At 68.4% G+C, this 49,322-nt stretch carries 42 protein-coding genes and 2 pseudogenes; 14 read left to right on the top strand and 30 right to left on the bottom strand.

What is annotated here, in order from left to right; genetic code table 11:
- The 15 genes and pseudogenes from MSZK_RS23105 to MSZK_RS23035 all read right to left on the bottom strand — a co-directional run.
- A pseudogene (locus tag MSZK_RS23105) lies at positions 1-420 on the bottom strand (type VII secretion-associated serine protease); the annotation flags it as partial.
- Positions 417-1,898, bottom strand: a complete 1,482-nt coding sequence (gene eccD, locus MSZK_RS23100) for a type VII secretion integral membrane protein EccD (RefSeq protein ID WP_099250881.1) — start codon at positions 1,896-1,898, stop codon at positions 417-419. The gene eccD and the pseudogene MSZK_RS23105, both read right to left, overlap by 4 nt.
- The gene (locus MSZK_RS23095) at positions 1,898-2,929 is read right to left on the bottom strand and encodes a MinD/ParA family protein (protein WP_371411379.1); all 1,032 of its coding nucleotides are present in this window, start codon (positions 2,927-2,929) and stop codon (positions 1,898-1,900) included. Before MSZK_RS23095 ends, eccD begins: the two co-directional genes overlap by 1 nt.
- Entirely contained in the window at positions 2,930-3,763 is an 834-nt protein-coding gene (locus tag MSZK_RS23090) for an ESX secretion-associated protein EspG (RefSeq protein ID WP_099250880.1), read from the bottom strand. It abuts the gene before it with no gap.
- A 64-nt stretch (positions 3,764-3,827) separates the two neighbouring features.
- Entirely contained in the window at positions 3,828-4,115 is a 288-nt protein-coding gene (locus MSZK_RS23085) for a WXG100 family type VII secretion target (RefSeq protein ID WP_099250879.1), read from the bottom strand.
- A 32-nt stretch (positions 4,116-4,147) separates the two neighbouring features.
- On the bottom strand, positions 4,148-4,453 hold the full coding sequence (locus tag MSZK_RS23080; RefSeq protein WP_047332761.1) for a WXG100 family type VII secretion target: 306 nt from the start codon (positions 4,451-4,453) through the stop codon (positions 4,148-4,150).
- 127 nt (positions 4,454-4,580) lie between these two features.
- On the bottom strand, positions 4,581-5,804 hold the full coding sequence (locus tag MSZK_RS23075; RefSeq protein WP_099250878.1) for a PPE domain-containing protein: 1,224 nt from the start codon (positions 5,802-5,804) through the stop codon (positions 4,581-4,583).
- 4 nt (positions 5,805-5,808) lie between these two features.
- Entirely contained in the window at positions 5,809-6,108 is a 300-nt protein-coding gene (locus MSZK_RS23070; RefSeq protein WP_099250877.1) for a PE domain-containing protein, read from the bottom strand.
- Between the two features lie 116 nt (positions 6,109-6,224).
- Positions 6,225-10,295, bottom strand: a complete 4,071-nt coding sequence (eccCa, locus tag MSZK_RS23065; protein WP_099250876.1) for a type VII secretion protein EccCa — start codon at positions 10,293-10,295, stop codon at positions 6,225-6,227.
- 2 nt (positions 10,296-10,297) lie between these two features.
- A complete protein-coding gene (gene eccB, locus MSZK_RS23060; protein WP_099250875.1) occupies positions 10,298-11,794 on the bottom strand; it encodes a type VII secretion protein EccB in 1,497 nt (498 codons plus the stop codon).
- 4 nt (positions 11,795-11,798) lie between these two features.
- Positions 11,799-12,116 (bottom strand): DUF2710 family protein, encoded by a 318-nt coding sequence (locus MSZK_RS23055; RefSeq protein WP_099250874.1) that lies wholly within the window; start codon positions 12,114-12,116, stop codon positions 11,799-11,801.
- A gap of 103 nt (positions 12,117-12,219) precedes the next feature.
- The gene (locus tag MSZK_RS23050; RefSeq protein ID WP_099250873.1) at positions 12,220-13,293 is read right to left on the bottom strand and encodes a DUF5631 domain-containing protein; all 1,074 of its coding nucleotides are present in this window, start codon (positions 13,291-13,293) and stop codon (positions 12,220-12,222) included.
- Positions 13,294-13,357: 64 nt separating this feature from the next.
- On the bottom strand, positions 13,358-14,488 hold the full coding sequence (locus MSZK_RS23045; RefSeq protein WP_099250872.1) for an FAD-dependent oxidoreductase: 1,131 nt from the start codon (positions 14,486-14,488) through the stop codon (positions 13,358-13,360).
- Positions 14,485-15,381 carry a DUF1295 domain-containing protein gene (locus MSZK_RS23040; protein ID WP_199203447.1) on the bottom strand — a complete coding sequence of 299 codons (897 nt, stop codon included), beginning with the start codon at positions 15,379-15,381 and terminating at the stop codon, positions 14,485-14,487. Before MSZK_RS23040 ends, MSZK_RS23045 begins: the two co-directional genes overlap by 4 nt.
- 84 nt (positions 15,382-15,465) lie before the next feature.
- Complete coding sequence (locus MSZK_RS23035; protein ID WP_158230636.1) at positions 15,466-19,329, bottom strand: Ig-like domain-containing protein; 3,864 nt, start codon at positions 19,327-19,329, stop codon at positions 15,466-15,468.
- A 279-nt stretch (positions 19,330-19,608) separates the two neighbouring features.
- Between MSZK_RS23035 and MSZK_RS23030 the strand changes: the two genes are divergently transcribed.
- Both MSZK_RS23030 and MSZK_RS23025 read left to right on the top strand, forming a co-directional pair.
- Positions 19,609-20,805, top strand: coding sequence for an acyl-CoA dehydrogenase family protein (locus tag MSZK_RS23030; RefSeq protein ID WP_099250870.1), 1,197 nt, complete (start codon positions 19,609-19,611; stop codon positions 20,803-20,805).
- Positions 20,798-21,955: an acyl-CoA dehydrogenase family protein gene (locus MSZK_RS23025; protein ID WP_199203446.1), complete on the top strand. Its 1,158-nt coding sequence runs from the start codon at positions 20,798-20,800 to the stop codon at positions 21,953-21,955. Before MSZK_RS23030 ends, MSZK_RS23025 begins: the two co-directional genes overlap by 8 nt.
- A gap of 81 nt (positions 21,956-22,036) precedes the next feature.
- On the opposite strand, the gene MSZK_RS23020 is transcribed toward MSZK_RS23025, so the two are convergent.
- The 4 genes from MSZK_RS23020 to MSZK_RS23005 form a co-directional block, all read right to left on the bottom strand.
- The gene (locus tag MSZK_RS23020; protein ID WP_099250868.1) at positions 22,037-22,282 is read right to left on the bottom strand and encodes a hypothetical protein; all 246 of its coding nucleotides are present in this window, start codon (positions 22,280-22,282) and stop codon (positions 22,037-22,039) included.
- Between the two features lie 140 nt (positions 22,283-22,422).
- Positions 22,423-24,990 (bottom strand): PEP/pyruvate-binding domain-containing protein, encoded by a 2,568-nt coding sequence (locus MSZK_RS23015; RefSeq protein ID WP_099250867.1) that lies wholly within the window; start codon positions 24,988-24,990, stop codon positions 22,423-22,425.
- 119 nt (positions 24,991-25,109) lie between these two features.
- On the bottom strand, positions 25,110-26,267 hold the full coding sequence (locus MSZK_RS23010) for a hypothetical protein (RefSeq protein WP_233211469.1): 1,158 nt from the start codon (positions 26,265-26,267) through the stop codon (positions 25,110-25,112).
- On the bottom strand, positions 26,264-27,529 hold the full coding sequence (locus MSZK_RS23005; RefSeq protein ID WP_233211468.1) for a sulfotransferase: 1,266 nt from the start codon (positions 27,527-27,529) through the stop codon (positions 26,264-26,266). Before MSZK_RS23005 ends, MSZK_RS23010 begins: the two co-directional genes overlap by 4 nt.
- A gap of 59 nt (positions 27,530-27,588) precedes the next feature.
- On the opposite strand from MSZK_RS23005, the gene MSZK_RS23000 reads away from it, so the two are divergent.
- Both MSZK_RS23000 and MSZK_RS22995 read left to right on the top strand, forming a co-directional pair.
- Complete coding sequence (locus MSZK_RS23000) at positions 27,589-28,188, top strand: TetR/AcrR family transcriptional regulator (protein ID WP_099250866.1); 600 nt, start codon at positions 27,589-27,591, stop codon at positions 28,186-28,188.
- Positions 28,189-28,193: 5 nt separating this feature from the next.
- Positions 28,194-29,243, top strand: coding sequence for a TIGR03617 family F420-dependent LLM class oxidoreductase (locus MSZK_RS22995; RefSeq protein WP_099250884.1), 1,050 nt, complete (start codon positions 28,194-28,196; stop codon positions 29,241-29,243).
- 3 nt (positions 29,244-29,246) lie between these two features.
- Here MSZK_RS22995 and MSZK_RS22990 read toward each other — a convergent pair whose 3' ends face one another.
- Positions 29,247-30,263 carry a patatin-like phospholipase family protein gene (locus tag MSZK_RS22990; protein WP_099250865.1) on the bottom strand — a complete coding sequence of 339 codons (1,017 nt, stop codon included), beginning with the start codon at positions 30,261-30,263 and terminating at the stop codon, positions 29,247-29,249.
- A gap of 85 nt (positions 30,264-30,348) precedes the next feature.
- Complete coding sequence (locus MSZK_RS22985) at positions 30,349-30,579, bottom strand: hypothetical protein (RefSeq protein WP_099250864.1); 231 nt, start codon at positions 30,577-30,579, stop codon at positions 30,349-30,351.
- 265 nt (positions 30,580-30,844) lie between these two features.
- Here MSZK_RS22985 and MSZK_RS32705 point away from each other — a divergent pair, with 265 nt between their 5' ends.
- Complete coding sequence (locus MSZK_RS32705; protein ID WP_099250863.1) at positions 30,845-31,012, top strand: hypothetical protein; 168 nt, start codon at positions 30,845-30,847, stop codon at positions 31,010-31,012.
- Between the two features lie 56 nt (positions 31,013-31,068).
- Here the strand turns inward: MSZK_RS32705 and hrpA are convergent, their stop codons facing one another.
- Positions 31,069-35,013 carry an ATP-dependent RNA helicase HrpA gene (hrpA, locus tag MSZK_RS22975; protein WP_233211467.1) on the bottom strand — a complete coding sequence of 1,315 codons (3,945 nt, stop codon included), beginning with the start codon at positions 35,011-35,013 and terminating at the stop codon, positions 31,069-31,071.
- 52 nt (positions 35,014-35,065) lie between these two features.
- Between hrpA and MSZK_RS32700 the strand changes: the two genes are divergently transcribed.
- Together MSZK_RS32700 and MSZK_RS22970 are read left to right on the top strand one after the other, a co-directional pair.
- Positions 35,066-35,209, top strand: coding sequence for a hypothetical protein (locus MSZK_RS32700; protein ID WP_199203445.1), 144 nt, complete (start codon positions 35,066-35,068; stop codon positions 35,207-35,209).
- Entirely contained in the window at positions 35,206-36,090 is an 885-nt protein-coding gene (locus MSZK_RS22970) for an aminoglycoside phosphotransferase family protein (RefSeq protein ID WP_099250861.1), read from the top strand. Before MSZK_RS32700 ends, MSZK_RS22970 begins: the two co-directional genes overlap by 4 nt.
- Positions 36,091-36,099: 9 nt before the next feature.
- On the opposite strand, the gene MSZK_RS22965 is transcribed toward MSZK_RS22970, so the two are convergent.
- Positions 36,100-36,846: a hypothetical protein gene (locus tag MSZK_RS22965; protein ID WP_099250860.1), complete on the bottom strand. Its 747-nt coding sequence runs from the start codon at positions 36,844-36,846 to the stop codon at positions 36,100-36,102.
- The gene (locus tag MSZK_RS22960; protein WP_099250859.1) at positions 36,843-38,456 is read right to left on the bottom strand and encodes a S53 family peptidase; all 1,614 of its coding nucleotides are present in this window, start codon (positions 38,454-38,456) and stop codon (positions 36,843-36,845) included. The genes MSZK_RS22965 and MSZK_RS22960 overlap by 4 nt, the downstream gene beginning before the upstream one ends.
- A gap of 174 nt (positions 38,457-38,630) precedes the next feature.
- On the opposite strand from MSZK_RS22960, the gene MSZK_RS22955 reads away from it, so the two are divergent.
- A complete protein-coding gene (locus MSZK_RS22955; RefSeq protein WP_099250858.1) occupies positions 38,631-38,891 on the top strand; it encodes a hypothetical protein in 261 nt (86 codons plus the stop codon).
- A 9-nt stretch (positions 38,892-38,900) separates the two neighbouring features.
- On the opposite strand, the gene MSZK_RS22950 is transcribed toward MSZK_RS22955, so the two are convergent.
- Both MSZK_RS22950 and MSZK_RS22945 read right to left on the bottom strand, forming a co-directional pair.
- The gene (locus MSZK_RS22950) at positions 38,901-39,611 is read right to left on the bottom strand and encodes a GDSL lipase (protein WP_099250883.1); all 711 of its coding nucleotides are present in this window, start codon (positions 39,609-39,611) and stop codon (positions 38,901-38,903) included.
- Between the two features lie 83 nt (positions 39,612-39,694).
- Positions 39,695-40,942 (bottom strand): acyltransferase, encoded by a 1,248-nt coding sequence (locus MSZK_RS22945; RefSeq protein ID WP_099250857.1) that lies wholly within the window; start codon positions 40,940-40,942, stop codon positions 39,695-39,697.
- A gap of 225 nt (positions 40,943-41,167) precedes the next feature.
- On the opposite strand from MSZK_RS22945, the gene MSZK_RS22940 reads away from it, so the two are divergent.
- Positions 41,168-42,553: a wax ester/triacylglycerol synthase family O-acyltransferase gene (locus tag MSZK_RS22940; RefSeq protein ID WP_099250856.1), complete on the top strand. Its 1,386-nt coding sequence runs from the start codon at positions 41,168-41,170 to the stop codon at positions 42,551-42,553.
- Between the two features lie 12 nt (positions 42,554-42,565).
- On the opposite strand, the gene MSZK_RS22935 is transcribed toward MSZK_RS22940, so the two are convergent.
- Both MSZK_RS22935 and MSZK_RS22930 read right to left on the bottom strand, forming a co-directional pair.
- The gene (locus MSZK_RS22935) at positions 42,566-42,847 is read right to left on the bottom strand and encodes a hypothetical protein (protein WP_233211466.1); all 282 of its coding nucleotides are present in this window, start codon (positions 42,845-42,847) and stop codon (positions 42,566-42,568) included.
- A 92-nt stretch (positions 42,848-42,939) separates the two neighbouring features.
- Positions 42,940-44,511 (bottom strand): PTS transporter subunit EIIC, encoded by a 1,572-nt coding sequence (locus tag MSZK_RS22930; protein ID WP_099250854.1) that lies wholly within the window; start codon positions 44,509-44,511, stop codon positions 42,940-42,942.
- Positions 44,512-44,639: 128 nt separating this feature from the next.
- On the opposite strand from MSZK_RS22930, the gene MSZK_RS22925 reads away from it, so the two are divergent.
- The 5 genes from MSZK_RS22925 (at position 44,640) to MSZK_RS22905 (ending at position 48,692) form a co-directional block, all read left to right on the top strand.
- Entirely contained in the window at positions 44,640-45,110 is a 471-nt protein-coding gene (locus tag MSZK_RS22925; protein ID WP_099250853.1) for a PTS glucose transporter subunit IIA, read from the top strand.
- A 15-nt stretch (positions 45,111-45,125) separates the two neighbouring features.
- On the top strand, positions 45,126-45,911 hold the full coding sequence (nagB, locus tag MSZK_RS22920) for a glucosamine-6-phosphate deaminase (RefSeq protein ID WP_099250852.1): 786 nt from the start codon (positions 45,126-45,128) through the stop codon (positions 45,909-45,911).
- Positions 45,912-47,042 carry an N-acetylglucosamine-6-phosphate deacetylase gene (gene nagA, locus MSZK_RS22915; protein WP_099250851.1) on the top strand — a complete coding sequence of 377 codons (1,131 nt, stop codon included), beginning with the start codon at positions 45,912-45,914 and terminating at the stop codon, positions 47,040-47,042.
- Positions 47,043-47,141: 99 nt separating this feature from the next.
- Positions 47,142-47,597, top strand: coding sequence for a DUF4262 domain-containing protein (locus tag MSZK_RS22910; RefSeq protein ID WP_371411378.1), 456 nt, complete (start codon positions 47,142-47,144; stop codon positions 47,595-47,597).
- A 93-nt stretch (positions 47,598-47,690) separates the two neighbouring features.
- Entirely contained in the window at positions 47,691-48,692 is a 1,002-nt protein-coding gene (locus tag MSZK_RS22905; protein ID WP_199203444.1) for an alpha/beta hydrolase family protein, read from the top strand.
- A gap of 3 nt (positions 48,693-48,695) precedes the next feature.
- On the opposite strand, the pseudogene MSZK_RS22900 reads toward MSZK_RS22905, so the two are convergent.
- Both MSZK_RS22900 and MSZK_RS22895 read right to left on the bottom strand, forming a co-directional pair.
- Positions 48,696-48,845: pseudogene (locus MSZK_RS22900) on the bottom strand (VOC family protein); the annotation flags it as partial.
- Positions 48,846-48,860: 15 nt separating this feature from the next.
- Positions 48,861-49,322 (bottom strand): HNH endonuclease signature motif containing protein (locus MSZK_RS22895; protein WP_233211465.1); only part of this gene is annotated, 462 nt, incomplete at its 5' end.

Genomic DNA, 49,322 nt, shown 5'->3' with positions numbered 1-49,322 from the left:
GTGCGGCGCCGCACCGATCAGCGAGGCGACGATCGTGCCGTGCGCGTCGCAGTCCATCAGGCCGTCGCCACCCATGATGTAGTCCCCGCCGGGTACCACCGGCAGGCGGGGATTCGGATTGACCCCGGTGTCGATCACCGCTACCGGCACCCCGTTGCCCGTCGAGTACTGCCAGGCCTTGGCGATGTTGAGCATCGCCAGGTTCGGCGCGGGCAATGCCACGTTCGGGTCGGCCACGGTAATGGTGCGCGCGCAGATGTTGCTCTGCCGCATGGGCTGGTCCGGTCGCGGCGGACCGTCCGGCGGAACCATCGAGGGGTCCACGCTCGGCGGTGGAATCGCTTGCGCGGCAGGGAGGTTCGCAACCATCCCGATCAGCAGGACGACCATCACCGCCGCGACGAACCGCTGTCCGTTCATCGCATCCTGACCCAGGTGAACAGCCCGCCGATCCAGGCCGCCAACGGAAACGCGGCCACGATCGCCGCCAGCTCCAGCCATTCCGCGATCATCCGCACCAGCGGAGTGAAGCGGGTCACCGGAACGAGCAGCGCCGCAGCCAATCCGGCGCCGGCGAAGGCGGCCAAGGCCAGCGCGCCCCCCAGCAGCGCCGCCCCCGAATCCGCAGGCTCGTGCAGAACGTAGCGGACGACACCGATGCAGAGCGCCGCGGCGGCCCCGCACACCAGCGCGACGGCCTGACGCTTGTCGGCGAAGGCGCGGCCACGGCTGATGAAGATCAGCACGAACAGCCCCGCCAACACCGCGGCGCCGGTGCTCTTGGCCCGGCCGGGCATCAACGTCGCCCACACCGCGGCGGGCAAGGTGACCGCCGAGGCGACGCAGATGCCGGTGAGCACGCTGTTCGCCCGGGTGGCAGCCGCGGTGATGGCGGCACCACGCGGTGTGGTGTCCGGGTTCGGCTCGTCCTCTGCCTCGTCATCGACGGGCGAGACGGTGTCGACGGGGAGACCGTCGCTGCGCCGGAACAGGTCGCGCCCGGTGATCGAGCCGAAGTGCGGCGGACGAATTCGCGCCGCCCACAGCGCGAACGTCGGTGCCAGCGTGAGAAGCAACAGCAGCCCGATCAGGGTGCACATGCCCAGCCACTGGGCCGGTACAGCGGCCCACATCCGCGCAAGTGCGACCAGCCCTCCCACGCCGCACAGCGTCACCACCGTCGCGGCGACAGTGACGTGCCGGCCGGTCATGGTGACCGCACCGACGGTGAGCACCGCGGTGGCCAGAGCCGCGATGAACAGATGCGCGGCGCCCACGCCGCCGGGCGCCGCGGCGGCGAAGGCCACCGCCCACAGCGGGACGGTCAGCCAAGCAAACCCGGCGAGCAGATCCGCGCGCCGCGGCCACCACCGCCACACGCAACCGGCACCCACGGCGAGCAGCAGACCGGCCGTCCCGGTCACCGCGGCCGGAATCCACGAATCGGTGTGTAGGCGGCTACGCACACCGAGGCCCACAACCGCAACGGCGACCATCGCCAGTACCGCCATCGCGGTGTGCGCGGCGGTTTCGGCGGTCACCGGGGCGAACAGTCTCTTTCCGACCCGGGCCAGCCCTGTGGACAGCGACTCGTACTGCGGCTCGAAGGACTCGCCTTCCTGCGCCGGGACGAGAACCAGCGTGGCTCCGTCTTCAACACCGAGTTCGTCCAGGGTCTTCGTGACGTCGAGCCGAGTGCCGTTGGCGCGATTCAGTTCATAGCCGATGCCTGGGTCCAGGCCCGGTGCGCCACGACGTTTGAGCTCCTCGTCGAGCAGCTCGACGACATTGTCGATGAAGACTTCGACCGGCACGGAGGCTGGGTACACCTGGGAGACAAGGTGTTCACCGCAGATCACCGCGACGGCGCAGCGAGCCGGAAACGAGACCTTGGCCATCAGCGCGGCCTGTCGGCGTCCGGAATGTACTTGTCGGCCAGGGCTGCGGTGATCTCGAAGAGCCGCAGTCGCGTCTTCTTCTGCAGTTCGTGCTGGGCGTCGATGATGCCGCCCTTGGCAAGATGCGGGTCGTACGGCATGAATTCGACGGTCGCGCCGGATTGGCTGAATCGTTCGGTCAGATACTTGCGGGCGTCGGAGTCGTAATTGTTGCGGCTGTCGTTGAGGATCACCATGCTGCGCGACACCAGCTCGTGGTAGCCCAGTGAGCGCAGCAGGTCGATCGAGCGGGTCACCGGCAGCGAGGTGTCGGCGGTCAGCCCGGAGACGAACACCAGGGTGTCGCAGGCGTCAAAGACGGCCTTCATGACCGGATGTTCCAGATCGTCGGCGGTGTCCACCAGGATCACGTTGTGGGTGCGGCGGAGCCGGGACAGCACGCCGGTGAACATTGCCGGGACCAGTGGGCGAGGCTGGTCCGACACCCGGTTTCCGGCCAGGACGTCGAGTCCGATCTGGTTCTGCCCCAGATGTTCTCGAATGTCGGCGTAGCCCTGCACATCGGTGTCGTTGAGTACGGCGGAGTAGTCGCCCGGGGGTGCTTCGTCGATGCGGCCTGCCAGCGTGCCGAACCCGGGGGCGGCGTCGATCGCCACCACGTTCTCGGGGCGGCATTCCCGGAACACCGCACCCACGCTCGCCGTCATCGTCGTCTTGCCGACCCCGCCCTTGCCGGAGACGAAACCGATGACGTACTGCTTGCGGATGTGCCTGCGGATCCGTTCGCGGAGTTCACGATAGTGCCGCTCCGCGGGCGACTCGCCGAGATTGATGGACTTGAACGACAGGTTGTAGATGAACTTGCGCCAACCCGATCCGGGCGGAATCTTGCGCGGCGCCACCATGTCCGAGATGCGCAGAGTGCCCGACACCGAGTCCTGCTGCGGGCGGTGGTGGCCCCCGAAGCTTTCCCGTCCGGCGGGGTCGCGGGGATCGGCAGAACGCCCCGGCTCATTCCAGGGATTCGTCACCTAGACAACCTTTCTGTGAGAGAACCACTCGTCGTCGGCGGGCAGTCGACGAACCATCTTCAACACCGCGGAGGCGATGTTGGCCGCTGATCCCGGGGAGACGATCATCCAGGATTTCCCGGAGCGGGTGACGTGTTCGGACACCAGCCTGCCCTGGGGGGTGTCGATGATGGTGACCGCGCCCTGGTCGATGTGGTTGCGGGCCGGCCCACTGGGCATCCCGGACTGGATGGCCACCACCGACGCCTGTGCCGAGCGCTCGGTGTCGGCGGCCAGCGTCAGCATCGTGACCTGGTCGCCGTCGAGTCTGCGGTCCATCAGAAAGCTGCGCAGGCTCGCCCGATCATGAACAGCGGCAAGCAATTCGGGCACCTCGAGGGTGACGGGACGCAACGAAGCGGCCTTCATGACCCCGCACAGCCGCTCGATCTGCGCATTGATCAGCATGCCGGCCGACTCCTCCGAGGTCGCGGTACCGGCTCCGGACAGCCGCACCAGAATGCCGTTGCGTTCCAGCACAACCCACCACTGGGCGAAGCGTGCCAACAGCACTCGTTCCGGTTCGACATCCTGCGCAGGCGTCTGCGCGTAGATCAGCAGGGCGATGTCCCGGCGGGACAACACTGTCAACCACTCCAGGACGGCGTCGTCGACCCCGCCGGCATCGGTGATGACGCCCGCGGCACGCAGTTCGTCGGCCACGGGGTGCGCCAAGGCCCGCTCGCGGGTCTCGATACTGGGCAGATGCGGCCGCAGGCCGAGTTCGGGTGCCACTACTTCGATGCCGGACAGCACCTGTAGCACCCACAGGCCGTCCACTGTCGTCGTCAACATGGTGATCCCAAAACAGACAGCAGGGGCGCACCGACTGTGCGCCCCCACCGGCTGAGAAGTCCGGTTAGAAGAGGTTGCCCATCATGATGTCGGTCTGATGCGCGCTGTCGTTCACACTGCTGATGGTCGATCCGTGCTGGTTCATCGTCTCGATCAGGCCCTGCAGGCCTTGCAGCATCTGCATCTGGGCCTCGTGGAACGAGCCCGCGGCAGCGCCCTGGAAGAAGTCGGCGATGGCGTTGGTGCGCTGCAGGATGTCGTCGTGGATCTCCATCAGCTGGGCTGACCGGGAGCCGACGTCGGAGGCGAAATCAGCGACGCCGCCGTGGTTGTACGTGATGTTGTCCGACATGGTGTGAAGTCCTTTTCGTGAGGTGGCTGGGATCAGGCGTTGGCGGCGAAGCTGGTCAGGCTGTGGGCGGCGTCGGCTTCGTGCTGTTCCATCATCGAAGCCGCCTGGCTCAGGCCGTGGGCCAGGCGCGTGCCGCCGGTGATGGTCTGCTGCAGGTCGTGGTTGATCTGCGCGGCGGTGTTGACCGAAGCCAGCTGCGCCTGGCCACCCCAGACCGCCGAGCCCAAGCCTTCATGGCTGCTGAGGTATCCGTTGGCGATCGCCGTGGCGTGCTCGAGCGCGGATTCGATGGCCTGCTGCGTGCTGCGCAGCACTTCCGGTGTGACGACCAGTGTCATGTGCTTCTCCCTTTTGCTGATTGAGGTCCCGGTCTGGGGATGTGTTGACGAGTATCGGGCGAAGACTGACCTGCTGTCACTTCACCCCTGGCAAACGTTGACGGACGCACCCCCTCGTAACAAGCCGTTAGCTGAGCCGCGGATCCCACCGCGGATCTTTTTCCACCACGATGCGCGCGTGCGCCACATCGTCTTTGCTGTTCTCGCCCTTGCCCTGGCCGAGCATCCCGGCGTGGGCCGGTGACATCGGCATGGCGCCACCACCCATGGGTGCGGTGGTCGGACGGACCTCGGCGGCGCTGAGCAGGCCGGTCTTCAGCGACGTCGGGCGTCCTGAGTTCTCCGGGGCAAAGCTGCTCGTGGGGCGGGTATAGCTGGTCAGGCCCGCGCCGGGCACGCCTCCACCGCCGCCACCGATTCCCCCGCCACCGAGCCCGGCGCCCCCGGCCGTCGGCGCTCCGGCTTTGACGAGTTCGGCGGCCGGCATGGCCGCATCGCCGGCCTTCATGCCGTTGAACATCCCGCCCAGCGAGCCCATCATCGACTGCGGCAGGCTCGACAAGCCCTGAAAGGCCTGCATGGGGGCCTGAAACATGCCCATCAGCGGCTGCATCGCGCCCATCGCCGCCTGCATGGGCTGCATCATCATCGAGCTCATCTCGCCGCCGGCAGAGGCGGGTGCGGCGGCAGTCTTCCCGGCCATCTGGGTGACCTGGCCGGTGCCTTGCGTGGCGGCCTGCATGCCGGTGGTGCCGGCGGCCTGGGCCACCGCGGCCGCCGCGGCGGCGGGTGCGGCCGGCGAGGCGCCCAGCGGCGCAATCGGCGGAGGTACTGCCAGAGCGGCGGCCAAGGAGGCCAACGCCGCGCCGTAGGTGGCGCCGGCGCCGGAATTGTGCGGCCAGTGCTCACCGAAGTATTCGGTGTCCAGAGCGACGATCGCCGGGGTGAGCGCACCCAGCACCGCGGGATTGATCGCCACGTCCGATGCCTGTTCGGTGCGATTGGCGATCGAGACCTCCGCCGGGATCATCGTCGACACCGCGGTCTCATAGGCCGCCACGGCGCTGGCAGCGATCGGCGGCTTCTCCTGTACCCAACCGGCGAGCAGCTGCAATGCGGTGTTGAGGCCGGTGACCGCGGTCATCGAGCTGAGCCCGCCGATGCCCTCGAAGTTCAGCGCGGTGACCGCGGTGTTCAGCTGCGACAGCGAGAAGGCCAGCTCGTTGCTGCCCATCAACGCCTGCCAGGCCGCCCCGCTGGCCATCGTGGTCGCCGTACCGCCCGCCCCCGGCCCGACGAGCCGCAGGTAGTTGGTCTCCGGCGAGAGCGCCGGCCACGAGGGATCGGGCATCGACCTACAGGCCCAGCGCGGCGTTGTTCAGGACGTCGGTGGCGGTGTACGTGGCCGCGGCCATGTCCTGCGCACCGGCGAACATGCCCCGATTGGCGAGATGCTCGGTGGCGGTGCCGATGTAGGAGGCGCCCGCGGCGTTGAGTGCCGCAGCGAACTCGGCAGAGTCCAGATCCGCACCCATCGGCAGGACCCCCACCAACGCTGCCGACGCCGCCGAGGTGGCCGCGCCCATTTCCGCGCTGATTCCGGTCTCGGTCGTCGCAGAGGTGGACACCGATGCGGCATTGACGTTCAGAACCATGTTGCTCTCCCTTGGGTGATCGCAGGGGAAACTGCAATACCGTTGTATTGTAGAGTGTGCTGGCTACCTAATGCGACTTATGTCGTTGCACTCGCAGCTAACTCACCGACTGTCGCTCAGTCCGGCGTACCAACAAGTACTCCTTCCATCGCGCCGTCGGTAGTCACCAGCAGTCCGCGGCCCGGCGGTAGTTGCTGGGCGCTGGTGCGGCCGAACACTTTCACCGTCTGCGGGTCGTTGTCCATGAACAGCGTCGGCGCCCGCGAACCGGTCAGCTTCTGCAGGAACGGGCTCATCGCCGAGACGCCGGCCCAGTTGCCCGGCAACCGGGTGGCGATGACGTGCAATCCGATCTCCCGGCTTCGCTCGATGAGCGTCCAGAGCGGCGCGGTCGCGGCAGCCTTTCCGATGGCCCCGCTGGGCCGCAGTTCCTGCTCGTCGTCGATCAGCACGAAGTGGTGCGGACCGGTCCACGAAGAGCGGGTCATCAGCTCCTCCTGGCTCAGTCCGGACGGTGGCAGCCGGTCGCGCATGATCTCGGCCAACTCGGCCAGGACCTGATCGATGTCGTCGGGCGTATAGGCGTATGCCCGTACGTGCGGTCCTTGAATCTTGCCGATCAGGCTGGTCTTCGGATCGACGATCGTGATCTGCGCCTCGTCGGGCGACAACCGCAACGAGATGGCCTGTCCGAACGCGGCCAAGGTGCTGGTCTTCCCGCAGCCCTGCCTGCCGACGACCAGCAGGTTCGGCGCCTGCCGGGTCGGCAGCGCCACCGGTTGCAGCGCGCTCTCGCCGAGTGCGAACGGGATGTCCAGGCGCTCGCCGGTGGCCGGGTAGGCGGCGACGATCTCCCGCAGGCCGATGTGTTCGGGCAGCCTGGCCAGCGTCTCGACCCGCCCGGCGCCGGTCTGGGCGGCGATCACCTGGCCGACCTGGCGAGTGGGGATCCGCTCGCCGTCGGGGCCGACGATCTCCGGTAAGCCGATCAGCAGCTCGTGCCCCAGCCGGCTCACCCCGAAACCGGGCCGGTCCAGGGTGTTGCGCGCCGCCCGGCGATGCTCCATGCCGGTACCCATCTGTGTCTCGTCGGGATTGCTCAGACGCAGCTGGATGCGGGCGTTCGAGACGTTCAGCAGGGCCTGCTTCTGTCCGACCAGCCACCCGCTGGCGCTGGTGACGACGTGAATGCCGTAGGACAAGCCCTGGCGGGCGATCGTGATCGCCCGATCCCCCATGCCGTTGTCCTTGTCGTACAGGTCGCCGAAGTTGTCGATGACCAGAAAGACGTCGCCGAACTTGTCGTCCGGATCGGTGCCGCCGCCGCCCGCAGCCCCGAACCGGCGCTCGCGGAATTCGCCGATGTCCATCTGGTAGCGCTTGAACGATGCCTCGCGCGCCCGGATCAGTCCTTCGATCGTGGCCAGTGTCCGCGACACTCCTTCGGTGTCGGTGAGGCTGACGACGCCGGCCACGTGCGGCAGGTCTTCGACCGGGTACAGCGACGCACCCAGGCAGAAGAAGGTCACCCGCTCCGGCCGGTACATCAGCGAGGCCGACGTGATCAGCGTCATCAGCGTGGTGGACTTCCCACGCTGGGCGGTCGCGACCACCATGACGTTGTCCATCTCGGCGTCGATGACATGCACGCGCTGGGCGTGGTCCTCGGGGAAGTCCTCGATCCCGACCGGAATGACCAGTCCGGGGTTCTGTCCGTAGTCCACCCACCACGGTTTGCCTCGCCAGCGCTCGACCAGGACATCGGCCGTCTCGCCGACTTCCAGTGGCGGCAGCCAGATCTGGTGCGGCGCACGGGCTGGATGCGAGATCAGCGACTCGCGGATGACGTCGAGCAGCTTCTTCTTCTTGAAACCGTCCGCGTGATAGAGGAATTCGTCGGGCTCCTCCGGTGCGTCGGCACCGGCCAGCGCGGCGTTGTCCTCATCGGAGAGCGGCTGGTACTCCCAGGTCAGGGGCCGGGGTTGAGTGAAACTCACGTCCACCGTGGTGTCGGTGTTCACCACCTTCTTCGGCACCACGAACGGGGCCGAGACGTAGAAGCAGCGGAACTGTTCGAGCTCACGCGGGCCGACCTTGAGCAGACCGTAGCCCGCCTCCTTGGACGGCAGGTGCAACGCGGCGTCGCTGCCGATCACGTCACGGGAGTCCTCGGCGGTCTCGGCACGCAGGGCGACCCGGAAAGCGATGTTGCTCTTGGCCTTACTCAGCGACGACAGATCCAGCCGCTGTCCCCCGAGCGTGAAGAAGACATTGCAGCCGCGGCCCTCCTGGCCGATGTGGATGACCAGATCGATCCATTCGGGGTGGTTGTGGAACAGCTCGAGATACTCATCGATGATGACGAGCAGGATCGGAACCGGCTCGAGGTCGCGCCCGGCCAGGCGCATCTCCTCGTACTCGTTGGCATCGCGGGCACCGGCATCCTTGAAAAGCCGGTAGCGGCGGGCAATTTCACCGTCGATGGCCTTGCGCATCCGCTCGGCGAGGTGTCGATCGTCCTTGCCGAGGTTGGACAGTGAACCCGCCACATGGGGCAGGCCTTCGAGATCCTGAGCAGCCGATTCGAACTTCATGTCGACGAAGATCACGATGAACGTCTCCGGCGAGTGCGTCAACGCTATCCCGTTGCACAGCGACAGGAAGTACTCAGACTTTCCCGAGCCGGAGGTGCCGATCACCACGGAATGGAAGCCGAAGCCACCGAAATCCTTGGCTCGCAACACGATGTACTGAAGCTCGCCGCCGGGTTTGACCCCGACCGGAACCACCGCCCACTTGGGGTCGCCCCGGCCACGGCTCTCTGCCCACAGCCGGTCGACATCGAGTCGGCGCGGGTCGGTGATGCCCAGCGCACGCAGCAGCTCGCCGCCCTGGCTGTCGGTCTCCGACAGTTCGCCGGCGGTCATCGGCGACCAGCGGGCCAGCGCCCGCGCATACCGGTCGGCCGTGCTCTCGGCGAGCATGTCGGCGACGGCGTAGAAGGCGCCGCGGTGCCGCAGCCGGCCTTCCCGCAGCCCAAAGCGTTCTTCCTCGTCGGCAAAGCCGACCCCGACACCGGGACGGGATGCCAGGCGCAGCACCGTGATTCCGGCCATCCCCTTCTGGCCGGTGATGCCTTCCCACTGCTCGGGGGTGCCGACGTTGTCGTCGACGATCACCCAGTGTGGCCCCAGCGCGTTTCCGGGCAGCGCCTCCATGGGCGACCCCATGGTGGTCGGGCTGGATCCGGTGGGCGGCGCCCACGGACCCCTGCCCTTGCGGTGCAGCTCGGCATCCAGCGCGTCCTCGAGTTCGGTGGGCGAGGTGAAGACCAGCCGCCGCAGGCCGCAGGCGTCGAACATCTCGTCGTGCTGGTTGTGGGGCAGCCACACCAGCCATGACCACAGCTCCGGATGCCGGGTCACCACCATGAGCTTGATGTCGTTGGGGCTGTGATAGACGGCCAGCGAGCACAGCACTGCCCGCATGAACGCGTGCAGCTCGCCGGGGTCATCACCGACGAAGCTGAATCCGGGCCGCGAGCGCAGGCTCAGCACCTTGCCGATGTCGCGAATCTTGCTCTGCTCCAGGATGAAATCGCGCAATGCGCGGCCCGTCACCGGTTCCAGCTCCTCGCCGACGGGGACTTCGGGCCATTGCAGAGAAACCGCGGAGTCGGCCGCCGACTGCACCCCGATACCCAGCCGTACGTCGAGGAAGTCGGCGTCGGCGGGCCGGCGCTCCCACATCCGCGGCCCACCGATCACGGTATCGAGCTCCTGCGGGTCGCCGTGGACGAACAATTGGCTGCGGCGTTGTTCGGCAGCGGCGTGCTGCACCTCGTCGCGATCGTCGTCGAGCTGACGCAGATACACCCGGCGCTGCTTTTCCTGCTCGCCCCAGCTGATCCGGCGACCGCGACCGAACCGGCCACTGAACATCAGGGCACCGAAGCCCACCAAGCCGATCAGCGGGAAGAACCCGGACTGCAGCGAGCGGACACCCGAGGTGTACATCACGACGAGCGTGCCGATGATGCCGACCAGCAGCGCCGGCAGCGCGATCATCAGCAGGATGTTGCGCGGTTCACGCTCGGGCAGTGCCAGTGGTGGCGCGACCGCCACCCGGACCGGTGGCACGCTGGGCGCCGGTCGGCGTCCGCCGCGGACGAATCCCCTTTTCGACACCGCTACCCTCCCGCGTTCTGTTGCCCGGGGGCAGCCACCGGGGCCACCGCCCCTCCGGGGTCGATGGTGTCGCGGGCCAGCAGCGCGGTCGCCCGGTTGATGGCCGGGCCGGCCGCGAAGGTCCGCACGATGGGCCAGGGCGCCTGAACCGCCCGGCGTGGATCCAATCCGAGCGCCTGCAGGGTGTTCTGGTCCCACTCGATGCCGTACCGGACGCCTTGTGGCGAAACCCAATACAGACTTTCGCGGGTGTCCGAGGACATGGCGGCGCTGGTCGACGCGACGAAATTCGCCGCGCCCGGCAGCATCAGGGTCTGGTTGGCCTCGACGGAGTCCGGGTCGCGGCTGTCCCGCACCAGCCGCACAATGTGGGAATCCAAGCTCTGCGGGGTCGGCAGGCCGCGCCCGGAGAAGAAGGTCACCGCGGCCTGCCGGTCGGTGGTCTGCTTCTGCCAGCCCACGCAGGTCACCGGATTGGCATCGGTGTCGACGAAATCCAGCTTTCCGGTGGGATAGAAGTCGACGTTGAGCACCGTCAACTCGGGGATGTTGACCAGTTTGTCCGGCGAGACCAGTTTCGGGGTCGTCGAGCCCTGGCTGTCGGCGGTGCGCAACAGGTCGGCGACGAAGCCGGTGATCTTCTGCACGCCGTCGGGCAGGAGTACGTAGAACCCGCTGACGGCGCCGTTGGAGTCCTTGGTCTCCAGGACAGCGCCCACCACTGAGCCGTCGAGCAGGCGTGACGGCGTGCCCGCCTCCGGAATGACGGGCACCACGAGGGGCTCCGTCGCAGGCATGGCGTCGAACAGGGCGTTGGATATCTGGATCGGACGGGTGGCGCCCGGATCGAGTCCCAGGTTGAAGGTGACCGAGCGATCGGTCGGGTCGATCTGGGTGCGCTGCCCATTCCAGACCAGATAAGTGTCGGTGCCGTGGGTGGCCAGCACCGCCTCGGTCGGCCGCATCGGCTGGGCGCGTCCGCCGGCGGACAGCTGCCCCGCGATGGCGGTGACCACCGGCGGCTGACCGCTGCCCCGGGCAGGAGCGGTGTCACATACCGACCACGCCGAGACCGGGTTGGCCGAGACGGTCAGATCGTCTGGGACGCCGGGGATCCCGATCATCGGCCCGGTCGGGTACTTGGCGATCTCGGCGGCGTTGACCCAGGTCGGCGCCGACGCGCTTCCCGTCGCCAGCCGCGCAGAGGTCAGGTTCAGCGCGGGGTAGAGCCGATCGTCGATCTTCGCGTAGAGCGCCCCGGTGTCGCGGTTGCCGATGATGTTGGACTGGCCGACCAGCCCGGCCGGTTTCATGAAATGCAGCAGCGCCATCCACCCGCAGCCGATCAGCACGAAGACGATCGACAGCGCGACCGCGGCCTGCTGCTTGCGGTCGTCGTGTTTCATCCGCACCGAGAACCGGGTGATGGCCGCGCGCAGCCGGCGGTTGTAGAACAGGTGACCGGAGTTCTGGTCGCGGTTGGACAGATTCAGCGGCACCGGATCACCGCAATTCGCCGCCGTACCGGGCGTGGTTGTCGGTTTCGGCTTCCTCACGCAGGGCTGCGAACGCCAGATTCAGCCGGTCACTGAGCTCGCCATGGCTGTAATCGGTCACCACCGCGGGGTGCAATGTGAGCTCGATGAGTTTGCCGTCGGAGTTTGCCACCGCGTGTATATCCCCCAGGTCGACGCTGTACGTGACGGTCTCGGCAGCAGCGACGAGCGCCTCCCAACGCTGCGCAGCCTCGCTCAGTTCCTGTAAGACCGCATCGACGAGATCCCTGTCGCTAAGCTCGCGATCACTACCGGATCCCGCCACCTAGCCAGTATGTCGAGCACCGCTACCTGCGTCAATTCACTTCCGCGAGGAACACGGTCAACGGCGTGGAAAACGCCCCAGCAACCTCAGCCTGCCTCACCCGTCACGCTGTGGTGCCCCAACGGCTGGGCGGCGGGGCGTTGAGGGCTTCGAACCAGGCGACGTGATAGTTGGCCGACGACTCGTCGGCGACGGCGATTGCCTCGGTAGCCGCGAGTAGTAAGCAGTTGCTCAGCAGATCCTGGTCGACGTCGGGATACTGGGCCATCAGCTGATACCGCGCGGTGTCGGAGTGCACCCGCAGCACGTCCACCTCGGCGTCGACCACACCGGTGCGGGCGGCCCCTGCCTTGGCCAACGTGTGCGCGATCCTGGGCAGGCCCTCACGCCAATGGGTGGCCTCCACGAGTGTCCACCCGAGGTCGTCGAGGCGGGGCAGCTCCCGCGGCTTCTGTGACGGCGGCGTCGTCTCGTCGCGGCCCATGGTGAACGGATCGCCCGGGTGGTAGACCGCGGATCGGATGACGTCACCGAGCAGTTCACCGATTCGGCCCGCTCTCCTGGCCGGCGCCAGCAGCATGACACCGGCGGGCAGTGCGACGCCCGGCGGGATCCAGCCGTGCGCAAGGTCGGTGACCAGCAACGTGGTTCCATCCGCGCGGTCCCCGATCGCCCACCGCAAGCCGGGTTCCTGGCGCGCGACGAATTCCAGCAGCCGGGCCAAGCGCCTGTCGTCGGGCTCGACGTGCGGTTCGGCCTGTGGCGGTGATTCGGGTTCCGGTTCGGCGACGATCACGGGAATCGCCGGATCGGTGTCGAATTCGATTGCTGCAGAACGCAGTTGACGGATCGTCGATTCGACGCGTTGCACCGCGAAGGCCCGGGCGGAGTCGATGATCCTGGCTTCCTCGGCCCGGCGGGCGAAGTCGGGGAGATCGGCGTGGCGTAGCGCGCCCATCCGCTCGTTGGCCGTGTCCGCGATGCGCTGCAGATCTCGCTTCAGGTGTTCGGCGACTGTCGCCGTGGCCGGGGTGACGGTCGCCAGCTCCGGTGGCCACAACCCGCCGATCACCCACGGTGTGCAGTCGGCGGGCGTGTCGAATGCCGGCACCGAGAGCGCGCTCTGGGTCGCCCTCTTCAGACGCTGACGGGCCGAGTTCCGGCCGAAGATCGCCACTGGAAGCAGCCTACCGTCCGTTCTCGCGCTGTCAGTTCGGCGGAACTACCCGGGACCAGCTTGTTCAGGCCAGCGGCCGGTTTTCCCGCACGCCCTTGTAGATGCCGCGGCGCACGATCCAGGGCATCAGCACCCGGTCGATCGACCACGCCGGGAACCGGTAGGCGGTGCCGTTGGGGGCGAACACTTCCAGCCCGTCGGCCTGGATGCCGACGATCGAGCCCCAGCGCCGCCGCGGGGGTCGGTACTGCTTGAGCGGGCGGTCCTCCAGCGTGGCTTTGATGTTGTGCGCCAGCAGCCCGTCGGCCCTGGCCCGCGCCGAGGCCCGCAGCGGGTCGGTGGCCGCCACGTCGCCGATCGCGAACACCCGATGATGGCCGCACAGCTGCAGCTCCGGGGTGACCCGCACGAAACCCTGCTCGTCGAGCAGTTCCGGCGGCAGCCACTCGGTGTTGGGTGTGACCCGCCCGATCGCCCACAGCACCGCGTCGGCCTGCGCAGGCGGCTGGCCGGTGCTCCACTGCACCGGCTCGGCGGTGATCTCGGCGCCGTCGAAGCCATCGGGCAGCACCGCCCGATGCCCCGGATGCAGGCCGACGCCGAGCCCGATCAGCCTGTTCTGCAAGCGTTCCCACGCCCGCGGATGATGCTCGGTGAGCGCCCGCTCGGCCGGGAAGTACAGATCCACTTTCTTGCCCGGCCAGGCGGTGGCGATGTTGGCAGCGGCGCTGACCGCCGCGGCGCCCCCGCCGACGATGATCACCGAACCCGCGTCGGCCAGCCGGTTGTGGGTGGCGGTCAGCTCGGCGGCGATCTCGTCGGCGGTCTGCACGGTGGGCTGGCGCCAGAACCCGTTGCGCACGCCGGTGGAGATGACCAGGACGTCGTAGCTTTCGGCCACCGGCGCGCCGTCGGGTGCGCTGCCATGGACGGTGCGGTTCTCCAGATCCAAGCCGGTCAGGGTGGCCTGCACGGTGCGCACCCCGTCCAGGGCGCGGTACTTGTCGAACGAGATCCAGTTGTCGCGGGCCCAGTCCTTGGGCCGGGCGAGCCGCAGCCCCAGCTCCTGACCGCTCACCAAAGCCGGCTTGACCGAGATGCCGACGATGTCGGCGTGGCGGGCCAGCCGGATCGCCGTGAGCACCCCGCTGTCACCGAAGCCTGCGATCACCACCCGGGGTTTGGTCGCGTTCATACGGCGGCCTTTCGCGGGGGGCGGGGAATCAGCATCGGCACCCGGTCGATGACGTCCTGATACTGCGGGCGTCGCGCCAGGCTGCGCTTCTCCATCATCGGGATGCTGGCGCCCAGGAACATCGCCACCATCGCGATCACCCCGACGAACAGCCACCACGCCGAGCCCGGGGCGGCGGCCACGCCGAACAGCGCCAGGGCGAACCAGAAGCTGACCTCGCCGAAGTAGTTCGGGTGCCGCGACCACGCCCACAGCCCGCGGTCCATCACCGCGCCGGGCACCTTGTCGCGCACGAAGCGGTGCATCTGGGTGTCGGCGACCAGCTCGAGGGTGACGGCCGCGATGCCGACGGCGAACGCGATCCAGCTCAGCGACATCAGGCCGGAGCCGGGGGTGGTGACCGCGACATAGACCGGGAGCATGCCGAGGAACACCTGCAGGGTGGGGACGAGGTGGATGCCGAACAGGTCGGCGAGGAACTCCCAGCGCCCGGCGCTCTCCCGCAGCAGCGGGTAGCGCCAGTCCTCGTGGTGCAGGCCGGGGAAGCTGTAGACCCAGTTGCCGGTCAGCCGCACCGCCCAGTACATGACCACGATCAGGATCAGCCAGCAGCGCAGCGAATCCAGACCCAGCGGGCCCGCGGCCCACCAGTAGATCAGCAGCAGCGGCGGGATCACGCTCCAGAAGGCGTCATAGAAGCTGGAGTTGCGGTAGGCGCGGGAGAACACGAACACCACGAGCGTGGCGATGACGTCGGCGATCAGCGCGTCCAGCCATAGCCGGCCGGTCGCCGACGGACCCCACAGCAGCCAGGCCGCGCCGGCCCCGACCGCCAGGACATACGCCAGCGTGACCAAATACAGAGAACCGGCCCGGTTCGGCGTCACAGTCATGCACCCTCCTACCGCGGCCGAACTGTAACACGTTCTAGTTTGAGGATGCACTGCCGGATTCGTCGGGGCCGACGCACACCACGATCACGACACGATGATCTGCAGCGCCTGCCGTGAATCGAGACGAATTCCACCGAACCGTTTGATATTCGCCAGAAGTTGCCGGTCAACCGCTGGCGCAGACGACAACTGGGCTTGGGCATCGAACTGTGCCGCTATCCCCAGGTACACGGCGATGTCGTGGTACTTCACGTCGAGCACGTGCAGCCCGGTCCCCGGAATGGGCGGCTCTGATTCGTACCAGATGATGTCTTTGCTATCCGCGGGATCGGTATCCCAATCGACATCGGCATCGGCCCAGTGGCTGAAGTTGATCGGCACCGGGTCGTTCTCGTCGATGAATGCCAGTGCATCGCTGTGGAACTCGCTCGCCTTCTTGATCAGTGGCGCTCCCACCACGACCACCGACGTCACTTCTGCGGCGTACTTACCCGAAGCCGCGTAGAGCTGCATCTGTTGCCCGCCGTTGCTGTGGCCCACGAGTTCGATCTCCTCGATGGGCCCGTCCTTGCTGAATTCCTCATACGCCAAGTCGATGTAGTCCTCCACATCCTCGCGGAGAGATCCGAAGTTGCTGGTGATGGAGTTGAGAGTCGACTCGTTGACACCCGGCGCGATTCCGGACATGTACACGATCATCCGGACCTTGCCGTCTGAGCCGCGAACCTTCTCCGCATAGATCGTGTCGGAGTCGCGAGGAATACGCGACACGACCGCTTCGGTCGTCGTCGTCACCGGCAACGGAAGGCTTTGCACATGCAAACCGGTGTCGATGACCGAGATTCCACCCAGGCCGCCGGTAGCGGTGTAGGGCGTTACGACGTACAGCCTCGTGTTGTCGGGGCTCGCCGTCGCGGAGATGGGGACACCACCGTCGTTGAGGAACAACTGCCCGCCGGTCATGATGTCGGTGCTGGTGGAACCGACGAAGGTGTTCTTGGCCGTGTCGAAGGTGGCCACCACGCTGCCGGTAACCGACCAGGAGACGACGAAGACGCGGGTCCCGTCGGCGCTCGGCGCCAGCATCCGTGGCGCCGCGCTGAAGGACGCTCCACCGATGACTTTCTTTGTCGCCGTATCGATCACGCGAAGGTACATGGCGTTGTCAGCGGCGTACAGTCGCTTGCCGTCTGGGCTGATCGTCAGGTAGAGCGCGAGGTAGTCCGTCGCGATCGGATCAGCGACGGACGCATGCACGGTGTCGACCACCGAGATGCCGCTGGTGGCCGCCGGCAGACTGTTCGCGAGATAGATCGCATTGCCGTCCGGACTCATCACCGCGGCACCGAAGGCCTGCCCAACTTGCACTGTCGCAGTGACGGTTCGGGAATGCGTGTCCACAATCGCCACCTGGCCCGAGCGCGGGTCGAGGACAAAGAGGCGCGCACTGTCGGGGCTGACCATGAGGGTCGACGGCGCCAGATCAAGGGATATCGGGTCGCCGACGACACGTCTGGTTGTCGTGTCGATCACTGAAATGGACGCCACCGACGAGTCCCCGTCGGACGCATAATTCGTCACGTACATCGCGGCGCCGTCCGGGCTCGCGACGACGTCGCCGGGACTGATTCCGAGCGCGATCTCCGAGTCGACTGTGAGCGTGTCACCCGTGGTGTTGATCACCGAGACGACGCCCCGCGCCGTATCGCTGACGTAGAGGAAGCGGCCATCAGCACTGAGCGCGGCGCCACCGGCCTGATAGCTGGTGGTCAGGGGCGTACCGACCAGCTTGTTCGTGACCGTGTCGACGACGGAGATGGAGATACCGCCCGAGACATTGGCGTTTATCGCATAGGCCCGCAAGCCATTTGGATCGGTCACGACGTAGATCGGGGCGGCGGCCTCGGTCCCGTCGGCGTATGCCGGAATGCTGGTGACCAGTTTGGCCGGCTTGGCGCTGGACGCCGATCCCACCGGTGCGACCGACACCGTCACGGTCGTGGTTGTCACGCCGCCATATCCGTCATCGACGGTGACGGTGAAGCTGTCGGTGGTCGACGCGGTTGCCGTGCGCCGGGCAGCGTCCGTCGGGGTGTAGGTGAATACCCCTGTGCCGGAGTTGATCACGACGCTGCCCAGCGCGGTGCTGCGCGGCGTGCTGTAGACCAGGACGTCCCCGTCGGGGTCGGTGGCGGTGACGGTGCCGGTGACGACCCCGGTGGAGGTGTTGGGCGTGCCGACGGTCGGGATGGCGATCACCGGGGCGGCGTTCGCGGGAGCGATCGCGACGCTGACCGCGATCGTGGTGGTGCCGCCGGCGGCGTCGGTGGCGGTGATCGTGAACGTGTCGGTGGTTTGGGCACTACCCGCCCCCACGCGCGCGGACTCGTGACGCGCGGTGGTGGTCGGGGTGTAGGTGAAGCTGCCGTCGGCAGCCACGACCACCGCACCCTTGGCTGTCGTCGTCGACCCGCTGTAGGTCAGCGGGCCCGCTTCCGGATCGGTGCTCACCGCCGTACCGGTGGCCACCCCGGTCGCCGGGTCGGTGCTCACCTCGACCGCGACATCGCTGACCGGGTTGACGGTCAGATGCACTGTCGCAGTAGCTGTTCCGCCGTTCCCATCGCTGACGGTGTAGTCGAAGCTGTCGCTGCCGTTGTAGTTGGCGGTCGGGGTGTAGGTGATCGCGCCGTTGGCCCCCAAGCTGATCGTCCCGTGGCCGGGCGCGGTGGCCTCCACCACGCTCAGCGGATCGTGATCGGCATCGCTGTCATTGCTCAGCACCGCGATCACCGCCGAGGTGTCCTCGTCGAGGGTTGCGGCGTCATCGCCGGCAACGGGAGCGTCGTTGATCGGGTTCACCGTGATCTTGACCGTGCCCGTCTTGCTCTTCGGGCCGTCGCTGACGATGTAGGTGAACACATCGGCGCCGTAGTAGTCGGCCGTCGGGGTGTAGGTGAACGAGCCGTCGGCCTCGAGCGAGACCACCCCATGGGCCGGGCCCTTCTTCAGGGTGGCGGTCAAGACGTCGCCGTCGGCGTCGGTGTCGTTGCTCAGCACATTGTCGATCAGCGGGGTGTCTTCATCGGTGGTGAAGGTGTCCGTGCCGGGGCTGGGCGCGTGGTCCCCGGGGGCCGGGTCGGGTACCCGCAGGCGCGCAATGGTCCCCGCCAGCGGAGCGCCGACGACCGGGATCATGCCGATGACGTCGACGGTCATGTCCGCGACCTCGTCACCCATGTCGGCGGTGTCGCCACGCAGCGCCGCGATGGTGAAGTCCAGAAAGTCCGACACCAGGCTGAGTCCGTTGAGCACGGTGCCCACCCCCGGAATCCAGCCGACCGACATGTTGAGGTCGGCCACGCTCTGCTCCCGCTCCGCCTCGGTGGGGGAACCGGCATCGGCAGCGGTCGCCCGCGCCACCGCCGCGGAGGGCGTAGTCGAAACATCCTGCTCGACAAGCGATGTGGTGGTCGAAGGACCGAAAGACACCCGGCGATGCACGGCCGACTCGACTTCCCGCACCGCACCCAGCACCGCGGCGAACAGCGGAGCGCCCGGCGCCGACGGTAAGCGCGGCCCAGGTTGCCGGCGGCCCAACGAGATACGGCCCGGGCCTTCGGTGACGGCATTGTCGACGGTGACCGGTGCCCGATCCGATTGTGAGGTCGTCACCGGGGCGGGTGCAGAGCGTCGGGTGGGGCCGGAGACCGAACTGTGCCGCGCCGACGGTGCGGTGCGGCCGGAGTGACCGGAGTGGCCGGTCGACGACGTCTGACTGCCGCCGACGTCGGCGTGGGCGACCCCGGTGCCGCCGGCCATCGCCGTGCCCAGGCCCAGCGCCAGGGCTCCCGCGCCCAGCCACTGATACGGCGCACGTCGGCGCCCGCGGGCACGCCGGCGTCGAGAACTGCTGGCGAACTGGCGATGTGCGTCAGATTCGCGCACCATGGCATCCCCCGGCCAAAGTCGTCGAAATCGTGCTTTGCTACTGAACCCCTCCGCATATCGGAGCGGCATTCAGCGCCTACCCACGATCCACGGCCTCGCGCAGACTAACACGGCTATCGGCCCACGTCGTGACTTCGCGCGCACCCAACGAAGCACATCACCAGATCTTTGCGACACTGCCGCGATGGCGGAGCGGCAGTTCCGGCGTTCCCCGCTCGACCCCGAAATTTGACACCTGCCAACAACTGACAACATCGGGTTCCTTATCGTGTCGGAATGAGCACCGTCGCTGATGCCGACCGGGTCGCGGACCTGGCCCGGCAGGTCGTGGCCGACCACGACCCGAAGAAGGTCCCGATTCCGGAATTCCTCGGCGCCTGTTACGACGCCGGCCTGTCCTGGGTGCACTTCCCCGAGGGGTTGGGCGGCCTTGGACTCTCGCGCGGCATGCAGGCCGTGGCGGACCGGATCCTGCAGGGAGCCGGTGGCCCCGTGCCGCTGGGTCTCAACCCGATGGGCTACGGCATGGCCGCCCCGACCGTGCGTGAGCACGCCCAGACCGACGAGCTGAAGAAGGCGCTGCTGCGCCCGCTGGCCACCACCGAGGACATCTGGTGCCAGCTGTTCTCCGAGCCGGGCGCGGGCTCCGATCTGGCCGGGCTGGCCACCACCGCCGTGCCCGACGGTGACGAGTGGGTGATCAACGGCCAGAAGGTGTGGACCAGCCTGGCCCACCGCGCCCGCTGGGGTCTGCTGCTGGCGCGCACCAATCCCGACATCGCCAAGCACAAGGGTCTGACCTACTTCGTGCTCGACATGCACGCCCCCGGCGTCGAGACCCGCCCGTTGCGCCAGATGACCGGGCAGGCCGAGTTCAACGAGGTCTACATGACCGACGCCCGGATCCCCGACAGCCACCGCCTCGGCGCGGTCGGCAACGGCTGGAACGTCGCGATGACGACGCTGATGAACGAGCGCAGCGCCCTGGGCGCCAGCGGCAGCCGGCGCGGCAGCGGGACCATCAAGGACGCCGTCGCACTGTGGGCCTCACGCCCCGACCTGCACACCCCGGTGCTGCGAGATCGGTTGTCGCAGTTGTGGTTGCGGTCGGAGGCTCAGCGGCTGACCTCGGAGCGTTCCCGCGCCTCGGCCACCGCCGGCGGCCCGGGCCCGGAGGCGTCGGTCGGCAAGCTGGTCGGCGCCCTGCTCAACCAGCACATCTACGAATGGTGCATGGATCTGCTTGGGCCCGAAGGCATTCTGTACGACAGCTACGCATTGGCCGACGGTGCCGGTGACGCCGGCGACTGGCGTGGCCCGATCCAGCAGCGCTACCTGCGCAGCCGTGCCAACACCATCGAGGGCGGCACCACCGAGGTGATGCGCAACATCCTCGGTGAGCGGGTGCTCGGCCTGCCCGGTGACCTGCGCGCCGACGCCGGCATGCCCTGGAAGGAGATCCCCCGTGGCTGAGAGTGCTGAATTCACCTTCACCGAGGAGCAGCAGCAGCTGCGCTCGGCGGTGCGCAAGTTCTGCGCCGACAACTTCGACGAGGCCACGGTGCGCCGCCTGATGGAGTTGCCGGTGCCTTATGACGCCACGGTGTGGAACCGGCTGGGCGCCGAACTCGGCGTGCTCGGGCTCTCTGTGCCGGAGGCCGACGGCGGTGTCGGCGGCTCGCTGGTCGACCAGGCGGTCGCGGTGGAGCAGTTCGGCGCCACCCTGGCGTGCGGGCCGCTGTTCGGCACCGTCTATCTGGCCATTCCCGCGCTGGTGGCCTGCTCTGCAGGCCCCGCGCGTGACGAGCTGCTGGCCCCGCTGGTCGACGGCACCGCCACCGCGGCGCTGGCCGTCGCCGACAAGGCCGGCGCATTCGATCCGACTGCGGTCACGGTCACCGCCGCCGGAGACACGGTGTCGGGCACCGTCGAGCGGGTCGTCGACGGTGGCGCCGCCGACGAGGTCCTGGTCGCGGCAGCCCGTCCCGATGGTGTCGGGCTGTACGCGGTGCACGCCGCGGACACCCAGCGCACGCCGCTGAGCACCCTGGATCTGACCCGGCCGCAGGCCACGGTGACGTTCACCGACGCCCCCGCCCGTCTGCTGGCCGGGCCGGAAGACGCCGAACGGGTGATCACCCACGCGCTGCAGGTCGGTTCGGCGCTGCTGGCCATCGAACAGGTCGGTGCCGCACAGCATCTGCTGGACCTGTCCGTCGAGTACGCCAAGTCCCGGCTGCAGTTCGGCCGCCAGATCGGCTCATTCCAGGCGATCAAGCACAAGCTCGCCGACATGCTGGTCGACCTCGAGCACGCGCGCTCCGCGGCCTACCACGCGGTGTGGGCGCTGACCGATGGCTCCGACGACCCGGCGCTGGCGGTCAGCATCGCCCAGGCCACCGCCTCGGCGGCGTTGAGCCATATTGCCGCCGACACCATCCAGGTGCACGGTGGGATCGGCTTCACCTGGGAACACCAGGCGCACCTGTACTTCAAGCGCGCCGCCACCGACGCCGCGCTGCTGGGCAGCGCCGAGCAGCATCGTTCGCGGGTCGCCGATTTCGTGCTGGACGACGCGAGTACCGAGGGCGGGGCCAGGGTGGCCGACGGCCTGCCGGCCTGAGTCGCAACAGACGGAACGTTCGGGTGCGAGAAGGCTGAGAACTTCTCGCACCCGAACGCTTTTCCGTGGCCGCTCGGCTCGTCAGCCGCGATGGCGGTTCCACTGGTGGTGATGATGGATCGAGGAGCCAGGGACCGGCTGGTTGTGTTGCTGAGGGAACGTCGGGTGCGGGGCCGGGTGGCTCATGTTCGGTCCGGTGGTGTCGGCGTAACTCGCCGGCGCGGCGCCCAGAGCGACCAGCGTGGAGCCGGTGGCCAGGATCGCGCCGGCGGCAATGCGCTTGAACCAGCAGGCGGTCGTGGAGTTCGTGGTGGTCGTGATGGTCATGGTCGTGCTCGTTCTGTTCGTGCCTTCGCCGGTTTGCCGGCGGTGATCTAACTTTCGCGCACGGCGGGCCCGCTGTCTGTCGGGTGACCGGCCCCCGGGCGGGTGGAATCTGATGTCCACTGATCAGGGGATAACTCGGCTCAAGGCCGCTTCGCTGCGGGCTCGTCGTCGAGGACGGTGACGGAACCGTCGTTGCCGTCGACTCGCACCCGCTGACCGGTACGCAGCACATCGGTAGCACCCGGGATGTCCGCCACCGCAGGCAAGCCGTACTCCCGCGCCACGACCGCGCCGTGGGAAACGGTGCCGCCCACCTCCATGACCAGGGCCCCGGCCACCAGAAACAGCGGCGTCCAGCCCGGATCGGTGCTCGCGGCGACCAGCACCTCACCGGGTTGCAGGGTCGCGCCGACCGGGGAGTCGAGGACCCGGACAACGCCGTCGTAGGACCCGGGTGCCACCGCTGTTCCGAGGAGACGTCCCTTAGCGTCCGAGCGCGCCCGACGCGCTCCGTAGATCGCCTCACCATCGCTGACCAGAATGCGCGGCACAGCGCGGCGGCGCAGCTCCCTGCGGAACTCCTTGCGGTTGGCCGCCGCAGCCATCGCCAGGCCCTCGCACTGTCCCCGCAATGCCGCGCGCAGCTCCGTCGGGGTGAGGTAGTACACGTCGTCGACCGCACCGAGCAGGCCCTCGTCGACCAACACCGAGCCGACCCGCCCGAGCACTCGGCGTCCCAGCGCGATCGCCCGCACCATGTCGAACTTCGGCCACTCCCGCAGGCCGCCGAGTTCGCGATGACGACGCAGAACACTGCCCAGCAGCCACGCTCGCCACGCCCCGCGGCGACGGTGCACCTGAGCAACCAGGTTGTCGGCCGCACGCACGGAGTCGGCAGCCCCCGTCTCGACCCGGCTCGTCAGCTCGGCACCGGCGCGCTGATACTGCCGAATCAGGTCGACCACCACCAACGGATCGTCGGCGAACCGGGCCAGACCCAGGTCGATCTCCCGGTCGGGCGCACGGTGACCAAAGGTCTGCAGGAAACGGGTGACCCGAACGTCGGTGGGTTCGATGTCCGAACCGGCCGTCTGCCGCGCGATGCGCGCCAGTTCGGCACCCATCGCCACCGTCGGGTCGTGCGGCAACCAGCGCCGGACGGGCTCGAAATCGGCATCGGATCCGAGCCAACGCCGGATCAGATGCTCAGCCAGCACCCTGATGAACTGCTCCGCGTAGGCGACCGGCAACTGCTTGACGACCAGTTCACACGTGCGAGCGGGCAACACGTTCTCGACAAAGTCCAGTTGCGCCGTCGGCGCGCTCAACGCGTCGGCTTCCCGTTGGAGCCTCACGAGGTCGAGGTCTGCATCGGCCAGGACGCGGCGGCGGGTGCGGCCCGGGGCCACCAGCGCTACGGCCGTCGCGGCCATGATCAGCGTTCCCAACACCGCCATGGCCTTCAGCGCCGGCCGTCCGGAGGGACGCGGCAGCCGTGAGCCGTTGTCGGCGAGCCACTGTTCCAACGCCGCACTGGTGGCCGGCTCCTTCAGCTTGAGCTGCGCCGTCAGACGAGACGCGAGCCGTCGCCGTTGCAGCACCGAGGTGGCGTCGATGAACATCCGCCCCGCGACGGTGGGAAGCCACGGCGGCGCGGAGTCGCTGATGACCACCCGGCCGCTGACCAGATATCGGACCCACCCGGCGGTCAGCGCACCGAAGAACGCATTGCCCGCCGGGGTGAGGGGCTCGGCAATGCCCTGCGCGACGAGCATCGCCGGCAGATAGACCCGTAAGCCGGGCTCCGGGGACGCCGGCGGCAACGGGAACAGCGACGTGATCGGCCGGGATTGCAGCAGCCAGCACCCGCCCGCGTCGAACGCCCACTCGAGGTCTTGCGGAGCACCCAGCAACGCGGCGGCGCGGCATCCGAGATCGGTCAGGGTTCTCAATTGCCCTTCGACGAGCAGTGGCGACCCGTCCGGTGCCGACACGACCGCCCCGTCCCGGTGGTGGTCGAGGACCCATCGCTGCGGGGTGACGTGTCCGCTGACGACCACATCGCCCAGTCCACCGGCCGCCTCGATCACCAGTCGGTCACGCCGCCCGGACATCGGATCGGCGGTGAACATCACGCCCGCGACGGCTGCCGGGACCATTCGTTGGACGACGACGGCTACCGCGAGACCCGACTGCCCGATCTCATTGCGGTCCCGGTAGGAGATCGCCCGTGCCGTCCACAGCGACGACCAGCACCGGCGCACCGTATGACAGAGGTTGTCGATCCCGACGACGTCGAGGACGCTGTCCTGCTGACCGGCGAAACTGGCCTCGGGCAAGTCTTCGGCGGTTGCCGAGGAGCGCACCGCCACCGGCGGTTCGTTCAGGCCGGTGTAGGCGACCGCCAGCCGGTCGCGCACCTCGGCAGACAGCTCGCACGCTTCGAACGCGCCGCGCACCCGCTGCGACACCGCGTCGATCTCATCGGGATGCTCAGCAAGACAGCGCAGTTCGCGCTCCACCACCGAGTCCAGGCCGTGCTCCTCGACAAAGCTTCGGTAGGCGTCGGTGGTGACGACGAAACCGTCAGGGACCGGCAGGCCGGCCATCGCCAGCGCGGCCAGATTGGCGCCCTTGCCCCCCGATCGCCGCAGGTCGCGAGTCAGCGGATCGGCCAAGGCGGTGATCACCACGCCGGCTGTTTCCATGTCACCTCCGCAGTACTGCCTCGCGCAGCAGACTCTAGGCACCGGGGCCGAAGCCCCGACAGGGCCGAAACTCACTGTCCGTGGTGCCGGTGGTCCTGCTCAGCGGCACCACGCCGCCCTCAGGGCGTGTTGCGTTCGGCGAAGTGCGCCTGGCGCTTGGCCAGCACGGCGGCCCGTTGGGCCGGCGTGACGCGGTGCGACGGGTCGAAGTACCGGTCGATCACGTCGGTGTCGATGACCGTGACGACGGGGGTGCTCGGCTGGCTCGCGGCGCTGGCCCGCCAGGTCACCACACCGCCGCGGTAGCCCCGCGCATCCAACCAATTGGGCACGCCGAAGTCCGTGGTGGACAGCAGAATCCGGACCCGTCCGTCGCTCGTCTCGGACTGGCCGAGGTTCAGGCTCGTCTGCCTGGTCTCGATGTCGACCATCGCGCTCCACCGGTCGGTCAGGCAGATCCCGACATAGGGGCTGTCGTCCGGGATCTGGTAGTCGATCACCAACGCCTGGCCCGGGGCGAGTTCCCAGGCGATCGGCACGAACCAGGCGCCGGCCATCGCCGAGGGCGGCTGCATCGGCGGTATGGCGACGTTCTTGGGCAGCGCCCCGAACACCCGAGCGGGGATGTCCTTGACCCACATGGTGAACAGCTCGCGCGAGGCAGCCAGGTGAGCGTCGAACGCCGCGACGGCGGCGCCCATCGATTCCGGCTCGGCGGGCGCGACGTCGTCGAGGCATTCGATGCGGATGACGCCCTTGCGTTCTCGTTCCCAGTCGCCGTAGGTCTGGTAAGCGCAGAACGAGTCCGCCCCGCGCGGAAGATCAAACCAGTTGGTGCCCCGCCGCTCTCGGCCGAAGAAGATCTCGAACGTACCGTCCTCGCCGATCTCCAGCTCGTCGGCGAGCACCTTGACCGCGACGCCCTGGTCGCCCTTGCCGGTGTAGACGCCGAACGTGGTCTGGGATACCGATCCCAATGTGCCGGAAACCCGGTAGTCGTGGGTGTCGTCGATGCGTGCCGACAGGTAGAGGGTGTCCGGATTGGAGTGGCCCCAATTCCACGGCGAATACTGGGTATTGATCAGTGTGGGCCGGGCCGGGTCGCTGTTCAACAGCAGTCCCGAGTACTGGATGTGCCCGACGAGTCGCGACAGCAGCGTGGCTGCCGATCCCTCGTCCAGTCCGCCTTCGGCAAGCGCCAGCTCGAGCAGTTCGGTGTTGAGGTCGTTGAATGCCCGCCACGTCGTCCGTAGCAGGTCGGCGTCGCCGGTACTCACGCTCGGGTGTCCTCGATTCCGTAATAGTCGCGGTAGAACTGCAGATGCGGCCAGAGCGCGTCGGTGTCCAGACCGTAGTCCTGAGCCCGGTAGACATGCGGTTTGCGGGTGGCCATCCCGCGTTGGTCGACGAAACGGCTCATCGTGGCGCGGTTTGGTTCGGTGAGCTCGATACCGAACCGGTGGTAGATCTCGGCCACACACGAGAGCGGATCAGTCACCATCCGCTGCATCGGGAAGTCCACGAACCGGTCGGCGAGATGTGCGAACTCACGCCGCAATTCGACATTGCGCTCCAGCATCCGGGTGGTGCGCCACCGCATGAACCGGCCGTGGTCGTGCCAGTCGGGATCGTCTTGGGCCATGTGGAACACCGTGCCGGCCAGGCTGCAGCCCGAGGCGACGATCTCGGTCGGTTCCCGGTAGGTGGTGACGAAGCGGGCGTCGGGGAAGACGGCCAGGATGTTGTGGATGTTCTCCATGTGCGGCGGAGTCTTGAGCAGCCAGCTGGTCCTCGGCCGCAGACCGCCGCTCTGCATGTACTGCAGGAGCAGCTTCTCTTCCTCGTACACCCAGCGCAGGTCCTGTTCGGTCAGCCAGCGGGCGTAGCCCTGGCAGTTGAACATCACGTGGAAGGTGTCGCTGTGGAAGGCGTACGCGTGCAGCAGCGCGCACTCCTGCGCCTCCCAGGCCCCGACCGGGTGAGCGGCGTCGAGGTTGGGAGCCATCCTCATCGCGCGGCGAATCTGCTTCTCACTGCGCACTATTCGCGGATCACGGTCCATGGTGGCCGGATCCAGCGGCGGATGCAGTTCGTCGCATTCCCAGGTCAGTGGATACCGGAAGCCGCTGTCCTGGCTGAGCAGATGATGGGTGACGGTGGTGCCGGTGCGCGGTGCGCCGATGAGGAAGATCGGGCGCTCGATCTTCTCGTGACGAACCTCGGGGTGCAGGCGTAGGTGCTCGGTCAACAGCAGCCGCTGCCGCAGGAGGTTGGTGAGGTGCGCACCGGCCAGCACCCGGCCGAACCCGTTGAGCCGGTCCTCGTCTTCCAGCGAGGCGATCAGGCGATCGAGGCCCCGTTCGAAGCGGTGGTCGCCGAAGTCGGTCAGCCCGCCGGCACGGCGGCTCGCGCGCTCCAGCAATGCCGACGGGCGCAGCGTCAGGGGGTGGCTGCCCAGGCGCCGCGCGCCGCGATAGGCGAGGTTCAGCGCGCGGATCGGCGCCGGCCGCGGCGGCGTCTCGATTGCGATGGCGGCCACCTCCCGGCTCATCGGGGCTGGTAGCCCCCAACGTCGGATTAGATTACGATCGTAACGTAATGGAGTCAACGAATGGGCCGGGCGATACTCGGCGCGCGCCGGGCCGGCCCCGCGACAGCCGCATCGACGACGCCGTCTTACGCGCCACCGTCGAATTGCTGGACGAGATCGGCTACGCGCGGCTGACCATTCCACTGGTGGCCGCCCGCGCCGGCGCTACCCCGCCCGCCGTGTACCGGCGGTTTCCCACCAAACTCGAGCTCGTCTACGAAGCGGTGTTCCCGACCCCGCCCGAAACCGGGCTACCGCTGACCGGTGACCTCGAGTCGGCGATCCGGGGGCTGCTCCTGGCCAGCGTCGAACTGTTCAGCCGTCCAGCCGTACACACGGCGATGTCCGGCCTGATGGCCGAGCTGCCCGCCGCGCCCGGCCTGTCGGCACGCCTGCTGGGTCGCCTCCAGGGCAGTACCTACGTTGCCCTGCAACACTTTCTCGACGAGACCGCCGCCGCCGGACGCGCCGCCGCCGGGGTCGACGCCCGCGTCCTGCTGGACACGATCGGAGGCACGGTGATGATGGCGTTGGCCAACGAACGACAACTCGACGCGCGGTGGGTCGAGCAGACCACATCGCTGATCGTCAACGGGTTGGCGCGATGACGACGATGCAGCTGGTCACGTCGGCGCCCGCCGCGATGGGCCCTGGCGAGATCGGTGCCTTCGCGGCCCGCGCCGAACGGCTCGGCTTCGACGTCCTCCACGTCTCCGAAACCATCCACGATCCCTTCACGGTGGCCGCGCTGGCGCTGCAGCACACCAAACGCCTGACCGTGCGGACCAGCATGGTGCTCGCCTTCCCCCGCAGCCCGATGATCACCGCCTACGCCGCCTGGGACCTGGCGAAGTACTCAGGCGGCCGGTTTCAGCTCGGCATCGCCTCCCAGGTGCGCGGCAACATCGTCGGCCGATTCTCGGCACAGTGGTCCGAACCGGTGGCCCGCCTCGCCGACTACATCCGGTCGCTACGAGCCATCTTCCACTCGTTCCAGACCGGCGAGAAGCTGGATTACGTTGGGCCACACTATCGTTTCGAGCGGCTGCAGCCGTACTTCAATCCGGGACCGCTTGAGGATCCCGCACCGCAGATCTGGACCGGGGCGGTGAACGCCCGAATGTGTGCGATGGCAGGTGAATTGGCCGACGGCTTCGTCTGCCATCCGACCAACTCCCACCCCGTGGTGCTGAAGTCCCGCACCCTTCCTGCCCTGGCCGAGGGCGCCGCCCGCGTCGGCCGCGAGAGCGGCGAACCCGCCGTCGTCGCCAACCCGCACGTCCTGACCGCCGCCACCCCCGCCGCCGTCGAAGCGTTGCGTGACGCACGGCGCAGGGAACTGGCCTTCCTGTATAGCACCCCGGCCTACCGCAGGCAGCTGGAGGACTTCGGCCTCGCCGAGGTCGGCGCGACGCTGTCCGCGATGGCGCAGCGATCCGAATGGGACGATCTGGCAACGGTTCTCACCGACGAGGTGATGACCCGGCTGGTTCCGCAGGGCACCTACGACGAAATCCCCGAGGTGCTGGCCCGGTGGTACTCGGGGCTGTGCAACGGCATCAATCTGCCGGTGCCCGCCGACGACGGCGACGACGCGCGCTTCGGTGCGCTGCTGGACGCCTGCCGCCGGATCCCCGCGGCCGGGCTCATTCGGGGCGACTGAGGGCTAGGCCGGGCGGCGAAACCGTTCGAGGTACTCGCGCTCGTTCCAGGTCGACAGGAACCTCTCGGCGGCGCGGTAGCCCTCGGCGTAGAGGGCGTCGATCTCCGGCTGGCCGATGTCGAAATCCAGCACGCCGACCTCCGTCGCATCCACCCGGATGGTTCGGGCGCTCACCCACGGCAGATTCAGGTAGGCCTGATCGCGGCCGACCAGGATCGTGGTGATGACGTCCTCGAGCAGGCTCGGACCGCCGAACAGCCGCAGCGGGGCCAGCGCGGGGATCACCGTGTGGTTGTTCTCCGGCAGGTCGGGCAGCAAGGTCACCCCGAAGGTCGGCCACCGGGGCTGCTTACCGTCGGGGCGGTCGAGGGACTCGATCGGGTAGTTCGACAGCAGCCCACCGTCGACCAGGGTGGATTCGCGGCCCGACGCGCTGGTGAGGGTGACCGGCCGGAAGAAGAACGGGATCGACATCGAGGCGCGCACCGCGTCGGCAACAGGTTGCTCGTCGGGGTCGAGCCCGTAGACCCGCTGGTAGTCCCACGGCAGCCGGACCAACTGTCCCGTCGTCACGTCGGCCGCCGTCACCACCAGCCGGTAGCGCTGCTCGTCGGGTAGCTGATCGTCGTCGAGCCGGAGGTCGCCGAAGGTGCTCACACCGAGCTGACGCAGCTGCTCGGCGACGAACGTGTGGGCGTAGTCACCCTGATAGAAGCCGCTGCCCTGCAGGATCGCCCACGACGGGCCGAGCAGCGGCAGGCGTTCGACCGGGCCGCGGTCGAGGAACTTGCGGTAGTCGATGCTCAGGGTGAGGTCGCGGACCTCCTGCGGGGTCAGTCGGTCGTTGGTGGCGGCCGCCGCCACAATCGACCCGACGATCGAGCCGGCCGACGAGCCCGCGACGCGGTGCGCCCGGTAACCGGCCTCCATGAGTTTGACCACGGCGCCGGCCAGGCCGATGCCCTTCACCCCGCCGCCGGCCAGGACCAGGTCGATGGGCTTCGTCGCGGCTGTGGGCATCGTCTCATGCTAGGAGCCGCGCCTGACAAAACCGTCGGGGGGAGAAGCAAGACGCTTCTCCGCCCGGGGTTGGGGTCTGGATGGGCTAGCCGGCGCGGCGCCACTGATGGTGATGGTGCTCACGCGAGCCGGGCACCGGCTGGTTGTGCTGGCCGGGAAAGGTCTGGTGATGCCCGGGCCGGTTCACGGTGGGCCCACCGTTGAACGAGCCGCTGTCGGCGACCGCGTCGGTCGCGGCACCGAAGGCGAACAGTGCGGAACCGGCGGCCAGTGCGCTGCCGGCGGCCAGGCGCTTCATCCAGATCGTGGTGGTCATATCGGTCGTGTCCTTCGTCGTCGTAGTCGGTGTCGGCCTTCGCGTTTCGCCAGTGCCTCTACGGTCTCGCATTCCCGCCGCGATGTCTGTCGGGCAGCCGGTGGGTGAAGGGGTGTAATCCGATGTCCCCCGATCAGTGGATATCGCTCAATTCCTGCCAACCGGCGATCATCTGCTGCCAGCGGAATTACCGCGCCCCCCGATGGCGTTGGGTCTGTCAGCGGCACGGAAACCCCACCGCCGCCGCCACGGAAGAGGGATAGACATGAAGAAGTACGCCATCACCACCGCGATCGCCGGCGCCATGACGGCCGCCGTCCTCGGCCTTGCCGCGCCCGCGCAGGCCGACCTCGGTCACAACGACTGGGTCAACAACATCGGCCCGACGGCCACCGCGCCGCACGTCGACACAACCGTGCATGGAAGCCGTTGATCGTCAGCGCAATCCAGCAGAGGGGCACCCGAATCGGGTGCCCCTCTCGCGTTGGTTCACCCCAGCACGGCGTCGATCGCGCGGTAGATTCGCTGCTCGCTGACCGGCCGTGGGGTGCCCAGCTGTTGGGCCCACAGGCTGACCCGCAGTTCCTCGATCTGCCAGGCGATATCGCGAACGTCGGCTGCCGCGGCGCGCGTCGGCGAGAGCGCATCCACCACCTCGGCGTAGGCCTCCTCGACGGCGTGTACACGTTGCATCCGCTCACGGTCGGCCTGCGGCGCCTGCGACAGCCGCTCGAGCCGGCGGGTGATCGCGGTGAGGTAGCGGGTCAGGTCCGCCAGCCGCGCGGCGCCCGTCGTCGTGACGAACCGATCACCCACCAAGCCGCTCAGCTGCGCGCGGATGTCGTCGACCGCCTCGGCCAGCGCGGCAGACGGCTTGGCCGGCAGCGCCAGCTGCACCTGCTGCAGAGCACTCAGAACCGTCTGAACCCGGGTCACGATATCGCGGGTCGTGGCGGGCAACGCGGCAGCCACGCGGTCCCGCAGTGCGGCGAACTCGGTTGCGGTCCAGACCTGCCCGGCCGCCAGGATGTCGACGGCGGCGTCCGCACAGTCGTCGAGTAGCGCCGCCAGCGAACCGTCCGGATTGGCCCCCAGCACCAGGCGGGTCCGCGGATCCAGGGATTTCTCCAGCGACTTCACCGGAGAGGGCACCGCCAACCTCAGCAGCCGCCGCAGGCCCGCCGTCATCGCCGCATCGCGTTCGGCCGCGGTCGCGAACACCCGCAGGTCCACCGCCGTGCCTGCATCGACGAACGCCGGATACCCCCGGACCACGTGCCCGCCGACGGTGCGTTCGACGCTCGCGGGCAATCGGTCCAGATCGTCCGGCCACGCCCGCAGCCCGGTGCGCTCCAGGTCGCCGGCCACCGCATCGGCCACCGCGCGGCGTGCCGAGCCGGCGAGTTGGCGCTGCAACACCTCGAGATCCTTGCCACGGGCCACCTCGGTGCCGTCGGCCCTCTCGACCGCGAACGTGACCCGCAGATGGGCGGGCAGCTTGTCCAGATCGAAGGCGGTGATCGGCACCAGAATGCCGCTGCGCCGGTGCAATTCCCGCTGCAGGGCTTCCAGCAGTGGCTCGGCCAGCTCCTGCCCTCCGAGGACGGCCAGCACGGCCCGCGCCGTGTCCGGGGCGGGAACGAAGTTGCGGCGCAGGTCCTTGGGCAGCGACCGGATCAGCGCCGTCACCAGTTCCTCCCGCAACGCCGGTACCTGCCAGCCGAATTCGTCACCGCCGAGCCGGGCCAGCACCTCCACCGGAATGTGCACGGTGACCCCGTCGTCGGCGGCGCCGGGTTCGAACCGGTAGGTCAGCGGCAGGGACAGATCCCCGGCCTGCCAGTTGTCCGGTCGCTCGGCGTTGTCGTCGTCGACGCGCAGCAGGTCGTCACGGGTGAAGGTGAGCAGCTCGGGGGTCCGGTGGCGCTGCTTTTTCCACCACCCGTCGAAGTGCCGCGCGGAGACCACCTGCGGGGGAATCCTGCTGTCGTAGAACGCGTAGATGTCGTCCTCGTCGACGAGCAGGTCTCTGCGACGGGCCCGCTCCTCCAGCTCGGTCAGCTCTGCCCGCAGCCGCGCGTTGTCGGCGAAAAAGTGGTGGCGGGTCTGCCACTCTCCCTGGACCAGGGCGTGCCGGATGAACAGTTCGCGCGACACCACCGGGTCGACGGCGGAGTACCCCACCCGCCGGCGCGGTACCAGCGGCAGCCCGTAGAGCGTCACCCGCTCGAAGGCCATCACCGCCCCGCGCTTCGCATCCCAGTGCGGCTCACTGTAGGTGCGCGACACCAGATGCCCGGCGACGCGTTCGACCACTTCCGGTTCGACGCGGGCGGCGATCCGGCCGTAGAGCCTGCTGGTCTCCACCAGGTCGGTCACCACGATCCAGCGGGGCGGCCGTTTGGTCAGCACCGATCCGGGCGCCAGGACGAACCGGGAGTTGCGTGCACCGGTGTACTCCCGCGAATCTCCTTCGCGCAGGCCGACATGCGACAACAACCCGGCGACCAGGGCGGCGTGCACCCGGGCCGGATCGGCCGGCTCGGTGTCGTCGGATTCCCGGATCCCGATGTCGCGGGCGATGCTGCGCAACTGTCCGGTCAGGTCCTGCCATTCCCGGATCCGCAGGTAGTGCAGGAACTCTTCGCGACACATCCGTCGGAACGCACTGCCAGATCTGGCCTTTCGCTCCTCGCGCAGGTAGTGCCACAGGTTGAGGAAGGATACGAAATCGGAGTGCTCGTCGGCGAATCGGGCGTGTTTCTGCCGGGCCGCTTCCTCGCGGTCGGCGGGGCGCTCCCGCGGGTCGGGGATGGACAGTGCCGCCGCCAGCACCAGCACCTCGCGTACGCAGCCCTCGGCGTCGGCTTGCAGGATCATCCGGGCCAGGCGGGGGTCGACCGGCAGCTGTGCCAGCCGGCGACCGATATCGGTGATGGCACCGGCTGAGTCGAATGCCCCGAGTTCCTGTAGCAGCCCGACCCCGTCGCGGATGCTGCGTTGCTCGGGCGGGTCCAGGAACGGGAAGCTCTCGATGTCTCCGAGCTGCAACGCGGCCATCTGCAGGATCACCGCGGCGAGATTGGTGCGCAGGATCTCCGGGTCGGTGTAGCGCGGCCGGGCGGCGAAGTCCTCCTCCGAATACAGCCGGATACACACCCCCGGAGCGGTGCGACCGGACCGACCCGCGCGTTGCGCTGCCGAGGCCTGCGAGATGGGTTCGATCGGCAACCGCTGCACCTTGGTGCGCCGGCTGTAGCGGGAGATTCGCGCGGTGCCCGGATCGATGACGTAGCGGATGCCGGGCACGGTCAGCGAGGTCTCGGCGACGTTGGTGGCCAACACGATCCGCCTGCCGGTCCGCGGCGGCTGGAAGACCCGCTGCTGCTCGGCGGTGGGCAGGCGCGCGTACAGCGGGAGTACTTCGGTGTTCTTCAGATCGCGCAGGGCCTCTGCGGTGTCGCGGATCTCGCGCTCGCCGGACAGGAACACCAGCACATCGCCAGGCGGTTCGGCCGCCAGCTCATGGACGGCGTCGACGATCGCCTCGGTCTGGTCGCGAATCTCGGTACGCACGATCTCGTGGTCCGGGTCGTCGGGATCCTCCGAATCATCTTGGGCCACCGGCACTTCCAATGGTCGGTAGCGGATCTCGACCGGGTAGGTGCGGCCGGACACCTCCACGATCGGGGCGTTTCCGCTGAGTCCATTTTCGCCGAAGTGCGCCGCGAACCGCTGCGGCTCGATCGTCGCCGACGTCACGATCACTTTGAGATCCGGCCTGCGGGGCAGCAATTCGCGAAGGTAGCCGAGCAGGAAGTCGATGTTGAGGCTGCGCTCGTGAGCCTCGTCGAGGATCAGCGTGTCGTAACGCAGCAGACGCCGGTCGCGCTGGATCTCGGCGAGCAGGATGCCGTCGGTCATCAGTTTGACCAGTGTCCGGTCGCTGGCCTGGTCGGTGAAGCGCACGGTGTAACCGATGGTCTCCCCCAGCGGGCTGCCGAGTTCGTCGGCGATCCGCTGGGCCACCGTGCGGGCCGCCAGCCGCCGCGGCTGGGTGTGGCCGATCGTCCCGCGGATCCCGCGACCGAGCTCCAGACAGATCTTCGGCAACTGGGTGGTCTTGCCCGATCCGGTCTCCCCGGCGATCACCACCACCTGGTTTTCGGTGATGGCCTTGGCGATCTCGCCGCGACGGTCGCTGACCGGAAGGCCGGGATAGGTGATCGCCGGGACGGCGGCCAGCCTGGTGGCCACCAGAGCTTCGGCGGCGGTGAACTGTTCGGAGATCGTGCGCAGTGTCTCGGCCGAGATGTCACCGCGCAGGGACTTCAGCCGCCGGCCCAGCCGGGCTGCGTCGCGGATCGTCAGCCCGTCGAGGCGAGCACGCAGCTGGCGCACCTGCTGGACGGACGTGTCGGACACTGTCGCCACATTAGCGGCGAGCACCGCTGCGAGCGCCGCGGAGTGCGTAGGCTCGACGGCAATGACCATTTGGATCGTCGTCGGTCTGCTGCTGGTCGGCCTCGGGCTCGTGGCCAGCCAGCTCTTTCGGCTGAAGGATTGGCTGAACAAGCCTGCCCCGCCCAGTGACCCACCCAGCGAGCACCCCGACGAACCCGACACGTGACGGATCTGCCCGCGCAGGTGCGGGCGATGGCTGCCCGCGGGCCGCAGTGGGCGACGTGGGTCGACGCACTGCCCCGGCTCACGCGTGACGTCCTCGGGCAGTGGCGGCTTCGGCCGGACGGCCCCGCCACGCACGGACACTGCTCGCTGGTGCTGCCCGTCCGCACGGCCGACGCCACGGCGGCGGTACTCAAGCTCGGCTTCCCCGACGATGAGTCCGAGCACGAGCATCTGGCCCTGCGGCGCTGGGGTGGCCACGGCGCTGCCCGGTTGCTCAGTGCCGACCCGCGTCGCCGCGCCCTGCTGCTGGAGCGCCTCGGCGCCGACGACCTCACCGGTCGAAGCGATGTCGAGGCCTGCCAGGTCGTCGCCGGTCTGTACAGGCAGCTGCACGTCCCGGCGCTGCCGCAATTGCGCACGCTGACGTCCTATCTCGACAGCTGGACCGCCGAGCTGGCCGCGCTGCCGCGCAGTGCGCCCATCCCCCGCCGGCTGGTCGAACAGGCACTGAGCCTGAGCGGTGACCTGAGCGCCGACCCGGCGGACGCCGACCGCGTCATCCACACCGATCTGCACTACGCGAACGTGCTCGCCGGCCGGCGCCAGCCCTGGCTGGTGATCGACCCCAAACCGGTCAACGGCGATCCGCATTACGAGATCGCCCCGATGTTGTGGAACCGCTTCGACGAGCTGGCCGGAGACGTCCGCGGCGGTGTGCGCCGGCGGTTCTACACGTTGGTGGACACCGCCGGGTTCGACGAGGACCGGGCGCGCGCGTGGGTGGTGGTGCGGATGATGCTCAACGCGATGTGGGCGGTGCGAGACGGCGAGCGCCGGTGGCTGACGACCTGCATCGCGGTCGCGAAAGCCGTCCAGGATTAACGGGTTTCGTCACCGGGGCGGATCGCCGCGCCACATGAAGCTGTTGACGTACTTGCCCATGTCCTTGGCGATCTCCAGGTTTGCCGGCGACGGCGGTCCCGGGCCGTCATTGGGCCCGAATTGGTGGAACGGTCCGACCGCTCCCGCGACCAGCGCCAGGTCGTTCTTCACCGCGACGACGATGAGGACCCGAAGGTGCTTCGAATCCGTGCTGGTCCCCTTGGGCCAATCGTCGGCGACCTCGCCGTAGCCGGGTTCGTAACCCAGGATCGCGTTGGGCAGCTCGTAGGACGTGACGGCGTCGGGGAACATCTGGCCCAGCAGGTCGGCAGCCACCTGACGGGCATCCCGGCCCTGCGCGGGTTCGCTGAACAACCGCAGCGTCCCGCCGTCGCCGATGTTCAGCTCGGCGCGCACCCCGTTGGGTTCCATGGTGATGTCGTAGGCCGTCCCGGGGGCCGGGTAGGACACCGAGAACGACCCGTCCTGGGCGAAGAAGCGGGGGTTGGTCGCGACCGGAAGACCCGTCGGTGGGCGCCCGCAGTCCGGCGGGCAGTGATACCGGGTCGGCGCCGTGCTGACCCGGGTGGAGATGACGCTCAACGCCATCATCGCGGCGACCAGGACGGCCACCCAGACGCCGAGGGTCAGAAAGTACCCGGGGCCGCGCTGCCCACGGGCCCGATACCGGCCGGCCGGCACCGCGTATCCCGCGAACGAGCCCGTGTCGTCGGAGTCTGCTGCGGTCTCGGTCATCGGCGCAGCGACTTCAGCACGAGAAGGGCCTTGATCAGGTTGTCGACGTTGGGCGTTCCCAGCCCGGTGATCATGTCGTAGCCGGGCACGACGGGCGTCACGGCGTTGGCGCCCAGATAGATGTCCCGGAAGGCGGGCAGCTGCGCGTCGTTGGCGATCTCGTAGAGCAGCGGGTTGAGATCGCCGAGCTGTGACAGCCCGCGTGCGGTGAGGAACTGGTTCATGATCGCGGCCAGCCCGGCCCAGATCGGCGCCGCCTGCGACGTGCCGCCGCCGACCGCGATCTGACCGTTGGAGACGAACTTGACCCCGGTGAACGGGTCGGCCACCGCGGCGATGTCGGGGACCAGCCGCTTGTCGTGCGGGCCGGCATGCTCCCCGGTGACCTGCCAGGCCGGGCGGGCGAACAGGACCGACGCGCCGCCGCCGCTGCCCTGGGTCAACGGGACGTCGTACCAGCCCTGCTCGGCCAGCCATTGCCCCTCGGCGTCGGTGGACAACGTCGTGCCGCCGACGCCGGTGACCTCCGGCAGCGAGGCCAGCACGTCGACGCCGTAGTCGTCGGGGCTCGGCGGATCCGACCAGTCGTGGCCGCCCTTGCATTCCAGCCCGGCCAGGTCGCCGCTGGCCACGAAGGTGGTGGTCCCGCTGCGGCCGGCGCGGGCCAGGGCCGAGCGTACCGGCGCCAGATCCGCCCGGGACAGCAGGCGATCGCACCCCCAGCCGATCGAGAAACTCCACGTCGCCCCCGGGTAGCGGCGGTCCACATCCTCCATCAGCTTGCCGAGCTTGACGTAGGTGGCGTCGCCCTCGGCGGTCGGGCGGGCGTTGACCAGGACGATCTTGGCCGCCGGCGCGATCGCGTGGATCAACTGCACGTCCATGGCGGCCTCGCCGTGCCGTTCGGCCGGCATCCCGCCCATCACCTCCAGCGTGAACGGCGGCAGGGTGAACCAGTCGGAGAACTTGTCGAGATCGTGTTGGTCGACCCCGTCGAATGCGAAGACGACGACTGTCTGTCCCCGGCCGGTGTACCCGGCCGAGCTCAACGCGTTGACGTTGTAGGCGCTGAGTAGTTCGGTCGGCAACAGACCGCCGTCGGGGACGTCCAGCGGCAGGTTGGGCGGCGTGCCCTCGTGATACGGCGTGTAGCCCAGGATCCGGCCCATCCCGGCCACTTCGCCGCGCAGCGGCGACGGCACGGCGGGCTGCTGGGGGGAGGCGTAGAACACCCGTCCGCTGGTCCGGCGGTAGTCGTTGACGGAGACGTCGAGGGCGCGCGAGATCGCACCTGGTGCGCCTTCGAGTACCGCCCACGTGTCGCCGTCGCGCCAGTGCATGGTCAGGCCGTGGGACCGGGCCCAGCGGCTCAGCGCGACCGGCTCGGTGGGTGCCTGCAGTTCGGCGGTCAGCTGGACGCGTTCGGTGCGGGCCGGCCCCAGGTCGACGGCCTGGGCGAGCAGCCGGGCAAACGGACCGGCGATCACGTTGTAGGGCAGCGCCGGTGTCGGGCGGTCCGCGGCGAACGTCGACATCACGACGGCCAGCGCCACCAGGAGCGGTGCCAGTCGCAACCCCCGGCGACGCCGTAGCCACACGCGTCTGAGCATCAGCTACTGGGTTTATCACGACAAGCCGGGGAACGCGACGCCACGGGCCGAAACGATCCCATACCGATGCCGCCGCCATGCCGCCGCCACCGAGCGACGCAGCTAACAATGCCGTCTGCCGCCGCGATGAACCGGGTAACCGAACTGCACTTGAGGTTTGCGAGGAGGTGGACGGTGACGAAACTCGGTTCGGTGGTGGTCTGCGGGATCACCGCCATCGGCATCGGCCTGGTGAGCGCCCCCAGCGCGAGCGCAGGCTGCCAAGGGATGTGGACCCCGTGGGGCGGCGGTCAGCGCTGCGACGGACCCATCGACGCGGGCGGGTTCTTCCAGCGCTGCGACACCGGGGGCGCGTTCGGCTTCAACACCCCACAGCAGTGCTATCAGGTCGACGCGAACAACCTCGGCACCAACCAGCCGTGGATCGGCCCGTGATCGCCGCGCTCAGAGCGGGATGGCCAGCTGGCTGCGGATGAGCGGCGCGATCTTCTCGGCCATGTAGGCATGGCCCGCGTCGGTGGGGTGCACACCGTCGGCTCCGATCAGCTCGGGGTGTCCGACGAACCATCCCTCGGCGAGCGGGTCGATGAAGACCGCCCCGACCGCCCTGGCTTGCGCCCGCAGCCCGTCGCGCAGGGCCAGCACGGCGGGCGGCGGGTCGGCGGTCGGCCACGGCGGTCCGATCACCAGGAACTTGGCCTTCGGCGCCACCCGGCGGGCGATCTGGAATGTCTCGCCGACGAGCACCGGATACTTCTGCATGTCGACGGGCTGGTCGTTGCGCGACCCGAAGAACACCACGAGGACGTCGTCGCGGTTGACCGCCCGCACCGTGAGGTCCTCGAACAGGTTGCCGCGGTTACCGCGGATGCCGTACCCCGCACCGCCTTCGGCGGCCACGTCGGCATCGACCTTGGCGCCCTGGTTGGCCAGCAGCAGCCAGGCGCGCGAGGTCCACGACTGCGGCCCCTGGCCGCCTTCATCGGTACCGGTCGTGTACGAGTCGCCGATCACCGCGATGCGGCTGAATTGCGAGCCACGGTTGGCCAATTGGATGTCGGTAGACGGAAGGCAGTAGCCCAGAAGCACCGCCAGCGCCACCACTGCCGGCACGCCTGCCGTGGCAACGCGGATGAGTCGTTCCCTGCGGATCAATGACACCCCACTGAGTTTCGCGCCCGACGCAGGCAGCCTACTGCCTCCGAAGGTGTTGTCGCACACCGACGCTGGGTTCGTTACTACCCGGCCCGAGCCGAGGTGTGCGGCGGACGGACATCACGGGCGTGGTCGAGGGAGGCCAGTCGGCCGCTCTCGGCCCCCGGCGGTCCGGTGTGCTTGTCGTGTTGGACATCACGGAAATCGACCATGCGGCGCATCCACCGCCGGGCCGGTTCCTCCACCGCGTGGTACAGCAGCACCGCGCCGCCCACCGCCGCGGCGATCAGCCCCACGACGACCACCTTCTGCACCGATTTGGGCAGGTCGATCTGGTACTCCTGGACCGCCCAGTTCCACGAGGTGTGCACGATCTCGTGGACCATGTAGAGGCTGAACGAAATCTGCCCACCGTAGACGAGCAGCCGGGTGGACAGCAGCGCAGGCAGGCTGCCCACCCCGAGCGCCAGCGTGACCACCAGCGGCATGAACAGCAGATCGACCACCCCGCCGGGGTCGACCATTCCGGCGACCGGGTTGGCGTCGTAGTAGTAGAGGATGCCGACGATCGCGGCGGTGATCAGCACCGCGCTGTAGCCGGCGACCCGCCGGCCGCGCTGCCCGAGCTGCAGCCGGCGCACCGCCGCACACGCCAGTGCACCCGCCACGAACTGCGCCACGATGCGGGGCAGCCAGCTCCACGGCGTGTAGAAGTGGCCGCTGGCCAGCAGTAGCACCGTGGGCGGCAGCGCGGCCGCGAAGGCCAGCAGCAGCAGGGTGCGCGCACGGGTCACCTGCGCCATCCGGAAGATCACCAGAACGATCCCGCCGAACAGCAGGTAGGCCAGCCATTCGGCGCTGATCGACCAGGCCGGTCCGTCCCAGCTCGTGCCGTCGAAGAATGGTTCGAACCACAGCTGCACCATGAACAGCTGGCGCACATAGCTGATGGCGTTGAGCTTCTCGACGTCCGGGGACGGGACGGTGCCGACATGCAGGGTGAAGATGATCCATGCCGCGGCGAGGTGCATCGTGACCAGGTACACCGGCCACACCCGCGACAGCCGCAGCCACAAGAAATGCACGGTGGCCCGGGCCGAAAAGTGCGATCCCATCCGGTCGAGATAGTTCCAGGTCAGGACGAAACCGCTGAGGATGAAGAACAGGTCGACGCCCTGTGCCCCGGCGTTGAAGAGCGGCGCGAGGTCGTCCTTGAGTCGCGGGGAGGCCTCCCAGATCAGCGGGCGGAAATGGAATAGCACCACCCACATTGCGGCGACGATGCGAAGACCGGTCAGAGCCTTGATTTCTCCGGTTCGCACGACACCCATTTCCGACTTTTGCTTATCTTCTCGAGACCACGCCGTCGACACCACGTCGTCACGCGGGCCGGACCCCGCAACACCGGGATCGGGCACCGATGATCTCTGGCAGCGTATCAGCGCGACGCCGCCGCGCCTGGTTGCGCAATGCTGTGCGGTGCCTGTGCGCGCGATTCGGTGTGGCCTTTCGGCAAACGGCGACAGCCGCCACAGCGATCGCTCTACCCTGGCGCCATGCAACGCCTTTCCGGTCTCGACGCGGCGTTCTGGTGGGCCGACACCCAGTCCTGTCCGATGCACATCGGCGCGCTCGGAATCTGCGATCCCACCGGGGTACCGGGGTTCAGCTTCGAAGCGGTGCGCGATCTGATCGAAGCCCGGCTGCCCGAGCTGCCGATCCTGCGCCACCGGGTCGCCGGTGCCCGGCACGGCCTGGATCGACCCTGGCTCGTCGAGGACACCGAGCTGGACGTCGACTACCACATCCGGCACGTCGCACTTCCCTCGCCGGGTGGGCAGCGCGAGCTCGAGCAGCTGATCGGCAGGCTGATGTCCTACCCGCTCGACCGCGAGCGACCACTGTGGGAGCTGTGGTTCATCGAGGGCCTGGACAACGGCCGCATCGCCTACCTGACCAAGATTCACCACGCCGTCATCGACGGGGTGTCCGGGGCGGGGCTGAGCTCGATCCTGCTCGACGTCACCGCGCAGCCGCGACCGCCTGCCACCGAGGTACCCGACACCGACGGACGCCTGCCGGGCATCGAACGGCGCGCGCTGGGCGCGTTGTTCAACATCGCGGTGATGACGCCCTATCGGGTGATGCGGGTGGTGCAGCAGACGGTGTCCCAGCAGCTGGCCGCCCGGTCGGTGACCAACAAACCGCCGAACTTCTTCGACGCCCCGGCCACCCGGTTCAACACCAAGCTCGGCATGCAGCGCCGGGTGGCCTGGACGAGTGTGCCGCTGGACCGGGTCAAGGCGGTCAAGCAGGCCTTTGACGTGAAGATCAATGACGTTGTGCTGACCATCATTTCGGGTGCGCTTCGGGATTATCTGCAGGTCCGTGGCGAGCTGCCGGACCGGCCGCTGGTGGCCCAGGTCCCGGTGTCCACCCACACCGAGGCGTCCACTGCCGGGAACCAGATGACGTCGACCACGGTACGACTGGCCACCGACATCGCCGACGCGGCCGAACGACTGATGGCGATATACGAAAGCTCCAGCGGGGCAAAGGAGATGGCTCGAACGCTGTCTGACCACCAACTCGTCGGGCTGACCGAGACCACCCCGCCCGGGCTGCTGGGCCTGGCGGTCCGGGCCTATTCGGCGGCTCGTCTCGGCGACCGCGTCGTGCCGATCAATCTGGTGGTGTCCAATGTGCCCGGCCCGGACTTTCCGCTGTATCTGGCCGGCGCCCGGGTCCAGACCCTGGTGCCCATCGGACCGTTGATGCTCGACGTCGGTCTGAACATCACCTGTCTGAGCTACTGCGGCTCACTGGATTTCGGGGTGTCCACCACACCGGAGATCGCGGGAGACATCGGCGATTTCATCGCCGCGCTCGAACCTGCGCTGGCCCAACTCGAGGAAGCCGCCCGGCGGATTCCGGTGTCCTGACCCGAGTGCGGCCTAACCGCCGTTCTGCGCCATCCCCCAGCAGGTGCCCCAATGCTGCCAGTTACAGGGCACACCGTTCATCGTGGGAATCTGGTTCGGCTGGAAGTTGGTGCTGACGTCCGACGGGCCGACAGCCTGCGGAATCTGCCCGCCCGACTGGCCGGCCACGCACACGCCGGGGAAACGGGTCGGGACCGTGCCGCTGGGGCAATCCGCGGCGGCCGGCGCGGCAAGCGCCAGCGAACCGGCGGCGAGCGCCACCGAACACACGCCGATGAGGATCCGTCGTTTCACTGTCACCTGATTCCGCCCCCCGAGAGTCCGCGGTTGACCTACTTAACCACGTTATCGACCGGCCGACCAGATCCGTTAGCCGTCGCAAACCGTCACAGGGCGTCGGTGATCTCGTTCTTGAGCGCCTCGGCCTGGGTGCCGAAGACGGCCTGCACGCTGGTGCCGACCTCGATGACCCCGGCGGCCCCCAGGCTGCGCAGCCTGTCCTGGTCGACCTTGCCGGTGTCGACCACCTCCATCCGCAGGCGGGTGATGCAGGCGTCGACGCTGCGCAGATTCTCCCGGCCGCCGAAGGCCGCGATGAGTTGTTCGGCTTTGCTGTCGACGCCGGCCGGCGCGGTTGCCGCCGCGGCACCGGCGTCCACGGCGGTCGCCGAGTCCGCCCCTTCGGAGAGGTTCGCCCGCTCTTCGGCGGCGAACTCGGCGTCGGGCTCGCGGCCGGGAGTGCGCATGTTCCACTTCGTGATCGCGAACCGGAACAACACGTAGTAGACCGCGAAGAAGACCAGACCCATCACGATCAGCAACGGGATGTTCTTGGCGGCGGGCGCGGTGCCGTACAGCAGCAGGTCGATCAGGCCCGCCGAGAACGAGAACCCGAGATGGATGTCGAGCAGGTAGGCGATGGCCAGCGACAAGCCGGTCAGCACGGCGTGCACGATGTAGAGCGGAAAGGCCACGAACATGAACGCGAACTCCAGCGGCTCGGTCACACCGGTGAGGAACGCTGTCAGCGCGGCGGCCGACAGGATGCCGAATGCCACCTTGCGCTGCTTTTTGTTGGCGACGTGGATCATCGCCAGCGCGGCGGCGGGCAGACCGAACATCAGGATCGGATAGAAGCCCGAGGTGAGCAATCCCGCGCTGGGGTCGCCCGCGGCGAACCGGCTCAGCTCGCCGGTCGCCACATGGCCGTCGCCGGTCGGGTAGCTGCCGTAGATGAACCACACGTAGGAATTCAGGATGTGGTGCAGGCCCAGGGGTATCAGCATGCGGTTGGCGAAGCCGTACACGAATGCGCCCAGGGCTCCGGCGCCGCCGATGAAGTGCCCGAGCCCGGTGAGCCCGGCGTCGAAGACCGGATAGAAGTAACTCATCGCGAAGGCGACCACCAGGCTCGCCAGTGACACCACGATCGGCACGAACCGCCGGCCACCGAAGAAGCCGAGATAAGGCGGCAATTGGATGGTGTGGTACCGGTCGAACAGCCATGCGGTGAGCAGCCCGACGATGATCCCGCCGAACACGCTGTAGTTGATCTGCGCCTGCTCGCCGGCCTTGTCGAGCTGCCCGGCGAGCACAAACGGCGACATCGTCTTGAACACCGCCTGCATCACCAGATATCCGACGACCGCCGACAATGCGGTGGATCCATCGGCCTTGCGGGCGAAGCCGATCGCCACGCCGACCGCGAACAGCAACGGCAGGTTGGTGAACAGCGCTCCGCCGGCAGCGCTCATCGCCTGGAAGAACGGGCCGATCACCGGGGCCTTGATGCGGCCCAGCAGGTCGTCCTGACCCAGTCGCAGCAGGATGCCCGCCGCCGGCAGAACGGCGATCGGCAGCATCAAGCTCTTGCCCAGGCGTTGCAGCTGCGCGAAGCCCGGGATGCTCAGTCCCGACTTTTGCTGTGCCCCTGTATTTTTGGTGGGTTCGCTGGTCAACTGCCGACCTCCCTCTGTCGCAGCACAGCCGAAGCTTAGACACACATTCGCATGTCAGACGAAGTTTTCGCCACGCCCGCGTGCGCCGACTCTCTATTCTCGAATACCACCCGAGGCAAGGAGATGCTGTGAGCACCACGCCAGTCCACGCGCCGGTATCCGGGCGCGCCGTCGCCCTCGGTGACGTTCCCGACCCGGTCTTCTCCCAGGGCATGGTGGGTTACGGCGCCGCGGTCGATCCCCCGCATGGCGTCGTCGATGCGGTGGCGCCGGTCAGCGGACGGATCCTCAAGCTGATGCCGCACGCCTACGTCATCATGACGAGCGAGAACGTCGGTGTTCTGGTCCATCTCGGGCTCGACACGGTGACGCGCAACGGCGTCGGCTTCCAGGCTCATGTCGCCGAGGGCGACACCGTGACCACCGGCCAGAAGGTGATCACCTACGACGTCCCGGCGGTGGTGGCGGCGGGCCTGAACCCGATCGTTCCCGTCGTGGTCATGGACGAACGTGATGCGGGTAATGTCACGGTCGGCGATGCGGTCGCCACCGGTTCTGAAATCACTGCCGGTGCAGAACTTTTCACGGCCGACAAGTAGGGCGCGGGTTGGGCTATGGAAGTCGTCATCGTCGAGGACAGCCGCCAGATCGGCACCATCGCCGCCGATGCGGTCGAGGCGCTGCTGAGGCGTAAACCGACCGCGGTGCTGGGGCTGGCCACCGGCTCGTCGCCGCTGACGATCTATGACGAACTGGCCGCCCGCTGCCAGGCCGGCCGGGTCTCGTTCGGTCAGGCCCGCGGCTTCACCCTCGACGAGTACGTCGGGCTGCCCGCCGATCATCCCGAGCGCTACCGCAACGTCATCGATTCGGTGTTCGTCTCACGCGTCGATTTCGCGCCGGGCGCGGTGGCCGGTCCCGACGGTCTGGCCGCCGACATCCCGGCGGCGTGCGCGGCCTACGAGCAGGCCATCGACGCCGCCGGCGGGATCGATCTGCAGATCCTGGGGATCGGCACCGACGGCCACATCGGGTTCAACGAGCCCGGCTCGTCGCTGGCATCGCGCACCCGGATCAAAACGCTGACACGTCAGACGCGTGTCGACAATGCCCGCTTCTTCGACGACGACGTCGACCGCGTCCCGACGCACTGCCTGACCCAGGGACTGGGTACCATCATGGCGGCCCGGCACGTGATCCTGGTGGCCACCGGGCGGGCCAAGGCCGAGGCGGTGCACCATCTGGTCGAGGGGGCGGTGAGCGCGATGTGGCCGGCCACGATTCTGCAGCACCACCGCCACGTCACGGTGCTGCTCGACGGCAGCGCCGCGCGCCGGCTGCAGTTGGCCGACTACTACCGGGAGACCTACCTGTCCAAACCGCAGTGGCAGGGCATCTGAGTGCTGCTGACCGCACAGAGCGTGCTGACCGGCGCAGAGTTGTTGCGGCCGGGGTGGATCGAGGTCGCCGACGGCACCGTGCGGGCGATCGGGTCCGGTGCGTCCCCCCGGCCCGCCGATCGCGACTTCGACACCATCGCGCCGGGATTCGTCGACACCCACATGCACGGCGGCGGCGGTGCGGACTTCTCGGGGGCCAGCCGGGCCGACACCGTGGCCGCCGTCGAGTGTCATCGCCGGCACGGCACCACCACGGTGATCGCATCACTGGTGTCGGCCGGGCCGGTGGATCTGCTGCACCAGGTCGAGGTGTTGACCGGCCATGTGGCCGACGGGCTGATCGCCGGTGTCCACCTGGAGGGACCGTGGCTGGCCACGCAGCGGTGCGGGGCACACGATCCGGTCCTGCTGCGGGACCCGGATCCGGCCGAACTGGACAGCGTGCTGCGCGCCGGCGCCGGCGCCATCCGGATGGTCACCCTGGCACCCGAACGCGCAGGCGCCCTGGCGGCGATCGAGCGGATCGTGGCGGCCGGCGCGGTCGCGGCGGTCGGACACACCGAGGCCACCTATGACCAGACCCGCGCGGCGATCGACGCGGGCGCCACGGTGGGAACACACCTTTTCAACGCGATGCGCCCGATCCACCACCGCGAACCCGGGCCGGTGATCGCATTGCTCGACGACCCGCGGGTGACGGTCGAGTTGATCGCCGACGGGGTGCATGTCGACGCCGCCCTGTACCGGCACGTCTGCCGGGCCGCCGGCCCCGACCGGGTGTCGCTGATCACCGACGCCATGGCCGCCGCGGGGATGAGTGACGGACGGTATCGGATCGGCCGGATGGACGTCGACGTCATCGACGCGGTGGCCACGCTGGCCGGCACGTCGACCATCGCGGGCAGCACAGCGACCATGGGCCGGGTGTTCCGGTTCGCGGTCACCCACAACGCACTGCCCCGCGACGAGGCCTTACTGCTCGCGGTGCGCCAGTCGTCGGTCAATCCCGCTCGCGCTCTTGGGCTTCCGCCTCCAGAGCTGGTCGCCGGCGCGCGCGCCGATCTGGTGGCCCTCGACGCAGACCTGGCGGTGGCCGGCGTTCTGCACGGCGGCGCATGGGTGGCGCGCTGAGCGACGAACGCGTGTTCGAGTTCTTGTCGGACCCCCGGTGCATGGTGTCAGCAGAGCCGTCGACACGGCCGTGACGAAAGGGGTTCCGCGATGTGCTGGATGTGCGACCACCCGGGCTGCACCGTCGCCGACTATCTCGATGTGGTCCGCGCCAAGATCCTGCGCCGCGGCTGGGCAGTGCAATACGTCGAGTCGGCGCGCATGCCGTTGGCCTACACGGTCGGCTTGAGCGACTACGACGTGCCCGAACTGTTGATGACCAACGTGTCACCACAGCGCGCGGCCCGCGTGCTGAACGGATCGGCAGAACGCATCCTGCGCGGCGCGCAGCTCACCGCGGGCCAGCAGTTCACCTTCTGCGGCGGCCCGATGCTGGAGGTGGTCGAGGTCGACCATCCCGACGCCCATCTGACCTGTGCGGTCGCCCTGTACGGCCCGATCCGTGCGCTGCAGCTGGTGTGGGCGGACGGCCGCGGGCGGTGGCCCTGGGCGGCGGACTTCTGCGATCGCGAGAGCCGACAGCCGGTGCTGGGGATACGCGGGCGGGCGGCATGAGAATGCAGCCCGAAAGCCTCTGATCACAAAGCCGTTACGGCAGGTGTGCCGGTCCGGGCCGGAGGCTGTTGCGTTGCTACCTTGCTCGTCGTGATGACCTCGCTGCGCGCCGCGGTCCGCGGGATGCGCCGGCTTGCGGTGGTCACCACAGCGGCCGTGCTGATGCCCGGCCTCGCGGGGGTTGCGGGCCAGACAGCAGCGCCCGCGGCGGCATACTCGCGGGCCGGCCTGCCGGTTGAGGCGCTGGACGTGCCGTCGCCGGCGATGGGCCGCACCATCCGGGTGCAGTTCCAGGGTGGTGGCCCGCACGCGGTCTACCTGTTGGACGGGCTGCGCGCCCGCGACGACGAGAACGGCTGGGACATCAACACCGCGGCGTTCGAGTGGTACTACCAGTCGGGCCTGTCGCTGGTGATGCCGGTCGGCGGCCAATCGAGCTTCTACAGCGACTGGTATCGACCGGCGGCCGGGTCCAACGGGACGCTGACCTACAAGTGGGAAACCTTTTTGACCCAGGAGCTGCCGAACTGGCTGGCCGTCAATCGGGCGATCACACCGATCAACAATGCGGTGGTCGGGTTGTCGATGTCGGGCAGCGCCGCGCTGACGCTGGCGATCTGGCATCCCACCCAATTCATCTTCGCCAGTTCGCTGTCCGGCTTCCTCAACCCGTCGCTGGGGCTGTGGCCGACGTTGATCGGTTTTGCGATGAAGGACGGCGGCGGCTATCGCTCGACGGACATGTGGGGGCCGAGCAATGATCCGGCCTGGCAGCGCAACGACCCGATGGTCAACATCCCGCGGTTGGTGGCCAACGGGACCGCGGTGTGGATCTATTGCGGCACGGGAGCACCGTCGGAGCTCGACAACACCGACGACCCGACGTTCGGCGGTCTGTTCACCGCCGGCTATCTGGAGAACATCACCCTGAACACCAACAAGGAGTTCCAGCGCAAGTACTTGGCTGCCGGTGGCCGCAACGCGGTGTTCAACTTCCCGCCCAGCGGAACCCACAGCTGGGGTTATTGGGGTGCACAGCTGCAGGCGATGAAGGGCGACCTGCAGCGCGTTCTGGGTGCGACGCCGACCGGATAGCGCTCAATCCGGCTGCCCCACAACGTTGAGCACATTGCCGCTCGGATCGCGGACGAAGAACCGCCGCACGCCCCACGACTCGGTGGTCAGCGGATGGACGATCTCGTAGCCGCGTTCCCGGGCTTGGTGGTAGGCGGTGTCGACATCGTCGGTCAGACACCTGGGCAGTCATGGGTCGTCGTCCTCGAGTAGTCGTTCGGGGTGGTGGTAGTCGTTGGTGCCGCCGTGGAGCATGGGTAGGCCGGGTGGGGGGATCCATTCGGTCTGGCCGTTGGGCAGGATGCGGGTGTTCCAGCCGCCGGTTTCGACCAGTTGGTTGTCTGGTGGGCAGGCCAGGGTGAGGTCGTCGATGTCGGTGCGGCCACCGTTCTTCCAGTCTCGGGCGGCGTGGTGCACTGCGGAGTGATAGCCGGGGGCGTCACAGCCGGGCCGGGTACAGCCGCGGTGCTTGGCGTGCAGGATGATTCGTTGATCGGTCGACGCGATGCGTTTGGTGCGTCCGAGCCATAACGCCCGGCCGTCCACCCCGTCGAACAGGGCCAGGTAATGACGCCTCTCTGTGTCAAGACCCTGCGGTTGTAGCGTGAGGGGGCGGACCCGGGAAGTGACTTGTCTGAAGTGCCGGTGTAC

This window comes from Mycobacterium sp. shizuoka-1 (assembly GCF_002723835.1).
Classification (GTDB): domain Bacteria; phylum Actinomycetota; class Actinomycetes; order Mycobacteriales; family Mycobacteriaceae; genus Mycobacterium.
The sequence above is the reverse complement of the archived record's forward strand: the minus strand, read 5'-3'. Positions and strand labels throughout refer to the sequence as shown.

Bases quoted from the DNA above. Each gene is read 5' to 3' on its own strand.
- eccD (WP_099250881.1), bottom strand. From the start codon at position 1,898: ATGGCCAAGGTCTCGTTTCCGGCTCGCTGCGCCGTCGCGGTGATCTGC.
- MSZK_RS23090 (WP_099250880.1), bottom strand. From the start codon at position 3,763: ATGTTGACGACGACAGTGGACGGCCTGTGGGTGCTACAGGTGCTGTCC.
- MSZK_RS23085 (WP_099250879.1), bottom strand. From the start codon at position 4,115: ATGTCGGACAACATCACGTACAACCACGGCGGCGTCGCTGATTTCGCC.
- MSZK_RS23080 (WP_047332761.1), bottom strand. From the start codon at position 4,453: ATGACACTGGTCGTCACACCGGAAGTGCTGCGCAGCACGCAGCAGGCC.
- MSZK_RS23075 (WP_099250878.1), bottom strand. From the start codon at position 5,804: ATGCCCGATCCCTCGTGGCCGGCGCTCTCGCCGGAGACCAACTACCTG.
- MSZK_RS23070 (WP_099250877.1), bottom strand. From the start codon at position 6,108: ATGGTTCTGAACGTCAATGCCGCATCGGTGTCCACCTCTGCGACGACC.
- MSZK_RS23045 (WP_099250872.1), bottom strand. From the start codon at position 14,488: ATGAACGCGACCAAACCCCGGGTGGTGATCGCAGGCTTCGGTGACAGC.
- MSZK_RS23040 (WP_199203447.1), bottom strand. From the start codon at position 15,381: ATGACTGTGACGCCGAACCGGGCCGGTTCTCTGTATTTGGTCACGCTG.
- MSZK_RS23030 (WP_099250870.1), top strand. From the start codon at position 19,609: ATGAGCACCGTCGCTGATGCCGACCGGGTCGCGGACCTGGCCCGGCAG.
- MSZK_RS23020 (WP_099250868.1), bottom strand. From the start codon at position 22,282: ATGACCATCACGACCACCACGAACTCCACGACCGCCTGCTGGTTCAAG.
- MSZK_RS23015 (WP_099250867.1), bottom strand. From the start codon at position 24,990: ATGGAAACAGCCGGCGTGGTGATCACCGCCTTGGCCGATCCGCTGACT.
- MSZK_RS23000 (WP_099250866.1), top strand. From the start codon at position 27,589: ATGGAGTCAACGAATGGGCCGGGCGATACTCGGCGCGCGCCGGGCCGG.
- MSZK_RS22995 (WP_099250884.1), top strand. From the start codon at position 28,194: ATGCAGCTGGTCACGTCGGCGCCCGCCGCGATGGGCCCTGGCGAGATC.
- MSZK_RS22990 (WP_099250865.1), bottom strand. From the start codon at position 30,263: ATGCCCACAGCCGCGACGAAGCCCATCGACCTGGTCCTGGCCGGCGGC.
- MSZK_RS22985 (WP_099250864.1), bottom strand. From the start codon at position 30,579: ATGACCACCACGATCTGGATGAAGCGCCTGGCCGCCGGCAGCGCACTG.
- MSZK_RS32705 (WP_099250863.1), top strand. From the start codon at position 30,845: ATGAAGAAGTACGCCATCACCACCGCGATCGCCGGCGCCATGACGGCC.
- MSZK_RS32700 (WP_199203445.1), top strand. From the start codon at position 35,066: ATGACCATTTGGATCGTCGTCGGTCTGCTGCTGGTCGGCCTCGGGCTC.
- MSZK_RS22965 (WP_099250860.1), bottom strand. From the start codon at position 36,846: ATGACCGAGACCGCAGCAGACTCCGACGACACGGGCTCGTTCGCGGGA.
- MSZK_RS22960 (WP_099250859.1), bottom strand. From the start codon at position 38,456: ATGCTCAGACGCGTGTGGCTACGGCGTCGCCGGGGGTTGCGACTGGCA.
- MSZK_RS22945 (WP_099250857.1), bottom strand. From the start codon at position 40,942: ATGGGTGTCGTGCGAACCGGAGAAATCAAGGCTCTGACCGGTCTTCGC.
- MSZK_RS22940 (WP_099250856.1), top strand. From the start codon at position 41,168: ATGCAACGCCTTTCCGGTCTCGACGCGGCGTTCTGGTGGGCCGACACC.
- nagB (WP_099250852.1), top strand. From the start codon at position 45,126: ATGGAAGTCGTCATCGTCGAGGACAGCCGCCAGATCGGCACCATCGCC.
- MSZK_RS22910 (WP_371411378.1), top strand. From the start codon at position 47,142: ATGTGCGACCACCCGGGCTGCACCGTCGCCGACTATCTCGATGTGGTC.
- MSZK_RS22905 (WP_199203444.1), top strand. From the start codon at position 47,691: ATGACCTCGCTGCGCGCCGCGGTCCGCGGGATGCGCCGGCTTGCGGTG.